This is a genomic window from Paraburkholderia adhaesiva (genome assembly GCF_021390575.1).
GTDB lineage: Bacteria > Pseudomonadota > Gammaproteobacteria > Burkholderiales > Burkholderiaceae > Paraburkholderia > Paraburkholderia adhaesiva.
On the sequence record NZ_JAJEJQ010000001.1, the window covers coordinates 2,578,024 to 2,634,309 of the forward strand.

Sequence of the window (56,286 nt, forward strand, 5' to 3'; positions counted from 1 at the left end):
CAACCTCGAAGTCGCGCATCACACCAATTGCCTGACCGGCTGGCGGTGTAAACGTGATCGAGCCCAACGGCGCAGCCACACCGATCTCGTCGAGCGCCGGCTTCACGCGCAATAGCCTGAGTGCGCCCGCGACTTCGGCCGTCACGGCCCACCCGCACGACCAATCGACTGCACCGGACGGACACGCTTTACCGGACGCAAGACAGTTGCCCGCCGTGTCGACGCGGCAAACGGTGACGCGCGTCTTTCGACGAATGGCCTCATTACGCGCGTAGGCAAGTGTGACGAGTAGCGCATCGGCGCGTGCGTTCACTTCGTCGCGCACGCGCCATGTTACGAATACTGGTGTCGAAATCGTCGCGCAGATGGCCAGCAGGACCACGACAACCATGATCTCGATGAGCGAGAAGCCTTCGCACTTCATCAGCAATCCTTATCTTGATGGGATTGCAGTGAATCTACCGGCGAAACGCATTCGGAACAATTAGCCGAACGGCCAGCTAGTGTGCAAGACGCACGCTCGCGACAATGCAAGCGTCACGAAAAACAGCGAGAAAGGGAGAAGAAAAATGCAGACAGGCTCAGCGTTTGCGCGGCGGTGTGTCGGCGCTGCTGGAACGGCGGAATTCTCCGATCACGTCCTCGAATTCGGAGACGTCCTCGAAACGCCGGTACACGGAAGCGAATCGCACGAACGCGACCATATCGAGTTCGCGCAACTCGGCCATCACGAGTTCCCCGAGGCGCTCGCTGCGCACCTCGCGCTCACCGCTGCCGAGCAATTGATATTCGATACGGGCAACCGCCGCGTCGATCGCATCAGCCGCAACCGGGCGCTTGCGCAGCGCCAGTTGCATGCTTGCCGCGATCTTGCGGCGGTCGAATTCCGTGCGGCTGCCATCCTTCTTCACGACGGCCGGCATCGACAGTTCGACCCGCTCATACGTAGTGAAACGCTTGTCGCAGGCCGGACAGCGGCGGCGGCGCCGGATCGCGGCGCCGTCTTCGGACACGCGGGAGTCGACCACCTGCGTGTCTTCGTGCCGGCAAAAGGGGCAGCGCATGATCGATCGGCCGAAGGATCAGCGATAGACCGGGAAGCGCGTCGTCAGCTCGGCCACCTGGGCACGCACGCGCTCGATCGTTGCGGCGTCTTCCGGGTTGTCGAGCACGTCAGCGATCAGGTTGCCCACCTGCTCGGCTTCCTTCACACCGAAGCCGCGCGTCGTCATGGCCGGCGAACCGAGACGGATGCCGCTCGTGACGAACGGCTTTTCCGGATCGTTCGGAATGGCGTTCTTGTTGACGGTGATGTGCGCGGCGCCCAGCGCGGCTTCCGCTGCCTTGCCCGTGATCTTCTTCGCGCGCAGGTCGACCAGCATTACGTGGCTCTCCGTACGGCCCGAGACAATGCGCAGACCGCGCTTGACGAGCGTTTCCGCCAGCACGCGCGCGTTTTCGACCACGTGCTGCTGGTAGGTCTTGAATTCCGGCGAAAGCGCTTCCTTGAATGCCACGGCCTTGGCCGCGATCACGTGCATGAGCGGACCGCCCTGAATGCCCGGGAAGATCGCCGAATTGATCTGCTTCTCGAATTCGGCCTTCATCAGGATCACGCCGCCGCGCGGGCCGCGCAGGCTCTTGTGCGTGGTCGTCGTGACGAAGTCGGCGTGCGGAACCGGATTCGGGTAGACGCCCGCAGCCACGAGGCCAGCGTAGTGCGCCATGTCGACCATGAAGTACGCGCCCACGCTCTTCGCGATCTTCGCGAAACGCTCGAAGTCGATGCGCAGCGCGAACGCCGAGGCGCCTGCCACGATCAGCTTCGGCTTGTGCTCTTGTGCCAGCTTTTCAGCGGCTTCGTAGTCGATGTCCTCGGCTTCGGTCAGGCCGTAGCTCACGACGTTGAACCACTTGCCCGACATGTTGACCGGCGAACCGTGCGTGAGGTGGCCACCGTGCGCGAGGCTCATGCCCATGATCGTGTCGCCCGGCTTGAGCATGGCGAAGAACACGCCCTGGTTCGCCTGCGAGCCCGAGTTCGGCTGAACGTTCGCGGCTTCGGCGCCAAAGAGTTGCTTCACGCGGTCGATCGCGAGTTGCTCCGCGATATCCACGTATTCGCAGCCGCCGTAGTAGCGCTTACCCGGGTAGCCTTCGGCGTACTTGTTGGTGAGTTGCGAACCCTGCGCGGCCATCACGGCCGGGCTGGTGTAGTTCTCCGACGCGATCAGCTCGATGTGCTCTTCCTGACGGCGGTTTTCGAGTTCGATCACTTTCCAGAGTTCGGGATCGACCTTGGCGATGGTGCTTTCGGCTCTGTCAAACATACGGTTTCCGTTAAGTGTGTTCAGGTTGACCGGGGATCGCGCGAAACGCGTAGCGGGTACGCGGCGCTGCTGGCAACGATTTTGAAAACGCGTTTGGTGACACATCCGGCAACGCATTTGGCAAAATCGCCAGCCTTGACATGGCGGAAGACGGTGCCGCACACGCGAGGCAGGACAGCCACGGGCGGTATCGCCCATGCAGCGCAAATTGAAGCGCGCGAATCTCGGCTGCCCAGGCGAACGGCAAAACGGCACCCTGCGCTTCACGGTGGGTCGTTCCACCTTGAGTTCCCGTGCCGGCCTGCGGCGCGCATGCCGCTGCGGTTGGTGCTGCAGTTACTGCAGTTGCCGCAGTTGCATTTGCCGCCAGCTCTGCCATTCGGGAACCCTATCGCCAGTCACGCAGGGATTGAGCGCGTTAGTGTATTGGATGCGCAGGGAATAGGCAACCGCCGGCGCGAAGCCTTGTGCGGCCGGGCCGCCGATGTTCAGGCCCCTGTTCTATGCCGGCTTCCTTGCCGCAGCGCGTCAATGGAAGTAGGCTTCACCCTTTCTGTACCTTCTACCGATTTGGGAGCAACCATGATTGTCTTCGTCACCGGCGCCTCCGCGGGCTTTGGCGCCGCCATCGCCCGGTCCTTTGTGAAGGGCGGGCATCGCGTCATCGCAACCGCTCGCCGCAAGGATCGCCTCGATGCACTCGCCGCCGAACTGGGTGACGCACTGCTGCCGATCGAGCTCGACGTTCGCGACCGCGCCGCCGTTGAGGCGGCCCCCGCCGCGCTGCCGCCCGAATTTGCGTCCGTGGACGTCCTTGTCAACAATGCCGGCCTCGCGCTCGGCGTCGAACCGGCGCAAAAAGCCGATCTCGACGAGTGGGAAACCATGATCGACACCAACTGCACTGGTCTGGTGCAGGTTACCCACGCGTTCCTGCCCGGGATGATCGCTCGCAACCGTGGCCACGTTTTCAATCTCGGATCGGTGGCCGGGCGCTGGCCGTATCCGGGCGGCAATGTCTATGGCGCAACCAAAGCCTTCGTGCGCCAGTTCAGCCTGAACCTGCGGGCCGATCTCGCGGGCACGGCACTGCGCGTGACCGACATCGAGCCGGGCCTGTGCGGCGGCACCGAGTTTTCGAACGTCCGTTTTCGCGGCGACGACGCCAAGGCTGCCAACGTCTACAAGGACGTCCAGCCGCTCACCGCTGAGGACATCGCCGACTCGATCTACTGGATCGCCACGCGTCCCGCGCATGTGAATATCAACACGATCGAGCTGATGCCTGTCGCGCAGTCGTTCGCCGGATTGAGCATCCACCGCGGCTAAAGGGCAGGATCGATGTTTTCGGGCCGGCGTTCGTTGTCATGTGGACGAAAGTCAGTACACCAGCGCGTTCCGGTAGAATGCGCGGCATGGAAAGATCCACCAGTCAGACGGGCGCGGCCCCGCCCGGGTCCGTGCAGGACTTTACGTGGCAGGTTCGCGTTTATTACGAAGACACGGACGCCGGCGGCATCGTGTTCTACGCGAACTATCTCAAATTCTTCGAGCGCGCGCGGACCGAATGGCTGCGCGCGTGCGGTGTCGACCAGCGCCGCCTTGCCGAGGAAAATGGCTCGCTCTTCGTAGTGCGCAGTACGGCCATCGACTATCGCGCGCCAGCCCGCCTCGACGACATCGTGACGATCACCAGCAGGATTGAGAAGCTCGGCCGCGCGTCGGTCGACTTCATGCAGGAAGCGTGGCGTGGCGAAACGCTGCTCGCGACAGGAAGCATTCGCGTCGCCTGCGTCCAAGGCGCCACCATGCGCCCCGCCGCCATTCCGGACCACGTGCACGATGCATTGCGCCGTGGGCCGGGCAACGACGCACCGGCCGTGTCAACGGCCGCGCAGTTATTACCGTTGATACGACGCCAGTGAACTCGCGCCTGTCAATTCGGGACCAAGCAGGGTCCGGTCGCGCTCGCGCGGAGGATTCCCGCTTGTACCCAGGAAGCCTCGCAACGCCTTGCAGCCGCTCGCCCCTTGCGGGACGTTACAACGAACCTATATGAACTCAACTCAAGATCTTTCGATCATTTCGCTCGTTCTTAATGCGAGCGTGCTGGCTCAGGCAGTCATGGGACTGCTCCTGCTGCTCTCCGTGGTTTCGTGGACCTTTATCTTCCGCAAGTGGTTTGCGATTCGTCGCGCCCGCACGCAAACCGAGCGCTTCGAGCGAGATTTCTGGTCCGGCGGCGACCTGCAGGCCCTGTATCAGAGCGCCGCAAACAACCGGCACACGATCGGTGCGCTCGAACGCATCTTCGAGTCGGGCATGCGCGAGTTCCTGAAGGCGAAAGAAAAGCGCCTGAACAATCCGGACGCTGTGCTCGACGGCGCGCGCCGCGCGATGCGGGCCGCCTTCCAGCGCGAGATGGACGTACTTGAGGCCAACCTGTCGTTCCTCGCATCGGTGGGTTCGGTCAGCCCGTATATCGGTCTCTTCGGCACCGTATGGGGGATCATGAACGCGTTCCGCGGTCTCGCGAACGTGCAACAGGCCACGCTCGCGAACGTCGCGCCCGGCATCGCCGAAGCGCTCACCGCAACCGCGATCGGTCTCTTCGCCGCGATTCCGGCTGTCGTCGCCTACAACAGCTACGCGCACGACATCGACCGCCTCGCGATTCGCTTCGAAACGTTCATCGAAGAGTTCTCGAACATCCTGCAGCGTCAGGCCCACTAATCTTCAAGGAGTCGGAGATGGGAGGCTCAGTTCGATCGAGCATGCGCGGCAGCCGCTCGCGCCGCGCAATGGCCGACATCAACGTCGTGCCGTACATCGACGTGATGCTGGTGTTGCTCGTGATCTTCATGGTCACGGCGCCGCTGATCGCGCCGTCGATCGTCAACCTGCCGACTGTCGGCGGCGCGGCGCCACAGCAGCAAACGCCGCCGGTCGTGGTCAACATTCGCGCAGACGGAAATCTGAGCGTACGCTACAAGGATGATTCCGGCGCCAGCCAGCAGGAAGACATGACGCGGGCCGACCTCGTCGGTTTCGTCGCCCAGCGCGAGCAGAGCCATCCCGACCAGCCGGTCGTGATCGCCGCCGACAAGGCCGTCAAGTACGAGACCGTGATGAACGTGATGTCCGACCTGAAGGCACAGGGCGTCAAACGCGTCGGACTGCTCGTTAAACCGCAATGACCCGCAAGCAATCCAGCTATCCAGCACAGCCTCCGCGTGATCGCGGCACGGTACGTGCTTTTCTGCTTGCCGTGCTGATGCACGTGCTGCTCGGGTTCTTCCTCTATCACGGCATCCACTGGCAGAACAGCACGCCGGCGGGCGCGGAAGCCGAACTGTGGACCGAGGTGCCGGACGTGTCGACGCCGCGCCCAGTTGCACCGCCCGCGCCAGTCGCCCCTGCCCCGCCGCAGCCGACCGAGGAAGCTGACATCGCGCTGCAGCAGCAGAAGCACAAGCAGGAAGAAGCCGCGCGTCAGGCGCAGCTCGCTGAGCAGCAGCGTCTGCAACTGCAGCAGCAACAAGAAGCCGCGGCGAAGCGCCAGCAGCAACTCGCGGCTCAGCAGGCGGCGCAACTCGCCGCGCAACAGAAAGCGGCGAAGCTCAAGCAGCAGCAGGAACAGCAGGCCGCGGCCGCGAAGCTCAAGCAACAGCAACTGGACGCACAGAAGAAGCAACAGCAGGAAGACGAGCAGAAGCAGGCTCAACTCGAAGCGCAGAAGAAGGCCGACGCCGCCAAGGCGGCGAAAGCCAAGGCGCAAGCCGACGCGCAGGCGACGAAGAAGCTCGACGCCGAACGGAACGCGCGTATCGCGCAAATGCAAGGCCTCGCCGGCGGTAGCGAAAACGCCGGTGGCAACGGTCTCGCAAAGAGCGGCACGGGTAGCGGCGCGGGCGGCACGGCGGCTTCGTCGGGCTACGCGGAGAAGGTGCAGCGCCTCGTGCGCCCGAAGATCATCTGGGCCGGCGCGACGGAGGGCCTCGAAACGGTGGTGACCGTACGTTGCGCGGCCACTGGCACGCTACTCTCCGCCTCCGTCTCCCGCTCCAGCGGCAACCAGCAGTGGGACGCAGCGGCTTTGCGCGCAGTCCAGCAGTCGGATCCGATGCCGCTCGACAAGGACGGCAAGGCACCATCGAACTTTACAATTACTTTGCGCCCTGCAGGTTGAGGGCGGCCCCAGGGGGCGCAGGCGTGCAGCAGCGAATTAGCGGAACGATTGGAGCTTATTCGGGTCTCTTTGCTGTTGCACGATGTTACAAAATAGCTCTTTCAGGAAACATCACAGCATGAGTTTGATGACAAAGCTTGGTCTGCGAACCCTCGTCGCGTCTTGTTTGATCACGGCCGGCGGTGCGGCGCATGCGCAACTCAACGTCCTCGTGACGGGTATCGGCTCAACCCAGTTTCCGATCGCGACGGCGAATTTCGCCAACGAAGCAAGTTCGCCCGAACAGGTCAGCGCGATCGTGCGCGCGGACCTGGCGCGCAGCGGCAAGTTCACCAACATCGATGCGGGCAGCGCGCCCGTTTCGGAGAACGATTCGGTTGATCTCGGCAGCTGGAAAGCCAAGGGCGCAAACGCGTTCGTGTCGGGCAGCGTGAACAAGCTTGCGAACGGTCAATACGAAGTGCGCTTCAAGCTTTACGACACCGTCAAGGGACAAAGCCTCGGCGGCCTCGTGCTCCAGAGCCCGCCGAGCGGATTGCGCATGAGCGCGCACAAGGTCGCGGACTACATCTATCAGAAGCTTCTGGGCGACCGCGGCGTGTTCGCCACGCGTCTGTCGTACGTCATCAAGACGGGCAACCGCTATCAGTTGCAGATTTCCGACTCCGATGGCCAGGACGCGCACATCGCACTGTCGAGCCCTGAGCCGATCATCTCGCCGGCCTGGTCGCCCGACGGGACCAAGGTTGCCTACGTTTCGTTCGAAAAGAAGAAACCGATCGTCTACGTGCATGACCTGCCAACCGGCCGCCGCGTGATCATCTCGGACCAGAAGGGCAACAATTCGGCGCCCGCCTGGTCACCGGACGGCCGCACGCTCGCCGTTGCACTGTCGCGCACGGGCAATACGCAGATCTTCGCCGTCAACGCCGACGGCAGCGGCCTGCGCCGCCTCACGCAAGGCACGACGATCGACACGGAACCCACCTACTCTCCTGACGGCCAGTGGATTTACTTCACCAGCGATCGCGGTGGCCAGCCGCAGATCTACAAGATGCCAGCCCAGGGCGAAAGCACTGGCGCCGCGCAGCGCGTGACGTTCACCGGCAACTACAATACTAGCCCGCGGGTCAGCCAGGACGGCAAGCAGCTCGCTTACATCTCGCGAACGGGCGGCGGATTCAAGCTGTACATCCAGGACCTGCAGTCGGGCGTCGCAACTGCGCTCACCGACACCACACATGACGAATCGCCAAGCTTCGCGGCGAACGGTCAGTACATTCTTTACGCCACTCAGGTGAACGGCCGTGGCGTGCTGGCCGCTGTATCGACCGACGGTCGTACGCGGCAAATCCTGTCCGTTCAGGGCGGCATCGTTCGCGAGCCGTCCTGGGGCCCCTTCATGCAATGACACTTCAGGAGAGCAAAAATGATGTCGAATAAAGTCCGCTTGACCTTGGCCGTTTTGATGATCGGCGCGCTGGCAGCGTGTAAGTCGGGTGTCAAGCCCAACGAAAACGCCAACGCTGGCGCAATGAGCACGCAGCCGAACCCGAATGCTGTCGCGCAAGTGAACGTCGATGAACTCAACAACCCGAACAGCCCGCTCGCCAAGCGCAGCGTGTACTTCGACTTCGACAGCTACGTCGTCCGCGACGAGTTCCAGTCGGTGCTGCAAGCTCACGCGCAGTATCTGAAGGCGCATCCGGAGCGTCACGTCCTGATCCAGGGCAACACCGACGAGCGTGGCACGAGCGAGTACAACCTGGCACTCGGCCAGCGTCGTGCTGAAGCCGTCCGCCGCGCACTGTCGCTGATGGGCGTGCCGGATTCGCAGATGGAAGCTGTCAGCCTCGGTAAGGAAAAGCCGGTTGCGCTCGGCCACGACGAAGCATCGTGGGCGCAGAACCGCCGTGCTGACCTCGTGTACCAACAGTAACCGACGTATTGGATGAAGGGGCGTATGGCGCACCGTTTCTCCCCGCTGCGGACAGCCGCAGCAGCCTGCGTGGCTAGTGTCGCTTTCATGTCGATGCCGGCGCACGCGGGCCTTTTCGATGATGATCAGGCACGCCAGGCAATTCTCGACCTGCGAGCGAAGACGGACAACCTGACTAGTCAGCTGTCCGCTGCGCAACGCACGATTCTCGATCAGTCCAACCGCCTCGACCAGCTGAACCAGCAGGTCGCGACGCTGCGTGGGCAGAACGAGGATCTGGCGAATCAGCTGGCCACCGTGCAGAAGCAACAGAAGGACTACTACACGGATCTGGACACGCGTATCAAGAAGTTCGAGCCGCAGCAGCAAACCGTGGACGGCATGCAAGGCACGGTTCAGCCGGGTGAGACGGACGCGTTCAACGCCGCTTCGCAGCAGTTCCGCAGCGGCGACTTCAAGAACGCCGCAGCGTCGTTCCGCAGCTTCATCGCGAAGTTCCCGGATAGCCCGTACCAGCCGACCGCGCAGTTCTGGCTCGGCAACGCGCTCTACGCGCTGAAGGACTACAAGGGTTCGACGGCGACGTGGCAGAACGTGGTCAAGAGCTTTCCGCAGCACCCGCGGGCGCCCGAGGCCCTGCTCGCGATTGCGAACAATCAGATCGAGCAAGGGCAGAAGGCCGCGGCCAAGCGCACGCTCGAGCAGATCGTTTCGCAATACGGCAGCTCGGACGTGGCCCAGACAGCGCAGAGCAAGTTGTCACAGCTCAAGTAGGCGCTGCAGGACGCGGTTTCACGCGGCATTTGCCGTGCGACACGCCTCTCGCGTGACGATACAAAGGCCCGGGACACGGTGTGTCCCGGGCCTTTGTCGTTCCTGAGCGCTGGCGAGATCGCCGTTGACACTTGGTCAGTCCGCGGCTATAATCCCGCTTCTCTTTTGGGTCGTTAGCTCAGCTGGTAGAGCAGCGGACTTTTAATCCGTTGGTCACAGGTTCGAATCCCGTACGGCCTACCAAAAGATTCAAGGGCTTAGCTTCGGCTAAGCCCTTTTTATTTGCTCCGCAAAAGACGTGTGCTCCGCAATCCCGGGCTAGCGCATGCGTTTGGCAATTTCATGCGCCAACGCCGAAAACTCATGACCAGCCTCGGCCACCTGCTCGTTGTAACCCGAATTCACCTTCCCGCGAAGCTTGCCAATTGCAACGCCAAATTCCTGCGCTTGTGGCGCCAAACTGTGGAAATCCTTGATTGAAGCGAGCTTGTAAGGCGAAAACGGAACAATCGCCGGATCGACATGACGCAAAACGTCAACAACCCGATCCCGCACCCGCGGAGCAATCTTCCCCTCCCAATATTCATGCGGCTTGGTCGACGTACGCCCAGACGACACCTTATACGCCGACGTAACGTAGCCCAGATACTTCGGCTGACCATGTAGCAGCTGCTTAACCGTCTCGCCCCCAGCCAACGAGCGAACAGTCGCCCAATCCGTAATCCATCGTGCAACTGCACGCCCCACTGTCGACAGTGCGCGCAACGAGAAAAGATCGGCCGCAACCGGCGTGATGAAGTAGTCTGAATCCAAGATGATCGCCCGGTTCAAAGGGCCGACGTTCGGGCCAATGTCGTAAATCACAACGTCCACCTCGTAACGTTCCCCCATGCTACGCGCGGCTCGGGACAACGCGCACATCACGTCATAGTCGCGTCCCTTCCTTGCGAACGAACCGGTCCACGCGGCCGGCAACTCTTCCTCATAGTCCGCTAGGAGCACGTCGCCCGGACACAGGTACAGTCCGTCCCGTACCTCGTAAGCAACGACGTCTTTGATCGGCCCCTTACCGTCAACGACCGGCTTAATAGCAGACCACAAAGTCCCACCATTTTCCTCGCCCGATTCCCCCAAAAGGGCATCCAGCTCCTTCTCGTTTAGGTAAAACGAAGTGAGGTTGCACTGAGGATCAGCGTCCACCATGAGCACCCGAACACCCTGATCAACCAGCGCGTCCGCCGTGTTGACAGTCAACGTCGTCTTACCGACTCCGCCTTTATGGTTAAAAAATGTCAGTGTCTGCATTTATGCCTCGTTAGTTATCTAAAACGGGACCAAGGCTACCACTGAAATTCCATAACTTGTTATATGAAGTGAGAGCGCAGTGCGTTCCAATACCTTACGCGCCGATTTTTTCCTACTTAGTCGGCTCAACCTTGTCGCCCTTCCTCTCACGGACGTAGTGCTCCGTCATCACAACCGACGTATGCCCCAGCTGCAGCTGCGCCGCGCGGATGTCACCAGACGATTCGGCTTTGTCAGTACCGGCCTTCGCCCGAAGGTCACGAAATTGAAAGATCCCTTTCTCAACGCCCGCGACCTTGCGCGCACGATCAAACCTAAAGCGCAAAGCGTCCGCCGTCATGCCCTCCCCCTTTTCATTCACAACCAGCGAATCAGAGGTGGCCGCGCAAATTCGGACAGTCGGATAAGTGGTTTGGCCGGGGCCTGAGCCAGCGATAATGCTGGCAAAGGAACCGAGGAAATGACGAAGAGAACCCGACGGACGCACTCAGCGGCGTTCAAAGCGAAAGTGGCACTGGCAGCGGTCAAAGGTGAGCGCACGCTGGCCGAACTGGCACAGCAGTTTGATGTACATCCGAACCAGATCACGGAATGGAAGCGGCAGTTGCAGGAGCGTGCGGCAGACGTGTTTGGTGCGACAGGTGCACCGTCGAGCGATCCGCCGGTGGACGTGAAAACGCTGCACGCGAAGATCGGGCAGTTGACGCTGGAGAACGATTTTTTGTCAGGAGCGCTCGGCAAAGCCGGACTGCTGAGCGCAAAGCGATGATTGACTGTACGCATGCGCTGCCGGTTTCGCGACAGACGCGACTGGTTGGCATCGCGAGATCGAGCGCATATTACCGGGCGCAGCCGGTCAGCGAGGTCGATCAGTTGCTGATGCGGCGAATCGACGAACTGCACATGGAGTTCCCATTTGCAGGGGCGCGGATGCTGGCGCGCCTGTTGCGCCGGGAAGGCCATGAGGTGGGTCGCCGTCGCGTACGCACGCTGATGAAGCGCATGGGCGTCGAGGCGCTGTACTGCAAGCCGAACACGAGCCGCCGCAACGCGCAGCACAAGATCTGGCCGTACCTGCTGCGCGGCATGAAGATCGAGCGTGCCAATCAGGTGTTCGCCCTCGACACGACGTACATTCCGATGGCGCGCGGCTTCGTGTACCTGACGGCAGTGGTGGACTGGGCGAGCCGCAAGATTCTCGCGTACCGGGTCGCCATCACGCTGGAAGCCACGCACGCCGTCGAGGCGCTGGAAGAGGCGTTCGCCCGCTACGGACTGCCCGACATCGTGAACACCGATCAGGGTAGCCAGTTCACGGCGGGCGCGTTCACCGAGGCGGTGCTGAGCCGGGGCGTGCGGCTGTCGATGGACGGCAAAGGGGCCTGGCGCGACAACGTGTTCGTCGAACGGGTGTGGCGCAGCATCAAGTACGAAGAGGTCTACCTGAAAGCGTACGAGTCGGTCAGCCATGCCCGGCGCTCCATCGGCGAATACGTCGAGCTGTACAACCGGAAACGGCCCCATTCGAGCCTGGCGGATCAGACCCCGGATGAGGCATACTTCGCGACGCTGCCTGCGATCAAATCGGCAGCATGATTGCCTCGGACGTTCCACTTAAAAATCTCAGATGACTGTCCGAACGAGTGAGGCCACCTCTATCCACCCTTGAGTGGCAAGCGGCTTTTCGCCGCTTAATCCGGTCCACCACACCCGCAAGTTGCCCGGATACCACCACTCGCAGCTTCTTCCCAGTTTTCCCCTGCCGAACCCACAACTCACCGGCCCGAATATCCGATTCCGAGAAATTCAACGTGTCCGCGGGCCGTTGCCCAGTTAGGTAGGCCAAGTCCATCGCGTCGCGCGTAGGCTCATCGGCGGCACTCCACACACGCTGGAAGATGTCATCCTCAACATGTAGTGGTCTAATGAATCCGGACACTGATTTAGGCGAGAATGGTCGCCATGAAGAGGTGTCTGATGAGCAAGCAACGACGTACGTTTTCCCCGGAGTTCAAACAGCAAGCCGCCTGTCTGGTGCTCGACCAGGGCTATAGCCATATGGAGGCAAGCCGCTCGGTCGGTGTCGGCGAGACGGTGCTGCGTCGCTGGGTGCAGCAACTTCAGATGGAACGCCAGGGCGTCACGCCGCAGGGCAAGGCAATCACGCCGGATCAACAGCGTATTCAGGAACTCGAGGCGCGTATCGAACGCCTCGAGCGTGAGAAGGCCATTTTAAAAAAGGCTACCGCGCTCTTGATGTCGGAAGGCATCGAACGTACGAAGTAATTGATCAGATTGGCGCAAGCGAATCGGTCGAACTGATCTGCGCGGTATTCGACGTATCGCGATCCTGCCTGTATGCGTACCGGGAGCGCGCCCAGCGCGTTGACGCCGAGCGCATGGCACTGCGTAGCCGGGTACACGAGCTGTTCGTCGAGAGTCGAAGCTCTGCCGGCAGCCGCAGCATCATGGGCATGATGCGCGAAGAAGGTACGGTGATTGGCCGCTTCAAGGTCAGCCGCCTGATGGAAGAACTCGGGCTTATCTGCAAGCAGCCGGGTCGCCATGCCTACAAGCAGGCCACGGTCGAGCGGATCGATATCCCGAATCATCTCAATCGTGAATTCGAGGTTGGTACGCCGAATCAGATCTGGTGTGGTGACATCACCTATGTCTGGGCGCAGGGCCGTTGGCATTATCTGGCCGTAGTGCTCGACCTGTTCAGGTAATGCCCCCGCAAATCCATCGTCGGGAGAAGTAGAATTTTCTCGTTAAGAGGGAGTTCTGCAGATGAAGAAGTCGAGATTCACGGACAGCCAGATACTGGAGGCGCTCAAGCGCGCGGAGGCCGGACTGGCGGTGCCGGAGCTGTGCCGGGAGCTGGGCATCAGTTCGGCGACGTTTTATAAATGGCGCTCGAAGTACGGCGGCATGGACGCGTCGATGATGTCGCGCATGAAGGAACTGGAGGCGGAGAATGCCCGGCTTCGCAAGATGTACATCGAGGAGAAGCTCAAGGCTGAGATTGCCTCGGAGGCACTGCAAAAAAAGTTCTGAAGCCATCTCGTCGGCGCGAGATGGCAAAGCGGGTTGTGCAACAGCGGCGCGTGTCAATTCGTGTGGCGTGCGCGGCGTTTGGCATCAGCGAGTCGTGCTACCGGTACGAGGCGAAGTTGAACACGGAGAACGAAGAGATTGCCAACTGGCTGCTGCGTATCACGGGTTGCCATCGCAACTGGGGTTTTCTGCTGTGCTACTTCTACCTGCGTAACGTGAAGGGATTCGGCTGGAACCATAAGCGCATTTACCGGATTTACCGCGAGCTGGAGCTGAACCTGCGCATCAAGCCGAAAAAGCGGCTGGTGCGGGAAACGCCGCAGCCGCTATCGGTACCGGAGGCCATCAATGAAGTGTGGTCGATGGACTTCATGCATGACCAGCTGGTTGACGGGCGCAGTATCCGGACGCTGAACGTGATTGATGATTTCAACCGCGAGGCGCTGGGCATCGAGGTGGATTTCTCGTTGCCATCCGAGCGGGTGATTCGCACGCTGAAGCAGCATATGGAATGGCGAGGCAAGCCGAAGGTCATCCGGTGCGACAACGGCCCGGAATATCTGAGCGCGGCCATCGTGACGTGGACGCAGAAGCAAGGCATCCGGTTGGAATACATCGAGCCGGGCAAGCCGCAGCAGAATGCGTATATCGAACGGTTCAACCGGACTGCTCGGTACGAATGGTTGTCGCAGTATCTGTGGGAAGACCTGGAGCAGGTTCGCGAAGCGGCGGCCGACTGGATGTGGATTTACAATCACGAGCGCCCGAATATGGCATTGGGCGGTTTTACCCCGAAGCAGCGGCTGGCCATGGCCGCTTAGTTTCTACTTCTGCCCACCGTGGAAAACGGGGGCATTACCTTCACGCGTCGGGTTGTTGGCTGGGCGTTCTCGACACGCCCGGATGCCGATCTGGTCGTGCAGGCGTTGGAGATGGCCTATGAGCAGCGTGGTCGTCCGCAAGGCTTGCTGTTCCACTCGGATCAAGGCGGCCAGTATGCAAGCCGGAAATTCCGTCAGCGCCTGTGGCGCTATCGGATTCAGCAGAGCATGAGCCGTCGTGGAAATTGCTGGGACAACTCCCCGATGGAAAGGCTGTTCCGCAGCTTCAAGACGGAATGGCTGCCGTCAGTGGGGTACACGTCGACGCAGGAAGCACACCGGGATATCAGCCACTACCTGATGCACCGTTACAACTGGATACGGCCGCATCAGTTCAATGACGGACTGGCGCCGGCTGTTGCGGAAGAAAAACTTAACGCAGTGTCCGGGATTAGTTGACCACTACAATCACGATCTAAATGAGAGATCGGCAATGTCGAAGTGCCATTTGGAAGCCCCCTCAGGGATGCGGCTTCTTGTTGAGCAATGATGTACGCAGCGTAGCTGAGAACCCCGGCTCAACGCTGTCAATAAACGCCAGAAGCCCGTCAAGCTCAGCAGACTCATCCGCAGTCAACAGACCCAACGTTCTACGGTGAAACATCGATCTCGCCAAACGCTTACGGTCACGGCCCACAGAAAGCCCCCCATCCGGCGTCAGGACAATGCCTGTCACCATGCGTAGACCAGCGCGGGATGCGTGTACAGTTTTCCGACGATTTACTGTGACCCTCGGGTATGCCAAAGTCGCAAGCGTATCGCTCACGAAATCTGCGTACTCGGACAGAATCCCTCTCTCGGTAGTCGACAAAGTAATATCATCTGCGTACCTCGTATACACGACCCCTTCAGACTGAGCCTTTTCCGATACAGCGCAATCAAACTCATACATTACGCTATTAGACAGTAACGGAGAACTCGGTGCACCAATACAAAGCTGCAACGCAGTCGCGCGAGTACGCTGCGGAAGCCAAGTACAAGCTCGCACAATCAATTGGCGATCCACAAGCGTGTACGTATTTCCGCAGTATGACTCCAAGTGCATGTGGAGAGCTTCAGCAGAGATCGATGGAAAAAAATTAGAGAAGTCCATCTTTAGCATAAAGCGACTGCCCAAATGCCGCTCAGCGTTCTTTTTAATCGAAGTACCCGGCTCATACGCCATGACGTCCTCATGCACCGGAAGTTGCGGACGAAGTTCATTTATCAACCAACGCTGAATCGCCTTCACCTCGCGCGCTGGTTGTGCAATAACCCGCGGCGACCCATCGCGCTTCGGAATTGCGAATACTTTGTAGCGCAATGGCGCCGTTTTAATGATGCTTGCAAGCTGCCTCGGAAGCATTCCCAAGTCGCCGGCCATCTTCCTCAAAAGATCTGGATATGCCATTATCGACGGCTCCGCACTTCCTGAATGGCACGAAAGCGCTTTTTGTCGGACGTACTATATTTTGCCAAGACGTCGCTTCGAAAACGCGCGACATCAAGCAACCCATCACCAATATGAAGCTTTAAATACTGACTACCGGTTATGGCAACATAGAACCGCTGATCCCCTTTGGGCTCCATCGCAATCAATCCAACACGGTCCAGCAAATACAGAACTTGCTTCAGTTCGTGTTCGCTTTTCTCCACCCCAGCCTCATTCAGAAAAGTTCGCAATTCGCGCACCGTCAGTGCTGAGTAGAGGTCAAGCAAATCACATACAAGCAATGCAAAATGAAGCCACTGACCGCGGTCGAATGGCTTCTCTGTATTTTTCTTCGATAACCTCGCGCGAACAGCCTCCGCCACCTCAGCCTGCAACTCTTCCGCTAGCTTACCGTCTATTTGTGATTTATCGTTAAGCCATTTATAAACCTCAGCGGTGTTCCCGTGTGTCTTTTCGAGGAAATCGACAGGCCCCAATTTAATAAATGAAGCCGACTTGTAGTACTGAGAGTCGACAAATACTAGGAGCTTATCGCGAAACTCACCTATCGCAGAAAAAAGCCCCAATTCGGCAATTGCACCGGGACTCTCCAAAACCAGAACAATGATCGACGATAGTTCCGCTATATGCCGCTCAAATAAGACTAGATCATTGTAGATTGAATCAGTAGCCCAATCTTTATAGTGTTCTGCGACGCGGATTCGCTCTTCGTCGGAATTATCTTTTACCAGTTCACGATAAAGAGCATCACGTAGGGATGTTGGAAGAACGGATTTCACATCCGTGGGGCCGCCGCACAAAAAAATGAAGCCCTCGTAGGGCTTCACACGTGACCGGTCAAGATCAATCCTTGACGAAAGCGATGTGCTGAGATCGCTCATTTATTATTGCCCTACCTAAAGTGCGCCGCGAAACCGGTTTCGGGTTTTCCGAGTGCCCGCAGGAAAACCCGAAACCGGTTTCGCGGCGGTAATCTCGATCAATCATTGTCAGTCTGGCGAACCGCCCGACTATTCTACGGAGCCCGTCGTAGAACCGCGTAAAGGCCCCATATCATAGGCATAGACCCGCGCCACAGTCAATATTTTCGAAGTCCCCTCTTGGAAAGAGGCTGATTTCATTTCCGCATTGCTCCGCGTTACTGGCCCACGGCTTTACGTCAACAAAAGCCCCCTCTATGCCAATTGCATGAGTCATTCATCTAGCAACTTAGCCAGACTGACCTGCCCCCCGAGATTAGTACGCTGACGGTGTAGAGTCCGTTCCGACAAGGAGCGGTCATGAAGAAGCGATTCACCGAAGAACAGATTATTGGCGTGCTGAAGGAAGGCGAGGCGGGCCTGAAGCCAGCAGAGCTGTGCCGCAAGCACGGCATCTCGGAAGCGACCTACTACAACTGGAAGGCGAAATTCGGCGGCATGACGGTTTCCGATGCGCAGCGCCTGAAGGAGCTGGAGCAGGAGAACAGCAAGCTCAAGCGTCTGCTGGCCGAGTCGATGCTCGACAATTCTGCGTTGAAGGACCTTCTGTCGCGAAAATAGCAAGCCCGCAGGCCAAACGCGAAGCGGTCCAGATATTGATGACCGAACGCGCCATGGGTGTCACCCGGGCCTGCGGGCTGGTAGGGATTTCGCGCTCGCTGTTTCAGTATGAGTCGCGCCGCCGGGTCGACGACGAAGTGCTGACTGGCCGGATGATGGCCATCGCCGCGCAAAAGCGTCGCTACGGCTATCGCCGGATTCATGTTCTGTTGCAGCGCGAGGGCTGGCTGGCAAACCATAAACGCATCTGGCGGCTGTATAGCAAGGCTGGACTGAGCGTGCGCAAGCGGCGACGCAAGCGCATAGCCGCTGTCGAGCGCAAACCGCTGCCGGTGCCAACGGGGCCGAACCAGAGCTGGTCGATGGACTTCGTCAGCGACGGGCTGGCTTATGGTCGGCGCTTTCGCTGCCTGAACGTGGTCGACGATTACACGCGTGAGTGCCTGGCTATCGAGGTCGATACCTCATTGCCGGGTCAACGGGTCAAGCAGGTGCTTGAACGGTTAAGCGAGATGCGCGGCTTGCCCGGGTCCATCACGGTGGACAACGGCCCGGAGTTCGCTGGTAAGGTGCTGGATGCATGGGCTTACGAAGTGGGCGTAACGCTGTCGTTCATCCGGCCCGGCAGGCCGGTGGAAAACGCCTACATCGAGAGCTTCAACGGGCGATTCCGGGACGAATGCCTGAACGAGCACTGGTTCGTTTCCATGCGTCACGCCAGGCGGTTGATTGAAGATTGGCGTATCGAGTACAACACCGAGCGCCCTCACAGTTCGCTCGGGTATCTGGCGCCAGCGCAGTTCGCGCAGGCGCACGAAACGAAGGAATTATTAACCTCGGACTCTAACGGCGCTTCGTACTAATACCGGGGGCAGGTCAAACGGACTCTACACCGTCAGCGTACTAATCTCGGGGGGCAGGTCATCACCCCAAAAGGGTCCATTGGAGCGTGGGTGGACGTCCAACTCATAGGGTGCGCCCCTATGAGTTGCTCACGGCCGCCAGTGCAGACGGGCAGGAAGGCTATCTCAAACAATACGATGACTACATGACCGCCAAGGGAGCGATAGACGCGACGGCTTGGCGCACTGCCTCACTTTCATTTGGCTTGCTCTTGCTGATAGTGATTGACATAACACTACTCGGCAATACCTCGCTGTCGATGGGTCTCGTAATATTCTTGAATTCGTCACTCTCCTACCTCGGTAATGTCGTCGGTACCGTCGTTGTTCTCCTCCTCCTCGCGTCTTGGCTCTATCGTTTTATCGCAGATGACGTCGACCGCGACTGGGTTGTTAGTCCGAAACTCCATGCAGAGTTGGAGCGTGAACGACGGGAAGAACGAGAAGCAGAGATACTCCGCGTCCGCACTTGAACGGCGGATTCAAGCGCGACTTGCTCCGCAAATCCCCATGGTATCCAGCAGATTCGGGCACTATGTGTAGAACCTAGACACGTGTTTGCGTTGCGGAAAAAATCACTATGCCTTTGATTTAATTACGATTTCCTCCGGACTTTTAATCCGTTGGTCACAGGTTCGAATCCCGTACGGCCTACCAAAAGATACAAAGGGTTGCACGCGAAAGCGTCGCAGCCCTTTTTCATTTCTGGCGTCATGTAACCGCCATCTAACCGGGATTTCCTCACCCCGACCGTCAGGACCGCACCTACACCATGGGGTTTTGGAGTGTCGCGGCGCGATACAGCTGCGACACGCGCCAGGGATGCTGTGCCCGGAGTTACAGGGTCAACTCCACATGGATGTACGTCAACACACATTTGACCGACAGACAGGATAGTAGGCTACGGTCAATGCTATCTGATCAATGCCGTGTTCCGTGTTTGTCGCCAACAACCGTACTGTGTTAGCCAGCACATCAGGCCGGCTACGCTCAGACGGCGGCAAATAAATTCAGACCTGCAATAACTAATTCAGAAAAATTAAATTCTCTGATTTTTAAATTCAATCAAGTATCGCACAGTGGGTTGTTCGAGAGTCCAGGAGTCGTCGAACTCGCCACGCGGGTAATCGAAAAGATGGTAGCGGCCGCGTCTGTGACGTCAGACGTGGCTCTATAGATACAAGGTCGAGCGTCATGCGGCAGAGAGCGCGGCTGGGCGAACCGGACTTAGCCGTGGCCAGCCATGCGAAAAATTACAGCGTCAGCCAGGAAGATGGCTGGAATGTGATTCTGCACGATTGAATTTCGACGACGTGTTATCGGCGCAGGATTTCTGCGAGTTCCAGCAATTGGAAGCTTTGGTGCCATCGGGTCCTGTGTTACCAGCCCATATGAGACTGCAAGGAGCAATTGCATGTATATGTCCACTGTCTCCCCCGTTTCTGATGCGACATTGCCTGACAAGTGGATCGACGCGGATCCGTCGGTGTTTAGAGAAAATTTTGAGCGCAAGAGCTTTGAGGTCTCCCACCATCTGGCGTCCCATCCGCTCTTTCAACTCCCCCAATTGATGGATCTGGCGGAGCGAACGCTGAAAACGCGCCCGTCTGACCTTTACTACGACATGGGCGACGTCGAGCCTGGTCAGAAATGGAAAGATGTGAATCGCGCTTTCTCACCGCTGACAGCATTGGATCAGCTGGAAGGGTCAGATGCGTGGTTCATTTTCAGAAGCACGCAAAGAGATCCGGCCTACGCCGAGCTGTACAGCCACGCGATCGCAGAGATCAAGAATATGGTCGGTGGCGAAATCGAAGCGAAGATCCTCAAGGAGGACATCATCATTTTCGTAACGTCACCGAAGCGGGTCTCGACATATCACATAGATCGTGAATGCAATTTCATACTTCAAATCCACGGGGAAAAGGATTTGTACGTATTCGATCGCGAAGACCGACAGATACTGCCGGAAGTGGAAATCGAGCGATTCTGGGCACTGGACAACAACGCGGCGAACTATAGACCAGAGCTGCAGGATCGGGCATGGACGTACAAACTAGCTCCCGGAATTGGCGTTCACGTTCCCGTCAACTGCCCCCATTGGTTGAAGAACGGCGACAATGTCTCGGTGACCTTGAGCGTGAATTTCCAGTTTGTTGACTCGATGCGCGCGGATATTTATCGGGCCAATCATTACCTCCGGAAGCTTGGTATCGATCCGAGCCCGCCTGGACGGAGCGCGGTAAGGGACCGAGTCAAGGCGATGGCGTATTCGACGGCAAGTGCCGCACGGCGAGCTGCCAGGTCGGCTCTGCAACGGGGCGGCTAGTCTCCCACGCCGAATATTTTTGCGGACGGGTAGCGGAAGCGTCCGGGTTCGGCCAGCTTCCGACACTCGCTGTCGAACACACACGGACGCGCGAACGGCCGCTCAGCATCTGCCGACCGACCTTCGAAGGATTCCTCAATTTCTTCCGCATTCAACGTTACATTCGCGTCATCAAAGCCCAACTTTCGCGGCGCTCGTCCGTTAGATGGCTACCGGCTTCGGCTCTTCGATATCCGGAACGACACCGCGATCGCGTCGATCCTTTCCCTTAATCGATGCCAGCAGGGATGCAAGGACGATCAACCCACCACCGATTGCCGCAGGCACAGTTACCCTTTCCCCAAGCCATACGCTCGCAAACAAGGCGCCAAAGACGGGTTCACTGCCCATCAGCAGCGCGACGCGTGTCGGGGTGCTACGGCTGACCGCATAGTTCTGTACGAAGAATGCGAACAACGTACAGCCCGCGACCAGATACATGACGATCATCCAGAAACGCTCATAACCGGCGAACGCAGGCAAGGGCTGCCATTGCGATCTCGCAACAGTCAGAGCGAGCACGGCACAGCCGAACGAAACAACGCCCGATTGCACGGCCGTCATCGCTAACGGAGAAACGGCGTTGACCTGCATGACGCGCTTCGTTGCGCACACGTTGATCGCACGTAACAGCGCGGCAAGCACCACCAGCGCATCGCCAGGTGTGAAATCGAATCGGCCGCCCCCGAGCAGAAATGCGCCCAGAAGGGAAAGTCCGGCTGCCACCCATTCGACACCGCGCGGCGCGCGTCTGAGCCATGCCCATTCGACCAGCGGCGTCATCACCACGCACAGGCTGATCAGAAACGCCGCATTCGACGCGCTCGTTATCCGCACGCCGAACGTTTCGGCCAGGAAAATCCCGAGCAGTACGCAGCCGGCGCCGACGATCCTGGCCCACTGAGAACGCGACAATCCGCGCATCGACCACAGGGATGGCGACAGCAGCACGAACGTGATGCCGAAGCGCAGGGCGAGAAGGCCCAACACCGGATAGACGAGCAACGCGCTCTTCACCACGGCATAGCTCGTTCCCCAGATGAAAGCCACCACGAGAAGTAGCAAATCGGCAGATGTGCTGGATCGGAATCGCATGACGAACCTCCCGTAACGAAGGCCCTCATTGTCCGACGATGCATTGGCGGCGATAATCCGGTCGGCGAGTATATGTTTTATGCACCCGGCGCACAAATAGACCCGAAACGCACGTTTGCCCTGATACGCCCATGACACCGACCGAACTTCTCCCGCTGTTGCCGGATCTCGCGACCTTCGCGCAGGTGGTCGAGGCCGGTAACTTCTCGGCAGCAGCCCGCCCGCTCGGCACCACACCTTCGACAATAAGCCGGCAAGTGCAGCGGCTCGAACGGGCACTGGGTACGCGACTGTTCGAACGCTCGACACGACGCATCCGGCTGACGGAGTCCGGCATGGAGGTCTATCGCCACTGCCGGGACATGGTGGACGCAGCGTCCGGAGCCATCGATGCGGCAAGCCAGTTGACGGCGCAACCGCGCGGCCGGGTCAGCATCAGCGCGCCGATTTCGCTCGCGAAAAGCCTGATTCACCCGAAGATTCCCGACTTCCTGCGTACCTACCCGGAAGTAGAGGTACAGGTCGTATTCGACGATCGGGACATCGATCCGATACGCGATTACGTCGATCTCGTCGTGCGGCCCACCCCGACGACGCCGCAAGGCCTCGTGGCAAGGCAGCTCGGCACTGTGCGATGGATGCCGTGCGCTTCTCCAGGCTATCTGCGTGCACGAGGCACGCCTGTCGTTCCAGACGATCTTGCGCAGCATGATTGTCTATATATCGGCGATGCTCCGGACGACAACCGGTGGACCTTCCGGCAAGGCAGCCACACGCAGACCGTTGAAGTCAGAGGCCGCTATATCGCGAACGATGTGAGCGCACGGCGTGAGGCTGCGCTGGAGGATTGGGGCGTGGCAAGCCTGCCGGAGTTTGCGGTAGGGGACGACCTCCGCGCCGGCAGGCTGGTCCAGGTACTGCCCGAATGGGCGTTCGAGCCACGCGCGTACAGCGGGCCTGTCTGGCTGCTGTATCCGCCGAACCGGCTCCTCCCGCCGAAAGTGCGAGTGTTAATCGACTGGCTAGTGGAACAGTCCGGTGGCTGATCTAGCCGAGCCCGCACATCGGCGAAGCACGCAGTGTGCAACGTCGGCGAGCAAATAGGTACCTCGATAGTCGAGCACAAGCTACCCGACGTGCCACCTGAACGGCCGACGTGCATTGGAAGCGACCCTCGTGGTGAAGCCGGGCCGAACGGGAGGAGCGGGTCGCGAAGAGCCGGTCCCGCCATTCCGCGAAGAACAGGAATTTTGCAGCGCAAACGCTCTCTAGCCCACGCCGCAGCAAGTCTTCGCGACTACCGACCTAAACTGAATTGCGAGGCAAAAATCGGCGCTATTGCGGGTCGTCCAGGCGGATGGAGCGCACCTGCGCCGCGGGTTCTCCAGCATCTTCCGAGCTGACCGTCCCTGTGACTTGCACGATGTGGTTTTGGAGCCTGGCCGCGTCGGCGCGACTCACTCCCTTGAGGGTCCAGACGCCGCCGCGGTCGTCATAGACGACGGCATAGACGAAGGGCTCATTGCCGCGTAGCGCCAGTCGCCCGTGAAGGGCAACCGCGTCGCCCGCGTGGAGTGTGCCGGCCCAGGCAACAGCGGCGCCAAGCAGCGCGGAGGCGAAAACGAGTGGTTTCAGCATGTTGAAATGATGAATCGGGAGTAAGACACCCGGCCAGGCGCCTGGGCCAGACATCGAGAAGTGTGCATGAAAAGCCGCCCCAGGTGAATTGCTGAAAGGGGCGGCTTCCGGGACATAGCCTTACTGCACCACGACGGTCAGTGTCGTGCCGGGTGGCACATTCACCGTTTCCTGATACGTGCTCGGCACGTTCGTGCGTACCACGACGGAGCTCGAGTAACCCAGCAAGGCTGTGGGCGAGTTCGCCGGCAGCAAGCGCGTCACGGTCGACGGGTCGATGGCCGGCAGCGTGAAGCCGCCTTCCGAGTGCGCCGGGAAAGAATACTGCGCCATGTTGGCACTGAGCGGGATCTGTCCGTCAGCTGCGGCCGTGAAGTGAAGCAGTTCCTGCGCCACGCTCGAAGTCGAGCGGTACTTGTGGATGGCATCGGTGAGGACAGCCAGTGAATCCGTCGACGACTTGTCGTTCAGCAGCGCCTTGTAGAAGCCGAGGCCCAGCTGACGGTTGAGGAAGCCACCGAACGACCCATTGGTTGCGTAGCTGTCGCACGTCGTACCCATCGGGTCCCAGGTGGTCAGGCCGCAACCATAACTGCCGTGGCCGTTATAGTTCATGAAGTCCAGGAAGCGGTTGTCACGCACCGAGTTGTAAGTCGGGTCGAGGTTGAAGCTCGCCCAGTCCTCCATCATCATGGCCGTCATCTCTTCGAGCCAGGTGTCGTACGCGTATTGCTGGCCCATCACCATGTCGCGGCGATAGAAGTTTTGCATGTGCGTCGTTTCGTGCGCCATGACCGTACGCATCGACTGCATGCCGGCGCTGCCCCCCAGATAAAGGGTTTCCGAGTCCAGATAGAGCGACAGGTCCTGGTTGCTGTTCGCCGTCGACGTCCCGCTGCCCTGGTTCACGAAGTTATTGAGCCCGTAGAAGTACCCCACTATGCCGAACGGCGTCGAATCCTTCTTGATGTTCACAACCACCAGGTCAATCGGCTGCCCAGTCGGGGCAATCATGTTCGTGTAGAGCGTTTGCCCCCAGAGCGGACCGCCGATGCCCGTGTCGATGTCATAGACCCCGCCTGCGCCCGCGTAGGTCTGCATCAGTTGCTGGACGATGGCAGGCGTGATCATCCCCGCCCCGTACTCGGTGTTCTCCACCCAGATGTTGACGGTTGTGCCGTCAGTTGTGTGCGAGGAGGCTTCGAGGGTCGTCGAACGCGAAGTGCCATCGTCGAGCCAGAAGTTCCGGGGGGTGGTGCCCACCACATTCGAGGACGCGACGCCAACCAGGCTGGTCTGCGCCACCATCTCGGCCGAAGAGGTAGCCTGACGCGTGGTCAGCGAGGTCCAGCCGTGCTGGTTGAACTCATGGATGGCCTTGAGCCGCGCCGGCTCCGTTGACCCAGCACTCGTCAGGTTCGACCCGGACACGCTCATGTCCGCCGCGCTAATCATGCTTGCGCTGACGGTGATCGGCTGCAAAGTCTGACTCGTTGTGCCTTCGTTGGTGAATACGAGGGACACGTTCCGGCCCGCCACGTTCTTCAACGTGACGTTGACCGCGTCGCTTTGCGCGCTCGCGTCGATCGCCTGCCACAGTCCCACGCCGCTCCCGGCGTAGGTCTGATCATCCGCCGCGCCGCAGTTCGTGCAGGCGGCGTGCATCTGGCCATCGGCGACCGGCGACACCACCGTGGGGCCATTGGAAGTATTGCTTGCACTACCGCTACCGCCACCACCTCCGCACGCGCTGAGCGCCATGGTCAATGTCATGACCGCGGCGAATGCTGATAAATCCTTGAAGCCCCCGACACGCATTTTATTTTTCTCCGTTATTAACTTCTCGCCGATTTGAAAATATGCAGGGCTAGTCGTGGCTAAGCCCTTTTCTTTTGTGCAACCCGTTGCGTGCGATCCACGTGTAGCGCTGCCCGAAATCGGCGATCGGAATAGCCGCTACGCCCGACCAACACAAACCGAACCGCGAGATACCGCTCACGCCGTATTCAAGCTATCTGCGCGTCGCGTTGACCGCGGGTACAGTGAACCGTGGCAGCGGCGAGTTACCTGCCGCAGCCGCATCATCGGATACGGTTGTCGTCGTTGATGCGTCGTCCTGCATGAGCGCCACTTCCGACTTCTTGTTGAGGACGATGATGCTGATGCGTCGGTTCTCCGGATCCAGCGGATTTGCCTTGTTCAGGTTCTGCGTCGCAGCGAGTCCCAGGACGCGCATCACCTTGCCAGTGTCGAGGCCGCCAGCAATCAACTCGCGACGCGACGCGTTCGCCCGGTCAGTGGAGAGCTCCCAGTTGCTGTAGCCCTTCTCACCGTTCGGGTAGGGAACGGCGTCCGTGTGCCCCTGAACAATGATCCGGTTGGGCACGCTGTTGAGCGTGCCTCCGATCGCCCGGAGGATGTCACGCATATAAGGCTCGACCGTGTCACGCGCGGTCGCGAACATCGGACGCTTCTGCGAATCCACGATCTCGATACGCAAACCCATGAGCGTCGAGTCAATCCGGATCTGTTGTTTGTATTGCCGAAGTGCTGGGTTGGCCTGTAATGCCGCCATCAACTTGAGCTGAAGGTCATGCAGACGAAGCTGTTCCTGCATTGCAACATTGCCGCTCTGCAGTTTGGTGGCGTCGTCATCCGCCCGTTGCGATGAGTGTTCGGCGCGGTTGATGCGCCCGTCCGTTTGCCGGGTATCGCCCTGGCGATCAATGGAGACGTCCTGGCCTCCAGCCTTGAGGGCGCCCGATTCGACAGCGCTGCGGTCCCCATTCCACAAGGTCAGTTTCAGGGGCTGTTTGAAGTAGTCGGCGACCCCTTGGACCTGAACCGTTGTCTCCATGGTCAGCAGCCACATCAAGAGGAAAAAGGCCATCATCGCGGTCATGAAGTCCGCGTAAGCGAGCTTCCATGCCCCACTGCGATGAACCTTTCGATCGGGCATGACGTACCTCACAACAACCTTTCGATCCCTGCTCCTCGTCATCACCGATTCTCCCAGGCTGGTTGGCTGCGCCCGACTCCTTTGCCTCTTGCATGAAAAGCGATCTGCGCCACCGGATAGCTGAATAACGGCAAAACTGCCGGTAGCCTTGATTGCTCAGATTTGCCAATGGACAAACTTTCGAATTGCCGCTCAGCGGATCGTCCGAAACCATAAAAAAAAAGCCCGCGCACATTACGTGCGCGGGCTCTTTCGTGCCACGCGAAGCGCCATCGACACGATGGCGCTTCAAAACATCGCCGGCTTCCGGGTATTAGTCGGCCTTGACGCCTTCCACCTGGATCTGCAGTTGCGTGGCCATCTTGAAGCCGTAGCTGTCGCCCCAGTTCACGCCGTAGTCGGCACGGTTGAACTCGGCCTTCGCATCGGCACCGCACACTTCGCGCTTGAGCATCGGGTTCTGGAAGCACTTGAACGAATCGATCTTCAGGTTCAGCGGCTTCGTCACGCCATGCAGCGTGAACGTCCCGATCACTTCCACCGGCTTGTCGCCGTCGAAGCGGATCGACGTGCCCTTGTACGTCGCGGTCGGATACTTGTCGATGTCGAGGAACTCGGCCGAGCGCACGTGCTTGTCGAGCGCGGCGTCGCCCGTGTCGATCGACGAGGCGTCGATGGTCACATCGACCGTGCCCGTCTTCGCAGCGCGATCGAGCACGACCGTGCCCGACGACTTCGTGAACTTGCCGCGCCACACCGAAACGCCACCGAAGTGATCGGCTTCGAAGCTCGGATAAGTGTGTTTCGGATCGACGTTATAGGTGGTCGGTGCAGCAATCGCAGGCGCTGCGATGGCGGCGGCGAGCGCGGCTGCTGCGAAAATCGAGGTCTTCATGACGTGATTCCTGATATGGGTTAAGCCGGATTAACCGGAAGAACTGGATGAGGCGGATAAAACGAAAAACTCGCGCGCGTCAGTGCGCAGCGGTCACGATGTGAAACTTGATTTGCACGTCGTCGGCGACGATCGACGTGTCCTTCCACTCGCCCGTGCCGATGCCGTACACGAGGCGCTTGATCGGCAGCGCGCCGTCGAACACCTGGTTCGCGCCGTCCTTGTGGTACTGCACGGGCATGACGACGTCGGTCGTCTTGCCCCGGATCGTCAGCTTGCCCGCCACTGAATATGCGCCGCTCGCGCCCGGCTGAATGCGCGTGGAGACGAACGTCGCATGCGGGAAATGCGCGGCGTCGAACCACTCGTCGCCCGCGACTTCCTGGTTGTACTCGGGCGCGCCGATGTCGAAGCTCGCGACATCGATATCGATCTTCGCGCTCGCAGCCGCGACGTTGGCCGGATCGAAATGCACGTCGGCGTTGATACGGTTGAAGTGGCCTTCAACAGGCACGTTCATCTGCTTGAAGACCGCGGTAACGGAGTTCTTCGCGGCAACGGCAGCCGCGGCGTTGGCGTTCGCGCCGAAACTCACGCTGAAAGCTGCGGCGGCGACAAGCGCGGCCACTGATGCGGTATGGACGAGACGTTTGATCATGGCGGTCGATTCGCTGGTGAGGAGTGTCACGGGGACGTTGGGTTCAGTCGCGCGGCGTGCCGAACGGCAACATGCGCGCGAGGATATTCTGCCGGTCAAACACGTGATGCTTGATGACTGCGAGCACATGCACCACCACGACGGCGAGCAGCGTGTAATTGAGTGCGATGTGGACCGTGCGCAGCACCGCCTTGAGCGCAGTATCGGGGCCGATCAACGTGGGCAGCGGCCAGATGCCGAGATACACGACCTGTATGCCCGCCGCCGAGCTGTAGAAATAGCCCGTCACGGGAATCGCGAGCATCAGCACGTAAAGCGCCGCGTGCCCCGCATGTGCGCCGAGGCGCTCCCACGCATGCGTGGACGCTGGCAGCGCGGGCGCTTGATGCGTCGCGCGCCACAGGATACGCACGAGCACGAGCGCGAGCACGGTCACGCCGATCCACTTGTGCCACGAGAAATAGCGCAGTTTGGTGGGCGTGATACCCGGAATGTCGGTCATCACCCAGCCGAGCGCGAAACCCCAGACGATCAGTACGGCGATCAGCCAGTGCAGCAGCATCGCGACGCCGCTGTAGCGGCGGGCGGGCGCGAGAGGCCGGTTTATCGTGTTCATCGTGCAATCAGCTCCGTTACGGGTGACGCGCACTTTACCAGGCGGAATCTATTCAAACAATCGTATAAAATGGATCGTTACTATCCAGTTTGTCGATAGATTACCGATGGACCACTCACGATGGACCGCTCGCCTGGCATCGAACAACTGCGCGCCCTGATCGCTGTCGCCGAAACCGGTAGCTTTTCGGCGGCCGCGCGGCGGCTCGACCGTGCGCAGTCGGTCGTGAGCTATACGATCGCGAATCTGGAGGCGCTGCTCGGCGTCGCGCTCTTCGTGCGCGGCAAGCGCAAGCCCGAGCTGACCGCCGCGGGCCGCGCCATTCTCGCCGACGCGCGGCGCCTCGATCTCATGATGGCCCAGCTCGATGCGCGAGCCGCCGGGCTGCAGCGCGGACTGGAAGGCGAGGTATCGGTGGCGGTCGACGTGATGTTTCCGTCGCAACGGCTCGTGGACGCGTTGCAGGCCTTCGCCCAGGCATTTCCCACCGTCGCGCTCAACCTGACGATGGAAGCGCTCGGCGGCGTGCTCAAGCTCGTGCTCGACGGTGACTACACGCTCGGCATCAGCGGTCCAAACAACAACTGGCCGCACGTGATCGAGGCCAAGGCGATCGCAACGGTCGAACTCGTGCTTGTGGCGGCGCCCTGCCATCCTCTTGCGCAAGCCGACCAGCCAGTGCGGATTTCCGATGCGCGCGAACACACTCAACTCGTATTGACCGACCGCAGCCGCCTCACCGAAGGACAGACGTTCGGCGTGTACAGCAATCGCGCATGGAGGCTCGGCGATCTGGGCGCGAAGCATCGGCTGCTGCTCGCAGGGCTCGGCTGGGGATCGATGCCGAAGCATCTTGTGGACGCCGATCTCGAGGCCGGTCGGCTCGTGCGCATTGCTCTCGCGGATCGGAGTTCGGTGAACTACAGCGTTTCGCTGATCCATCGCGTAGACGCCGCGCCTGGTCCGGCGGGGCAGTGGCTGAGCCACTATCTGTCGAGGGGCGCGCCGCCCGGCGAGCCGCTGCCGGACGCGGGCTGAACGGCCATCTCGCGTGAAGCGTCAGGCCTTTGCGCGCTTGCCCGCTCCCTTCCCCGGCAAACTCGCGGGCGCCGCCGCAGGAACGACACCCGACCAGCCCGGCAGATAGCGCGCATCGGGTTCGTGAGCGTGCGCGAGCGCTGCGGCAAGCGCCTTGTCGAAGTCCTTGCGCACGAGCGTCCTAGACACCCTCTGGCGCAGATAGTCGGCCCACAGGAATTCGCTGAACGGTGTCGTGTCCTTCGCGAAGCCCCCCGCTGTGCGCAATTCGCCCGCGAGACTGCGATAAGGATCGTCGGCCAGCCCGGTCAACTGCTTCGGCAGGTCGTCGAAATCGCAGCGCTTGCCCGCGGCGTCGAACGGGTGCACCCACTGGTTGTGCTCCATCATGCGCCAGAAGAGATTCGGTTCGAGCCACGACAGATCCTTGAGCACGGTGACGCGCGCGCTTGGCACGCCCTCCTGCAGCCACGCGAAGCCGAGGTGATGATGGTCCACCACGTAGTAGCGTCCCTTCGGGCCGAGCACGGCCGGAAACCAGTGCGAGTCGATGGCCGCCGCGCGGCCCTTCTTGTCGAGCGATGTCCAGTGCGCGCGCTTGGCGTGAACTTCGCGATAACCAACGGTGATCTGCGTCGGCCGCAGTTCCTCCAGTTGCACAGTGATCAGATGCAGATCGGTGTTCGGCAGTATCATGGTCGCGCCTCGTTTTCATGTGAGTGTCACAGGCGCAACAATACCGTCGAACGGTGGCGTTTTGCGCGCGCCATGCCGGTTGCCATGACCCGCGCGGCCTTTATCGTGCACGACGGGTGCATGACCTCACGAAGCACGGCCTGAGCGCCGTGCTGCTGCACCTCGCACCTGCCTCCAGGGTGCGAAAACGGGCGCGGGCCACCTTCATCGCGATCGCGCGCCCGCCAGCTTCGCTCCCCGGTCGTATCGGCAATATTCGGCATCGTTCGGCATCACCCGGCAGCATGGTTCGAATCACCCCGACTTACTCACCGACTCAAGCGAGGGCATCTTGGATCTCGACACCATCCACTCGTTCATCATGACCCGGGGTATCGACTTCGGGACCAAGGTCCTTGCTGCGATCGTGCTGTGGATCGTTGGGCGCTGGGCCATCAACCTGATCGCGAGGCTCCTGCGCAAGATGCTCGGGCGCAACGAGCGCGTCGATCCAACACTCGCGCACTACCTCAGCTCCATCCTCGCCGCGCTCTTGAACCTGCTGTTGATTCTCGCGATCCTCCAGGTGTTCGGTGTGCAGACGACCTCGTTCGCGGCGCTGCTCGCCGGCCTCGGCCTCGCGATCGGCACGGCCTGGGGCGGCCTGCTCGCCCACTTCGCGGCGGGTGTGTTCATGCAGGTGCTGCGGCCGTTCAAGGTGGGTGACTTCGTGACGGCGGGCGGCGTGACCGGCACCGTGAAAGAGCTTGGCATCTTCGGCACGACGATCATTTCGCCGGACAACGTCGTCAACATCGTCGGCAACAACAAGATCTTCTCCGACACCATCTCCAACTTCAGCGCCACGCCCGTTCGGCGCGTCGAGCTGACCGCGAAAATCGCCAATGGCGTCGATCCCGTCGATGCAGCGAAGCGCCTGCGTGCGGCCGTCGAGAAGATCCCGAACGTCGTGACGGACCCGGCGCCCGACGTCGAAGTGCTGTCGTTCACACCGGAAGGACCGCTCCTGTGCGTGCGGCCGTACACGAAGAACGACACTTACTGGCAGGTCTATTTCGACACGAACCGCGCTATTGTCGAGACGTTCAGGGACGCCGGATATCCGACACCGGAGACGCCTTCCATCATTCGCCGCGTGAACTGAGTTACGCGGCGCGTCCATCGCCGGGAATTCGCGCGCCGGCTAACGGAGCACAACCGTCGCGCACCCGAAGCACGGCCTCAATGCAAAACGGCATCGCCAGTCGGACTGGCGATGCCGTTATTCGTTGGCGCGGCTTTCACGACTAGCGCGATTCGCACGAATCGCGCGCCGTGCGGATGATCAGCGGTTACCGTCGGGGCGGCGAACACCGTCGTCGTGGCGCGGATTCTTGCGCAGCATCTTCCACAACCCGCCAATGGCCACAGGCACAACTGCAGCGCCAATGCCCACGAGCACGATCACATTCAGGTACTGGCGAATGAACGGGATGTTGCCGAAGAAGTAGCCGAGCAGCACGAGCAGCAGCACCCACAAGAACGCGCCCGCGAAGTTGAAGAACTGGAAGCGCTTCATGCTCATCTGCGAGACGCCCGCGACGAACGGCGCGAACGTGCGCACGACCGGAATGAAGCGCGCGAGCACGATGGTCTTGCCGCCGTGGCGCACGTAGAAGTCGTGGGTCTTCTGCAGCGCGGCGCGGTCGAGGAACCGCTCGAGCCCGCGAATGCGTGTGTTGAACACGGCGGGCCCGATGGCGTGGCCGATCATGTAGTTGACCGTATTGCCCGTAACCGAGGCAACGAGCAGCAACACGATCAGCGCACCGAGGTTCATCGCACCCGCCGCGGCGAACGCACCGCCGATGAACAGCAGCGAATCGCCCGGCAGGAACGGCACGACCACGAGCCCGGTTTCGGCAAACACAATCAGGAACAAGACGCCGTAAACCCAGGCGCCATATTGCTGAATGAAGACTCCGAGGAACTTGTCGATGTGCAAGACAAGGTTGGCGAACTGCAGCAGCGTATCCAAAAGTGTCCCTTTTTAGCTTATGGGGCGAGAAGGAAATTGACCGCGCCATCATACCTAAAGTGCCCGACCGTCACGAATAAATCCCGTCGGTCACGCCACCGGGCCGCTCCTGCCGAGTCGCTATAATGACGCGCATGTCATCGTATTCCGATCCCTCCGACGCCGCCGGCCCGGCCCGCGACGACACCGCCACGCATACCGCGGCATCGCGGGCCGCGCAGCCCGCCCGCGCAATCCAGGCGCTTCCCGACCAGCTCATCAGCCAGATCGCCGCGGGCGAAGTGGTCGAACGGCCCGCGTCGGTCGTCAAGGAACTGCTCGAGAACGCGCTCGATGCGGGTGCTACGTCGTTACGCATCCTGCTCGACGAGGGCGGCGTGAAGCGCATCTCCATTACCGACGACGGCTGCGGCATTCCCGAGCGCGAACTGCCGCTCGCGTTGATGCGCCACGCGACGAGCAAAATCCGCTCCCTCGCCGAACTCGAAAGCGTCGCGACCCTCGGGTTTCGCGGCGAGGCGCTGGCTTCGATCGCGTCAGTCGCGCAGATGTCGATCACGAGTCGCCCCGCCGACGCGGCGCACGCCGTCAAGATCGATGCGGACACCGGCTCGCTTTCGCCTGCCGCGGGCGGCCAGGGCACGACCATCGAAGTGCGCGAGCTGTACTTCAACACGCCCGCGCGCCGCAAATTCCTGAAGAGCGAGCAGACCGAACTCGGCCATTGTCTCGAGATGATCCGCCGCTCGGCGCTCGCACGGCCCGACGTCGCGATTTCGGTGCTGCACAACGGCCGCGCCGTCGAGCACTGGAACGCGAGCGATCCGGCCACGCGCGTCTCGAAGATCCTCGGGGAAGCGTTCGCCACTGCGCACCTGCCGCTCGACGAGCAAGCCGGGCCGCTCGCCGTCTACGGCTGCGCCGGCCTGCCGACCGCGAGCCGCAACCGCGCGGACCAGCAGTATTTCTTCGTCAACGGCCGCTTCGTGCGCGACAAGCTGCTCACGCACGCCGTGCGCGCCGCTTACGAGGACGTGCTGCACGGCGACCGCTATCCGTCGTATGTGCTGTTTCTCGACCTGCCGCCCGAGGCCGTCGATGTGAACGTGCATCCGTCGAAGATCGAAGTGCGATTCCGCGACTCGCGCTCGATTCACCAGTTCGTGTTTCATGCCGTGCAGCGCGCACTCGCGCGGCACGCCGGTGCGTCTCCCGAAACGACTTCGGGCGCCCACGCCGCATTCGTCGAGCCGCGGCCCGCGCCTGGCGCGAGTGTGCCGGGCGCGACGCCGCACGGTGCGGCGGGCGGATTCGGTGAATCGGGTGGTTTTGGCACTGCGCGCGTCGCGGGCAGCTTCGGCGGGTCCGGTTCGGGTGGCGGCTCGGGTGGCTCAGGTGGCAACTTCGGCGGCGGCACGCGTTCGTCCGGCTTCATGACCGGCGGCGCCAGCGGCAGCAGTTCGGGCAACACCTGGCTGCGCCAGTCGCGCATGACGCAGGGCTCGCTACCCGTCGCGCAGCCGCTCGCGCTCTACGACGCGCTTTTCGGCCGCAAGGACGTGGGCGCCGGGACACCGCAAGGCTCAACGATGCTGCAGGCCGAAGACGGCGCGGCAAGCGCAGCACCGCGCGAAGCGCACGCCTTCGACCCGAGCGACGATCAACCGCTCGGCTTCGCGATCGGCCAGATCCACGGCATCTACGTCCTCGCGCAGAACGCACAGGGCCTCGTGATCGTGGACATGCACGCCGCGCACGAACGCATCCTCTACGAGCAGTTCAAAGAGGCGCTCGCGCAACGCTCGCTGGCCGTCCAGCCGCTCCTGATCCCGCTTTCGATGACCGCCGATCCCGTGGAAACGGGCACCGTCGAGGAAGAGAAGGCCACGCTCGAAGCGCTCGGCTTCGACCTCGCTGTGCTCTCGCCCACCTCGATCGCGATCCGCGCCGTGCCCGCCCTGCTCAAGGACGCCGATCTGGCCGCGCTCGCGCGCGCCGTGCTCGCGGATCTGCACGCCTACGGCGGCTCGCGCGTGCTGACCGAACGCCAGCACGAAATGCTCGGCACGCTCGCGTGCCATCACGCGGTGCGCGCGAACCGGCGTCTGACGCTCGACGAAATGAACGCGCTGCTGCGCCAGATGGAAGCCACCGAGCGCGCCGACCAGTGCAATCACGGCCGGCCGACGTGGTACCAGTTGACGCTCGGCGACCTCGACCGCCTCTTCATGCGCGGTCAATGATGTCTGGCGCTCCTTCCGGCGACGGCGTGCTGCCGGTCGCCTGCCTGCTCGGCCCGACTGCATCGGGCAAGACCGCCGCAGCGCTCGCGTTCGCCGCGCAATCCGCGGCGCGTGGGCGCGTGGTCGAGATCGTCAGCATCGACTCCGCGCTCGTCTATCGCGGGATGGACATCGGCACGGCCAAGCCGTCCGCCGCCGAGCGCGCGGCGGTGGTTCATCATCTGATCGACATCGTCGATCCCGCCGACGCCTACTCTGCCGCGAACTTCCGCGCCGATGCGCTGCGCGTGACCGGTGAGATCGTCGCGCGGGGAAACGTGCCGCTGCTCGTGGGCGGCACAATGCTCTACTATCGCGCGCTCACGCATGGCCTGAATGACCTGCCTGGTGCCGACGCCGAAGTCCGCGCGACGCTGGACGCCGACGCCGCCCGCGACGGCTGGCCCGCGCTCCACGCACGCCTCGCCGAGGTCGATCCCGCGACGGCCGCGCGCCTCGCGCCCAACGACTCGCAGCGCATCCAGCGCGCACTCGAAGTGTTCATGCTGACCGGCCAGCCGATGTCGACGCTGCTGGCCGCGCCGACGCCGCGCACCGACCTTGCCGCGCAGTACCGCTTCGTGCCGATCGCGCTCGAACCGTCTGACCGCAGCGTGCTGCATGCGCGCATCGCCGCGCGCTTCGACGCGATGCTGGCCGCTGGCTTCATCGACGAAGTGAAGGCCCTGCGCGCCCGCGGGGACTTGCACGCGGGATTGGCCTCGATGCGCTGCGTGGGTTATCGCCAGACCTGGGAATACCTCGACGGCGCCACAGACTACGACACGATGCGCGACAAGGGCATCTTCGCGACGCGCCAACTCTGCAAGCGCCAACTGACCTGGCTGCGCTCGATGCCGGAGCGGATCGTCGTGGATTGCTGTGCGGCGGATGCTACGGCACAGGCTGTGGCGGCGGTGACGAGCATCGGCGGCTGACGTGGCGCTGCAACGCGCACAGCGAACGATATCGAAAAACACGCACGCGTCGAACGGTTCATGATCTGCACGCCGCGACCCTAAAGCCGGACGCAGCGAATCCAACGGCATTGCCGCCGGAATTACTTCAAACATCTGCATTCCGCCGGTTGCAGGCCCACCCTACCCACCAGCGGAGCCTGTCGCGCTGGTGCGCCACAGCAAGACCCCCAACGGTCCGCAACACGCGCACTCACGCGTGACGCGCGCCCACTTGCGCGCGGCACCGCGCCACGAAATTCCACCGTAGCCGTCTTGACTTTCGCCCAATCGGCTACGATCATTAGTTCACAAATAGAGCAATTGCTCTGCTTGAGGTACTGAGCCACCTGTGGACGCGCATTCGATGCGCGCACTCCGTACCTCTCAGCTCTGCATGGAATCGCACCAGTGCTATGGAGCCGAGGCAGGCGCTGATGTGCCAGCTTCGGCCAACACGCCAGTGCAGCCGAAAGGAGACACACATGAACAGCGAACACACCAGCGCAAACGTGATCCTGCACATTGGTGCCGGTTCGTTTCACCGCGCGCATCAGGCGTGGTACCTGCACCGCGTGAACCTCTCGCGCGAACCTGGCGAGGCGGCCTGGTCGCTGACCGTCGGCAACATCCGGTCCGACATGAACGCCGTGCTCGACGCCCTCGCAGCCCAACACGGGGTCTACACGCTCGAAACCGTCACGCCACAGGGCGAGCGCAGCTACGAAACGATCCGTTCGATCACGCGCGTGCTGCCGTGGTCCGCCAACCTCGCGGGCCTGATCGACGCAGGAGCCGATCCAGCGTGCAAGATCGTCGCGTTCACCGTCACCGAAGGCGGCTATTACCTCGACGAACACGACCGCCTCGACACCGCGAACCCCGACCTCGCCGCCGATCTCAACGGCGCACGCACGACGATCTACGGCGCGCTCGCCGCGATACTCGAAGCGCGCATGGCGCGCAACGGCGGCCCCGTCACGCTGCAGTCCTGCGATAACCTGCGCAGCAACGGCGATCGCTTTCACGCGGGCATGCGCGAATTTCTCACGCGGCGCGGCGCGAGCGCCCTGCTCGCCTGGTTCGACGCGAACACGTCTTGCCCGGATTCGATGGTCGACCGCATTACGCCGCGCCCAACACCCGATGTCCGCGAGCGCGTGAAAGCGGCAACCGGCCTCGACGACACCTGCCCTGTCATGGGCGAAGCGTTCATCCAGTGGGTGATCGAGGATCGCTTCCGCGCTGGGCGCCCCGCGTGGGAGCGCGCGGGCGCGGAACTGGTCACGTCGGTGAAGCCGTATGAGGAAGCGAAGATCCGCATCCTCAACGCGACGCACAGCTGCATCGCGTGGGCGGGCACGCTGATTGGCCTCGACTACATCCACGAAGGCACAAGCGATGCCGATATCCGCGCCTTTGCCCGCCAATACGTAAGCGAAGACGTGATTCCCTGTCTCACGCCGAGCCCGCTCGATCTCGCGAAGTACCACGACGTCGTGCTCGATCGCTTCAGCAATCCGTACATTCAGGACACGAACCAGCGCGTCGCCGCGGACGGCTACTCGAAGATCCCCGGCTTCATCACGCCGACGCTTGCGCAACGCATCGAGGCCGGTGCGACACCTGCCGCGACGGCGATACTGCCCGCCCTGTTCCTGCGCTTTCTCGAACTCTGGCACAAGGGGACGCTGCCGTACACGTATCAGGACGGCGTCATGGACGAAGCCGCCGTCCACCGCATGTTCGAGGCCGAAGACCCGCTCGCGGTCTTCAGCGCCGACAAGCTTCTGTGGGGCGGACTCGCTGGCAACGCATCGCTCGGAAGCGCGCTGCGCGATGCGCTGGCACGCGTCGATGCATGGCTCGCTGCACGCCGCGGCGCCCCGGCTTGAGCGGAGCGTGGCCATCGTCACGTTCGCTCGCCCGCATGCGCCGCGCCGCGCGCACGCGCGGGTTCGCGGATTCAAGCGCGAGGCCTCCGGGTCGCCGCGCATGGCGCTACGCCCGCCAGGCGGCTAAAGTAGCGCATCTTCCCCCACGACATCGCGCGCACATGTACCTGGGCATCGACCTCGGCACCTCCGAAGTGAAAGTCCTGCTGCTCGCGCCCGATGGCCGCGTGATCGGCACCGCCGGCTCGCCGTTCGTGGTCACGCGCGCGCACCCGCGCTGGTCGGAGCAAAATCCCGCCGACTGGTGGGACGGCATGCTCCAAGCGCTCGCCATGCTGCGCGAGAAGCATCCCGCCGATTTCGCACAGGTGCGCGGCATCGGGCTCTCCGGACAGATGCACGGCGCCGTCCTGCTCGACGCACACGACAACGTGCTGCGCCCCGCGATCCTCTGGAACGACATGCGCGCCGTCGAAGAATGCGCAGAACTCACCGCACGCGCGCCGCAGCTTCATCGCGTCGCGGGCAATCTCGCGATGCCGGGCTTCACCGCGCCAAAGCTGCTCTGGGTCGCGCGCCACGAGCCGCGGATTTTTCGCGAAACGGCATGTGTGCTGCTGCCGAAGGACTACCTGCGCCTGCGTCTCACGGGTGGCAAGGTGTCCGATCCATCGGATGCGGCCGGCACGCTCTGGCTCGACGTCGCGAAGCGCGACTGGTCCGACGCGCTACTCGACGCATGCAACATGACACGCGCGCAGATGCCCGCGCTCGCCGAGGGCAGCGCGCCGTCCGGCACGCTACTGCCCGAAGTCGCGCGCGAACTCGGCCTGCGCCCCGACGTCATCGTCGCGGCTGGCGGCGGCGATAACGCGACGAGCGCGATCGGCATCGGCGCGACGCAGCCCGGCGACGGCTTCGTCTCGCTCGGCACCTCGGGCGTGCTGTGCGTCGTGGGCGACCGCTTCCGGCCCAATCCGGCGTCGGCTGTCCATGCGTTCTGCCACGCGATTCCCGACCGCTGGCATCAGATGAGTGTCGTTCTTTCGGCGGCCAGTTGCCTGCGCTGGGTCTGCACGCTGACCGGCACCGACGAGCCCGCGTTGCTCGCCGAAGTCGCAAAGCTCGCACCCGACGCGCTGAGCGAAGCACCGCTTTTCCTGCCGTATCTCTCGGGCGAGCGCACGCCGCACAACGACCCTTACGCGCAAGGCGTGTTCTTCGGCATGACGCATGCGACCGACCGCGCGCTGCTCGGCTATGCAGTGCTCGAAGGCGTGACGCTCGCGCTCACCGACGGGCTCGACGCGCTCGTCGCGGCCGGCACCGAAGTCGGCCCCCTTTCGATGATCGGAGGCGGCGCGCGCAGCGCGTATTGGGCGCAACTCGTGGCCGATGCCTTCGATACACCCACGCGCCAGCACGGCGGCGGCGAGACGGGCGCGGCACTCGGCGCGGCTCGGCTCGGCTGGCTCGCTGCGGGCGGCGATGCGAAAGACGTGCTGACGAAGCCACCCATCGTCGCCGAATACATGCCCAACGCCGAGCGCCACGCAGCGCTGCGCGGACGGCTCGACACCTACCGCGCGCTCTACCGCCACGTGCGGCCGCTCTTCGAGCGATCGCGCGAGCGGCTCGCCTGAGGTCCGTTACACTGCGGCCTTCACACGAGCGCGCCGACACCCCGCTGACACCCCGCGACACCTGATAACACCGTGCCAAAGTCCACCGAAAAACTCGATCTCGCCACCCGCGCCGCCTGGCTTTACTACGTGGCCGGCAATACACAGAACGAAATCGCGGAGAAGCTTCAGGTCTCGCGGCCCGTCGCGCAGCGGCTCGTCGCATTCGCGGTCGAAAAGAACCTGATCCGCGTGCGCGTCGATCACCAGCTGGCCGATTGCCTCGCGCTCGCCGACCAGTTGTCGAAACGCTATGGTCTTTCGGTCTGCGAAGTAGTTCCGGTCGACAATGACACCCCCGAGGAAATCGACCGCAAGCTCGCCGTCGCGGGCGCGCAGGTCATGGAGCGCTACCTCACTGAAGAACAGCCGATGATCGTCGCCGTGAGCAGCGGCCGCACGCTCAAGGCCGCCGTCGATCAGATCGCGCAGCTCGAGCGGCCGCAGCACCGGCTCGTGTCGATGGTGGGCGCGATTGCACAGGATGGCTCGTCGAACCGCTACGACGTCGCGCTGCACATCTCCGAGAAAACGGGCGGCAAGCACTTCCTGCTGCCCGCGCCCCTCATCGCCGACAACGAGGCCGAGCGCGCGCAATGGTGCAATCACCGGCTCTATCGGATCGTCGAGTCGCTGTCGGGGCAAGCCGATGTCGCGTTCGTCGGGATCGGCAATATCGGCGAGCATTGTCCGCTGCACGAAGACGGTTTCATCACCGCCGATGAAGTGCGCGAGCTGATGAAGCTCGGCGCGACAGCCGAAATGCTCGGGCTGCCGATCAACGCATCGGGCCAGCGCGTCGATTCACCGACGGGCCGGCGCGTGACGAGCGTGCACCTCGATTCGCCGCCGAAGCGTCCGACCATCGGTTTTGCGGGCGGTGCGCGCAAACGTCAGGCGGTGATTTCGGCGCTGAACGGCGGCTGGTTGTCGGGCCTTGTCACCGACGAGGAATGCGCGAAGGCCGCGCTCGGGGCGTAACGGGTACACACGGAGCAGCGACTTCGTGTGCAGCGTTCAAGCATGTTCCTTGCACGATTCGCCAGCCGATCGTCTTCAGCACGTTCCCCGGTCATCCTCGATGAAGCCGATCGTTGGCCCATCACCTACCGTTACCGTTGAATCCAGTAAAGAATCGTCGGCCCATGCTGTTCGATCTTCAGCACGCGGTATCCATAGCGTGCCGCGTCGGCGGGAATGCTGTTGATCGACTGAGGGCAATCGCTGAGCACTTCGAGGACCTCACCGGGCTGCAGATTCGGCATGGTTTCGAGCGTCGCGACCACGGGATACGGACAAGGCTCACCGCTGAGATCGAGCCGATAGTCGGGCGTGAGAATTTCGTCAGCCATCAAATGGCGCTCCCGGTTTCGGATTGGCCAAGCGTGCGCGGACGCGCACGATCGAGGTAGGTTCGCTCCCACCACAGCAACAGGGCGAATGCGACGACGAGACCCGCATAAGTCGCGATCAGTCCGCCCATCGGCCCAAGTGCATTCAGCAGGTTGACCTTCGGGTAATCGAGCGCCAGCACCGGCGCGACGCGATCCCAAAGCGACGCGAGCACCGTCGCGCCGACGATGTTGCCAACGCCGACCCACCAGTAGTGCACCTGCCCTTCCATCGCGCGATACATCCAGCCCGTTTCGCAGCCGCCCGCAATCACGATGCCAAACCCGAACAGCACACCACCGATGATGGCATTCGGACCGGCCCAGAAGATCTTCGGCGCGACACCGAGCTGGACGTAGCTGAAAATCCCGATCGCGCTGGCGGCCATGCCAAGCACGATCGCGCGGGCCATCGTCGTGCGTCCGGTGATCCACATGTCACGAAACGCCGAGGTGAAGCAGATTTGCGCGCGCTCGATCAGCACCCCGAACGCGATGCCGAAAACAGCGGCGAGACCGAGCTTTTGTGCGCCGAATGCGAGCGCGAGCGAGCCGGCCAGCGCGGCGGAGAATACCAGCACGCCGGCACGGAATTGCCATTGCGGCTGTTTTGCGGGAAGGCGGGATTTCTGGGCAGTCGTCACGCGTTCGAGATGCGGTTCGGCCCTCAGATACCGCATCAGCGCGACGCGCGTGCCGAAATAGGAACCCACGATGGTTGCCAGTGCAAACAGCCACGCGTGTAGCGAGAACTGCGGGATGCCGGTGAAAAACGCAGCGAGATTGCATCCCATCGCGAGCCGCGCCCCGAATCCGGCTATCGCGCCGCCAGCCAGAGCCTGGACGATGCGGCGCCGCCGACGCGGAAAACGCAGCTTGACGTTGTTGGCCCACAGCGCGGCGGCGAGGCTGCCCGCGAACATGCCGAGCACCATGACGCCGTCGATGCGCGTCCACGGTGCGCCGTGCAGTCCGATGACCTTGAAATAGCCCCAATCCTCGGGGTGCAGGCCGAAGGCCTGAAGCACATGTCCGCCCCAGCGAGTGAATTCACCGGTGACGGCCCAGAAGGTGCCCGTCAGGCCGAAGTAAAACGCGGACAGCACGCCGGCTGCGATGATCGAGGGCAGCGGTGCCCAGAAACGTACCAGATAGTCTTGCCGAATGCGGCGCCATGCCATGGCTGGGCCTCCAAAAAGGTGAGCTAACGCGAGCGAGGCGGCCATGATGCCAGCTATCGATGAAAACGGCGAGGCGGCGCTTTCCCCTTCGCCCAGCCTGACCGGCGACGATCCGGAACCCGGCCAGAGGCACCCGATATAATTGCCGTGCCATTCAACGAGGACATCCCATGAAATCTCTGATTGCCCTACTCGCCGCTGCAACCGTCGCATCGACCGCGTTCGCCGCCAATACCATTGAGAAGTTGCCATCGGGCGTCGTAGTCGAACACCTCAAGCAAGGCACCGGCCCGCAACCGACCGCCGAAGACATCGTGCGCGTCAACTATCGCGGCACGCTCGCGAACGGTACTGAATTCGACAGCTCCGCCAAGCACGGCGGCCCGGCGACCTTCCCGCTCGGGCAAGTGATTCCGTGCTGGACGCAAGGCGTGCAGAAGATGCGGGTGGGTGGAAAAGCGAGGCTGACCTGCCCGGCGGCGACCGCTTATGGCGATCGCGCGGTCGGTCCGATCCCGCCGAACAGCGACCTCACGTTCGAAGTCGAACTGCTCCAGATCGGCAAGTAATCGAATCGTGACAGCGCCCGCCCCCGGTGAGTGACAAGCCATCGGGAAAGGGCCGCCGCGTCGCGAACTGCAGAGCCGCCGCAAGAAATAGCGAGCAGGCGGCGGCTCTCCATTAGTTCGGCGATCAGACTTGGGCGCGCGGCGTCAGCGCCCCCGCCCAGAAAAAACGCCCGCACAGAGCGGGCGCACAAAGACAACCACAGTCAACCGCGGCGCTGCACTGCCGCTCAATCGCAGCAGCGCTTGCATCTGTTCGTTTCGCCTCCCGCCTAAGCCGCCATTTCGTGCGCGAACCGCCGCTCGAACGCGTGACCATCCGCGTCGAACAGATGGCAATGATCCGGCGTCGCACCCAGCTTCATCGATTCTCCACGCTCGTGCTTTTCCAGCGGCGGAATCCGCGCGATCAATCCGTCCGGCGCGACTGGCGTCTCCGCGTAGAGATACGCCGCGTCGCCGAGCGACTCGACCGTCATCGCCCGCGCGCTCACACCCCACTCGCCTGCGAGCATATGCAGATGCTCGGGCCGGATGCCCACAGTGACCTTGTCGCCAACGCGCGCGCCGCGCGGCTCCACAGCCACTTTCTGCAATTCGCCAGTCTCGTAACGCACCACGATGCCATCGGACGCAACCTGCTGGATCACACCGTCGAAGAAGTTCATTTTCGGCGACCCGATGAAGCCCGCCACGAACCGGTTCGCCGGTGCGTGATAGAGCTGATTCGGCGTCCCAACCTGTTCGACATTTCCCGCCGACAGCACGACGATCTTGTCCGCCAGCGTCATCGCTTCGACCTGGTCGTGTGTCACGTAAATCATCGTCGTCTTCAGTTCGTCGTGCAGACGCGCGAATTCGAGGCGCATCTTTACGCGCAGCGCGGCATCGAGGTTCGAGAGCGGCTCGTCGAAAAGAAAGACCTTCGGCTTGCGCGTGATCGCGCGCCCTATCGCCACGCGCTGACGCTGACCGCCCGAAAGCTGCTTCGGCTTGCGATCGAGCAGATGGTCGATATGCAGGATCTTCGCGGCGCTCTTCACGGCGGCATCGATCTCGGGCTTCTTCGCCCCGGCTAGCTTCAAACCGAACGCCATGTTGTCGTAGAGCGTCATGTGCGGGTAGAGCGCATACGACTGGAAAACCATCGCGATGCCGCGCTTCGCGGGCGGCACATCGTTCATGCGCGCGCCGTCGATCGTGAGGTCGCCGCCGCTGATGTCCTCCAGCCCCGCGATCATCCGCATCAGCGTGGTCTTGCCGCAGCCGCTCGGGCCAACGAACACGACGAATTCGCCGTCCGCGATGTCGAGGTTCACGTCGCGCAGCACTTCGGTCTCGTCGTAGCGCTTCAGCACGTTTCGCAGAATCACGCTTGCCATGATGTGTCTCCGTTCGTTGCGGCGCGGTGTTGCGTGATGCGCCGTTTGCCGCGATTCACTTTGTCCATCGCAGCGCCTGCCGCGATGCGCTCAATGCCCTCAACGCGAGCTGGCTTGCACCGCTTGCGTCTTTTGCGTCCAGTACGCCACCCGCGCGGGCAGCTTGCTCATATCGTCGAAAACCTCGATCGCGCCCACATCGCGCAGCTCCCGCGCGTGCGCATCGCCCACGTGCGTACCGCCGACGAAACCCAGCACCGTCATGCCAGCCGCACGCGCCGCGCTCACGCCCGCCACGCTGTCTTCGACGACGAGGCATGCACGAGGCGCCACGCCTGTGCCCTCTGCCGCCGCGAGATAAACATCGGGCGCGGGCTTGGGCTTCGCGACCTTGTCGGCGCAATAAACGTGATCGCCGAAAAACCGCGTGAGGCCGTTTCGCGCCAGTACGCCATGCACGACCGCCGAATAGCTGTTGCTCGCGCACGCCTTCAGGAGCGCGATGGCGTCGAGCGCGACCACCACGCCCGGAAATAGCGGCGCGTCCTGCGCTTCCCGTTCGGCGGCCGCGCCGATCGCTTCGACATCGTGCGACGTGAGGCTGCGTCCGAGCGCCTCGCACGCGCCGCTGAGCACGCGCTCGATGCGCTGCCCGAGCAACGGCATCACGACCGGCGCGACCTCGACGCCAGGCCAGCGCGCTTCGAGTTCGCGCACGAGCACGCGCGCGGCCACGGCTTCGCTGTCGATCAGCACGCCATCGCAGTCGCAGATCAACGCGGCAACCGCCGTCATTTGACGGCCCCGAACGTGAGTCCGCGCACCAGTTGCTTCTGCGACAGCCAGCCGAGGATCAGCACCGGCGCCACCGCGAGCAGCGAAGCTGCGGAGAGCTTCGCCCAGAACAGTCCCTCAGGGCTCGAATACGACGCGATGAACACCGTGAGCGGCGCCGCGTTCGAACTCGACAGGTTGATGCTCCAGAACGCCTCGTTCCACGAAAGAATGATGAGCAGCAGCGCCGTCGAGACGAGACCCGGAACGGCCATCGGCATCAACAGATAGACGATTTCCTGCCACGTCGCCGCACCGTCCATGCGGCCGGCTTCGAGGATGTCGCGTGGAATCTCGTTGAAGTAGGTGAACGCCATCCACACCGCAATCGGCAGATTGATCAGGGTATAGACGATGACGAGGCCGCTCACCGTATCGAGCATTCCGCTGTTTTTCCACAGCAGATAGATCGGAACGAGCACGCCCACCGAAGGCATCATCTTCGTCGAGAGCATCCACAGCAGGACTTTCTGCGTGCGCTGGGTGGGGAAGAACGCCATCGAGTAAGCGGCGGGCACGGCGAGAATCAGGCACACGAGCGTCACGCCCGCCGAGATCAGGATCGAATTCCACGCGAACGCGAAGTAGTTGCTGCGCGCGAACACCTCGCGGAAGCTTTCGAGCGTCGGCATGAAAAAGATCGACGGAATATAGGCCTGCTGCTCGGTCTTGAACGCCGTGATCGTCATCCAGAAGATCGGGAAAAACAGCGCGAGCGCGATGAGCCACGCTAGAAGACCAGGCAGCACGCGGCCGATGAACTGCATCGGCGACGAGCGGTTGACGGCATGCGGCGACTCCGGCGCAGCCGTTGGCGTAGCGGCAAGCTGGCTCATTTTTCGTACTCCCCTTTGAGGTTCCGCGCGAGCATCCGCACGAGGAAGAACGACACGATGTTCGCCAGCACCACGGCGAGAATGCCGCCTGCGGAAGCGATGCCCACGTCGAACTGCTGCAGGCCCATCGAGTAGATCAGGTAAGTGAGGTTGGTGGTCGCATTGCCCGGTCCGCCGCCCGTGGTCGTGTAGATCTCGGCGAAGATGGCCAGCAGAAAAATGGTTTCCATCATCACCACCACGGCGATGGCACGGCTCAGGTGCGGCAGCGTGATGTAGAAGAACATGGAAATCGGGCCTGCGCCGTCGATGCGCGCCGCTTCCTTTTGCTCCTGGTCCAGCGACTGTATCGCCGTGAAGAGGATCAGGAACGCAAACGGCAGCCACTGCCACGCGACGATCATGATGACCGCGGTGAGTGGATGGTCGGCAAACCAGTCGATCGGCGTTAGCCCGACCGCGCGCATCGCGATGGCCACGAGGCCGTACACGGGATGCAGGATCATGTTCTTCCAGATCAGCGCGGAGACCGTCGGCATCACAAAGAAAGGCGCGATGGCGAAAAGACGCGCGATGCCCTGGCCGTAGAACTTGCGGTCGAACAGCACGGCCATCAGCACGCCGCCGACCACCGTGATCACGAGCACCGAGACGATCAGTTGAATCGTGTGGATGATCGACGGAACGAATGACGGGTCAGTCGCGAGAAAGCGATAGTTGTCGAATCCCGCGAACCCTCTGAGATCGGGGTTCAGCAGGTTGTAGTGCATGAACGAATACCAGATCGTCATCGCGAGCGGGATCGTCATCCACAGCAACAAGACCGCCACGGACGGCGCCACAAGCCAGCTCGACGCCGTGCGCCGCGTTTCGACCCGCTGCGGGCCCTGACTGCGCGCCCCTTTGAATAGAGGCATGGGAAGATGGAGATGACGCATGATCGTGACCACCCTTCACTGTTGCGCGCCGCTCAGGTCCCGGCGCTCTTTGCTTTCGGCGACCGCGCCGCCCTGCTTACCGGACGGCGCGGCGCGCATCGGACGGCTTCCCGCTACTTCTGGAGGCCCGCCTGCTGGACCGCACGGTCAGCGGCGGCGTTGCCCGCAGTCAACGCCTGATCGACGCTCATCTGTCCGGCGAGCGCGCCGGAGACGTTCTGTCCGACCACGGTACCGAACGACTGGAACTCAGGAATCCCGACGAACTGGATACCCGTGTACGGAACCGGCTTGAGCGTCGGGCGCGTCGGATCGGCGCTCACGATCGCCTTCAGCACGAAGTCCGCAAACGGCGCAGCGGCCCGATATTCCGGACGCGCATACGTGGACTTGCGTGTGCCCGACGGCACCGAGGCCCAGCCCTGGTCCTTCGCCACCAGCTCGATGTATTCCTTCGACGTCGCCCACTCTACGAACTTCTGCGCGGCTTCCTTCGACTTCGACGACTTCGGAACCGCGAGCGCCCACGACCACAGCCAGTGCGAGCCGTTCGGCGTGACCTGGGTCGGCGCGGCGGCGAAACCGATCTTGTCGGCAACCTGCGACTGCTGCTTGTTGAAGAGAATGCCCGCGGCGACCGTCGCGTCGATCCACATCCCGCACTTGCCCGACGACATCAGCGTCAGGTTTTCGTTGAAGCCGTTCGAACTGGCTCCCGGAGGCCCGTCCTTCTTCAGCAAATCGACGTAGAAGTTCACGGCCTTCTTCCACTCGGGCGTGGTCAGCTGGGCGTGCCACTTTTCGTCGAACCAGCGTCCGCCGAACGTGTTCACAACCGTCGTCACATACGCCATGTTTTCGCCCCAGCCTGCCTTGCCACGCAGGCAGATGCCATACGTTCCGCTCGCCTTGTCGGTGAGCTTGTCGGCGAACTGGGCGATCTGGTCATAGGTCGGCTGCTCGGGCATCTTGAGGCCCTTCGCATCGAACAGGTCCTTGCGGTAATACGTCATCGAGCTTTCGACGTAGAACGGCAGCGCAAAAAGCGTGCCGTTGTACGAGAGGCCGTCACGCGCGGTCTTCACGACGTCTTCCAGATCGTAGCTCGCGGGCAGGTTCGTCATCGGCACGAGCCAGCCGCGCTTGCCCCACTGCGGCGCTTCGAACGTGCCGATCATCATCACGTCGAACTGGCCGCTGTTGGTCGTGATGTCGGTGGTCGCGCGCTGGCGCAGCACGTTTTCTTCGAGAATCACCCAGTTAAGCTTGATGCCCGGATTGGCCTTTTCAAAGGCCGGTGAGAGCTTCTTCAGCACGATCATGTCCGGATTGTTCAACATCGCGATGGTGACGGTCTGCGCGTGGACGACGCTTGCACTGGCGGCAGCAACGACACCCGCGCCAAAGAAACGTAACGCGGTCCTGAAGGCTGGTTTCATGACTTGTCTCCTTTGTTTGTTACGTTATGTCGTGCCGCACGATCCGACGCGGCTTGAGGTCAACTCATCCAGTTGCCGCCGTCGACGTTGAGCGTCTGGGCGGTGATGTAATCGGCGTCCGCAGACGCGAGAAAGAGCGCAGCGCCAGTGAGGTCAGCGGGCAATCCCATGCGGCCGAGCGGCACCGCCGCCCCCACGAGTCGTTTCTTTTCGCCGACCGGGAGATGCTCGTATTGCGCGAAGAGTGCGTCGACCTGATCCCACATCGGCGTATCGACGACGCCGGGTGCAATGCCGTTTACGTTGATCCGGTACGGCGCGAGCGCGAGTGCCGCCGACTGCGTGTAGCTCAGCACAGCGGCCTTCGTTGCGCAGTAGTGCGAAACGAGTGCCTCACCACGACGTCCTGCCTGCGACGACATGTTGATGATCTTGCCCCCGCGGCCCTGCTCCACCATGCGGCGCGCGACGGCCTGCATCAGGAAGAACATCCCCTTCACGTTGACGGCGAAGAGCCGGTCGTAAACATCCCAGGATTCGTCGAGGAGCGGGCGCATGTCGAACAGCGCCGCATTGTTGAAGAGGATGTCGACGCGTCCGAAACGCTCAACGGCCGCGTTCACGATACGTTCGATGTCCTCGCGGCGCGTCACATCGGCGCTGAACGCGAGCACACGCTCCGGGTGATCGGCGGCAAGCTGGGGCGCGATGGCGCCGGCTGGCTTGACGTCGACGAGCACGCAGTACGCACCCTCATCCAGATAGCGGCTCGCCACAGCCTCGCCGATGCCGCTCGCCGCGCCGGTCAGCACGGCGACCTTGTCCTGCAAACGTCCAGCCGCCGGATTCGCGGAATGTGTCACAGGGCTGTCTCCCAGTTCGTTCGTCCCGGTGCCTTGCGCGCCGGTCGAGTGAGCGAACGCTCAACAGTCGAGCATTTGCTCTATTGATGATCGAATGATCGGATACGCACTGGTGCATGTCAAGGCGGGTGAACGAGATTTATTGAGATTTCGATGGTGCGGCGCGCAAGCGTCCACGCTGCACTGGCCGCCCAAACGAGATAATCGGCCCGCTTGCTCGTCAACCTCCGCGATACGTTATATCATTGCGGCTTTGTCGCACCCTGACGTGCCGCCTCCACTGCTCCCGACGCCTTCGAGGACAGATCAATGATCCACCAAAACCCCGCGCACGGTCCCGCCGCCCGCCTCACAAGAGCCGCCGCGCGCCTCGTTGTCGCGCTGACGGCCACAGTCGCCGCCGTGTTCGGCTTCGCCCACGCTGCGCTCGCCGCGGACGCGACGATTCCCGTCGTCGCTGCGGAGAACTTCTACGGCGACGTGGTCAAGCAAATCGGCGGCGCACGCGTGGACGTGACGAGCATCCTCAGCAACCCCGATCAGGACCCGCACCTTTTCGAAGCAAGCCCGACGACGGCGCGTGCACTTCAGCACGCGCGCATCGTCGTCTATAGCGGTGCCGATTACGATCCGTGGATGGCCAAGCTGCTCGGCGCCACCAAGGGCAGCCAGGGTAGCCCGCGCGCGGTCATCGTCGCGGCGGATCTGGTCGGCAAGAGGGCCGGCGACAACCCGCACATCTGGTACGACCCGCGGACCATGCCCGCCGTCGCGCGCGCCGTGAGCGCCGCGCTCGCCGCCGCGGACCCCGCGCACAAGAGCGTGTACGATGCGAACCTGGCGACGTTTCTCGCCTCACTAAAACCGGTCGACGCGAAGGTAGCGGCCATGCGCGCGCGCTACCATGGCGTGCCGGTGACGGCGACGGAGCCGGTGTTCGGCTACATGTCGGACGCGCTCGGATTCGACATGCGCAACCTGCGCTTCCAGCTGGCCGCGATGAACGACACCGAAGCGAGCGCTTCGGACATCGCCGCCTTCGAGCGCGACCTGCGCGAGCGGCGCGTGCGCGTGCTGATCTACAACAGCCAGGCGACCGAAGCGCTCACGCGGCGCATGCTCGCGCTCGCGAAGGATTCGAAGGTGCCGGCGGTGAGCGTCACTGAAACGCAGCCGGCGGGTGTCACGTTCCAGCAATGGATGATGGCGCAGCTCGACGCACTCGATCACGCGCTGGCCGCGTCCGCGAACCCCTAACCCGAAGTGCAAGGAAAGTCCCGATGACGACGGCGGTGCCCCCGTCCAACGATCGCAACAATCACCACGATCCGCACACGCAAGCGGCGCCGCACGGCGCACACCGGCACGCGACGCCGGTGCTCACGCTCGCGGGCGTGACGCTCACGCTCGGCGAGCGCACGATCCTGCGAGACGCGAATTTCGCGGTGAACCAGGGCGAATTCATCGGCGTGCTCGGGCCGAACGGCGCGGGCAAGACCACGCTCATGCGCTCGATCCTCGGCCTCGTGCCCGCCTCGCACGGCGCGATCCGCGTGCTCGGCGCGCCGGTGGCGCGCGGTAATCCGTCGATCGGCTACATGCCGCAAACGCGCACCGCGCTGGCAAGCCGCCGCGTGCGCGGGCGCGATTTCGTCGCGATGGCCGCCGACGGGCACCGCTGGGGCCTGCCGCGCACCGATTCCGCCACGCACGCCGACGTCGCGCGCGTGCTCGACCTCGTCGGCGCGACGAAGCTCGCCGACCGCCCGCTCTCCGAGCTTTCCGGCGGCGAGCGCCAGCGCCTCCTGCTCGCGCAATGCCTGCTCGGTGACCCGAAGCTGCTGCTGCTCGACGAACCGCTCATCAGCCTTGATCCGAACCATCAGCGTGGCGTCGTCGAACTCGTGCGGCGCGTGCAGCGCGAACTCGGCATCGCGGTGCTGTTTTCGGCGCACGAACTCAATCCGCTGCTGAACGCGCTCGACCGCGTGCTGTACCTCGGCAATGGCGTCGCCGCGCTCGGCAGTGTCGACGAGGTCATCACCGGACCCGTGCTCTCGCGCCTCTACGGCTCGCCGATCGAAGTCATGCGCATGAACGGGCGCATCTTCGTGATGTCCGGCGACGTCGAAGTCGAGAAACACGATCACGGCTACGAGCACGACCACACGCACGAACACGATCATGGACACGCCGCGCATGCACATCAGCACGGCGGCGATACACACGGCAAACACGACCACACGCACGATGCTTGAATACGATTTCATGGTGAACGCCTTCGCGGCGTCGGGCATCGTCGCGGTGCTCGCGGGCGTGGTCGGCTATTTTCTTGTGCTGCGCGGACAGACCTTCGCGGGTCACGCGCTTTCGCACGTCGGCTTCACGGGCGCGACCGGCGCCGTGCTGCTCGGTATCTCGCCGATCTGGGGCATGGTCGGCTTCACGCTCGCCGCGGGCGTTTCGATGGGTGCGCTCGGCGAAAAGCTCGCGGGCCGCGATGTCGCCATCGGCGTGATCCTCTCGCTCGCGCTCGGCTTCGGCCTCCTGTTCCTGCACTTCTTCACGTCGTACGCGACGCAGGTCACCGCCCTGCTCTTCGGCAACGTGCTCGGCGTCGGCCGCGACACGCTCGGTGTGCTGGCCGCGCTCGCCATCGCGAGCCTCGCCGCGCTCGCCGCGATCATGCGGCCGCTGTTGTTCGCTTCGCTGCAACCCGAACTCGCGGAAGCCAAGGGTGTATCGCTGCGCCTCGTCTCCGTGCTGTTCCTGGCCATCGCAGCGCTCGCTGTGGCCGCGTGTACGCAGATCGTCGGCGTGCTGCTCGTGTTCACGCTGATGGTCGGACCCGCCGCTGCGGCGCAGAACCTGACGACGCGTCTGTCGACCGGCCTCGTGCTCGCCGCCGCGCTCGCGCTCGTGCAGGCGTGGCTCGGCGTGACGCTCGCGTATTACACCGACTGGCCGACGAGCTTCTGGATCACCGCGCTCGCCGCGCTTGTGTACGGCGCGAGTTTGATCGGGCGACGCTAAAGCGCCCGAAGCGCCTGACGCGCTATTTGCAGGCAAGAAAAAACGGCGTTGCACCGCAAGGGCAACGCCGTTCTGCTTTCTGCTTCGGACGTGCGCCGATTTACTTCAGCAACACCCGCGCATGATGCGCGATGTGATCCTCGACGAACGTCTGGATGAAGAAGTACCCGTGATCGTAGCCCTCGTGGCGGCGCAGCGTAAGCGGCTGCCCCGCCGCGCGGCATGCGGCTTCGAACACATCGGGATTGAGCTGGTTCGCGAGGAACTGATCAGCCATGCCCTGATCGACGAGGATGCCCTCATCGAACTTGCGCGTCGCGCGCGCGACGAGTTCGCTCGCGTCGTACTGTTTCCACGCTTCGCGATCGTCGCCGAGATAACCGCTGAACGCCTTCTCCCCCCAGGGGCAACGCGAAGGCGCAGCGATCGGCGCGAACGCCGACACCGACCGATAAATCTCCGGATTGCGCAACGCGAGCATCAACGCGCCGTGCCCGCCCATCGAATGCCCGAAGATGCCGAGCCGCTCGCCATCGACGCTCAGATTCGACGTCACGGCCTCGCGCAGTTCGTCGCGCACGTATGAGTACATGCGCCAGTGCGTGGCCCAGGGCTCGCGCGTCGCGTCGACGTAGAAGCCCGCGCCCACGCCGAAGTCCCACGCATCGGCTTCGCCCGGCACGTTCGCGCCGCGCGGGCTCGTGTCCGGCGAAATCAGCGCGATGCCGTGCTGCGCCGCGAAGCGCTGCGCACCCGCCTTGATCGGGAATGTTTCTTCCGTGCAGGTCAGGCCCGCAAGATAGAAAAGCCCCGGCACCTTGCGCGCGTGCGCCTGCGGCGGCAGAAACACGGAAAAGCGCATCGGCAGCCCGATCGTCGCCGAGTCGTGCTTGTAGATGCGCTGCACGCCGTCGTAACAGGCGTGTTCCTCGATCAAAGTCAGCATCGCGCGCCTCCGCTCAGTACAGCACGACGGAGCGGATCGACTCGCCCTGCTTCATCAGGTCGAAGCCCTCGTTGATGCGATCGAGCGTCAGCCTGTGCGTGATGAGGTCGTCGATGTTGATCTTGCCTTCCATGTACCAGTCGACGATCTTCGGCACATCGGTGCGGCCGCGCGCGCCGCCGAACGCCGAGCCCTTCCACTGGCGTCCCGTCACGAGCTGGAACGGCCGCGTGCTGATCTCCTCGCCCGCCGCCGCGACGCCGATGATGAACGACTGGCCCCAGCCCTTGTGCGTGCATTCGAGCGCCTCGCGCATGAGCTTCGTGCTGCCGACGCATTCGAACGAGTAGTCGGCGCCGCCATCGGTCAGTTGTACGATGCGGTCGACTACGTTCTCGACTTCGTTCGGGTTGATGAAGTGCGTCATGCCGAACTTCTTCGCAAGTTCGACGCGCTTCGGGTTGATGTCGATGCCGATGATCTTGTCAGCCCCAACCATCTTCGCACCTTGAATCACGTTCAGCCCGATGCCGCCGAGACCAAACACAACGACATTCGCGCCCGCCTCCACCTTCGCCGAATACACGACGGCGCCCACACCCGTCGTCACGCCGCAGCCGATGTAGCAGACCTTGTCGAACGGCGCATCCTCACGGATCTTCGCGACGGCAATCTCAGGCACGACGATGTAGTTCGAGAACGTCGAGGTGCCCATGTAGTGAAAGAGCGGCTTGCCGTCAAGCGAGAAGCGCGAGGTCGCGTCGGGCATGAGGCCCTTGCCCTGCGTCGCGCGGATCTTCTGGCACAGGTTCGTCTTGCGCGAGAGGCAGAATTTGCACTCGCGGCATTCGGGCGTGTAGAGCGGAATGACGTGATCGCCCTTCTTCAGCGTGCCGACGCCCGGCCCCACGTCGACGACGATGCCCGCGCCCTCATGGCCCAGAATCGCCGGAAAGATGCCTTCGGGGTCCGCGCCCGAGAGCGTGTAGTAGTCGGTGTGGCAGATGCCCGTCGCCTTCACCTCGATCAGCACCTCGCCCGCGCGCGGACCTTCGAGATCGACTTCCTCAATCGTCAGCGGAGCGCCCGCTTTCCATGCGATGGCGGCTTTCGTTTTCATCTTCCATGCTCCTGTGAAACGGTAAATCAATGTGTGCGATGCGCTGCACGGTTTACCGCGTTGCGGGAAACCAGCTCCGCACGCGGCCATAAAGATCGATGAAGCGCGCGTAGCGCGCTTGTAGCGCTGCGTCCTCGCGCGGCGACGCCACGCGCGTCGCCGTGGGCGCGAGCGCGGCAAGATCGGCCTCGCACCAGTGCCCGCATGCGATGCCGCCGAGCAACGCCGCGCCGCGTGCTGCTGCGTTCGGACAATCGATGGCGTCGAGTTCGACGTCGAGCGCGTCGGCGAGCAATTGCCGCCAGCGCGCATCGACCGAACCGCCGCCTGCGAGCTTGAGCGCCGTGATCGGCGTGCCACTGTCGCGGATTGCGTCGAGTCCCGCACGCAAGGCGAACGCTACGCCTTCGAACGCCGCGCGCATGAGCGTACCGCGCGTGTCACTCAAATCCGCGCCGAGCCAGCCGCCGCGCGCCGACGGATCGAGCCACGGCGAACGCTCGCCGCTCAGATACGGCAGGAACGCGAGGGTAGCCGAGGGCGTCGCGTCGAACGCTTCTTCGTACGCGCGAGCCCAATCGTATGACAACCAGCCGCGCGCTGCTTCGAAGGCAACACCGACGTTCTGCATGGCGGCCATCGTGTACCAGCCGCCGCTCGCCGATCGATAGCGATGCAGGCCCCGCTGCACGGGCGGTTCGGCGCGCGCAGTCACCAGAATCTGGCCGCCGGTGCCCGTGGTGAGCAGCGCGTCGCCTTCGGGCGCGAGACCGCTGCCGAGCGCGGCGCACGGCGTGTCGCCCGCGCCCGTCGCAAGCGGAATGCCGGCGGTGAGGCCGAGCGAGCGCGCGGCGTCGGCGCGAAGTTTGCCGCTCGTTTCCGACGATGTCGAGAGCGGCGCGAACCAATGCGATGGCAAGCCGAGGCGCTCGATCAGTGCGTGGTCCCATGCGCCATCGGGCGTGGCGAGCGCAGTCGCGCATGAATCTGACGGATCGGCCGCGACCGTACCGCCGAGCGCGACGCGCAGCCAGTCCTTCGGCTGCAAGGCCCAGCGCGCGGCGCGCGCCGTATCGGCTTCGTGCAGCATCGCCCAGCGCAAAAGCGGTCCCGCCATGCCCGGCGCGACCGGATTGGGCTGCGGCTGTGGCCAGGCGTCGAGCAGCGCGTGCGCGCGCGTGTCGGGCCACAGCATCGCGGGGCGTAGCGCGCGGCCCGCTTCGTCGGTGAGCACGACGCCGTGCATCTGCCCCGAGAAGCCGATCGCACGCACGGCCGCGCGCTCACCAGCATCGAGCCGCGCGCATGCCGCGCATAACGCGTCCCACCAGCGCGTGACGGGGATTTCGGCCCAGCCGGGTTTCGGGGTATCGAACGCGTAGGCGGCGCTAGCTGTCGCGCGTTCGGCCCCTGCTTCGTCGATGATTGCAACCTTGAGCGAGCCGGTGCCGAGATCGATGCCCAGAAAACGCGCGTGCGATTGGCTCATGGGAAACGGGATGCGCCGAAGTGAGAAAGGGTCATGATAACGGCGGGAGGCACCGTCCATGCGACACGCCGAAGCGAGGCGAAAACTTGATGCCTGACGGCACGTCCGGCGTGGCGTGACGCGATGCAAAACACCCCACATGCGGCTCGCGAAATTGGGATCGTAACGACGAACGCATGTGTCTCGCGGGCCGCGATTCCCGCACCGCCCGCTTGCATCGACATTGCGAACGTCGGCGGCGTCGCGGCTCAAACGATCGTCGTGCAGCAAAAGGACTTTGCAGAGGCGGATCACTGCGCACACGTCGCGGCATCACACGCCGATCATCAGCGCATGCCGCATGACGGCCCGAAGCGAACCTTCATACATTCTGCGCACAGACGTCCTACATTAAAGTCACGACCGCCGCAGAATGAGCAAGCCACCAGGCGGCGTTATACTTTCGCGCTTTTATTACCGTTATCAGCCACAAAGGATTACCCATGAGCGCGCTGCCCCCTTGCCCGAAATGCAACTCCGAGTTTACGTACGAAGACGGTGGCGTTTTCATCTGCCCGGAGTGTGCGCATGAATGGTCGGCCGATGCGGCCGCCGTGTCGACGGAAACGGCTGCCAAGGTTTATCGCGATTCGGCTGGCAACGTCCTGCAGGACGGGGATACCGTCACTGTCATCAAAGACCTGAAACTGAAGGGTTCGGGCGGCGTGATCAAGATGGGAACCAAGGTCAAGAATATCCGGCTGGTGGACAGTGACCACGATATCGATTGCAAGATCGATGGGTTTGGCGCGATGAGCCTGAAATCGGAATTCGTCAAGAAGGTGTGATCGGGCGGACGACGCGTAACGTCGGTCAGCGCAGCCTGCCGAAAGCAGGCTGCGCTTCGGATACGCTATTGCGCAACCGAAGAATCAATAGCTCGGAACCACCTTGGGCTGTGGACGCAGCATCAGATAGAACGCAGCGACGTGCGTAATCATCAGCACAGGCACGAAGATGATCGGAATCGCGTACGTGGCACCCAGTTCACCCGCTTGCGCGGGAAGGCCCGCCTGCGTAGCGTGGAAGTAAGCGAGAATGAGGTCGGTCGTGCCCACCACGTTGAAGGCTACGACGAACAACC

Annotated in this window: 54 protein-coding genes, 1 tRNA gene, 2 pseudogenes and 1 riboswitch (2 of these 58 cut by a window edge); of the genes and pseudogenes, 29 read left to right on the forward strand and 28 right to left on the reverse strand. The window is 62.5% G+C overall.

Annotated elements, in window-relative coordinates; genetic code table 11:
• From L0U80_RS11705 to glyA, 3 genes are all read right to left on the reverse strand, one after another.
• Positions 1-424, reverse strand: partial view of a GspH/FimT family pseudopilin gene (locus tag L0U80_RS11705; RefSeq protein ID WP_233864247.1) — the 5' portion only. The gene continues 113 nt to the left of window position 1, outside the view; 424 of the gene's 537 nt are visible here — the first part of the coding sequence; it begins with the start codon at positions 422-424; its stop codon lies off the left edge, out of view.
• Between the two features lie 157 nt (positions 425-581).
• Positions 582-1,064 (reverse strand): transcriptional regulator NrdR, encoded by a 483-nt coding sequence (gene nrdR, locus L0U80_RS11710; protein WP_233864248.1) that lies wholly within the window; start codon positions 1,062-1,064, stop codon positions 582-584.
• A gap of 18 nt (positions 1,065-1,082) precedes the next feature.
• On the reverse strand, positions 1,083-2,330 hold the full coding sequence (gene glyA, locus L0U80_RS11715; protein WP_233864249.1) for a serine hydroxymethyltransferase: 1,248 nt from the start codon (positions 2,328-2,330) through the stop codon (positions 1,083-1,085).
• A gap of 223 nt (positions 2,331-2,553) precedes the next feature.
• Positions 2,554-2,742: riboswitch (ZMP/ZTP riboswitch) on the reverse strand.
• 170 nt (positions 2,743-2,912) lie between these two features.
• Here glyA and ydfG point away from each other — a divergent pair.
• The 9 genes from ydfG (at position 2,913) to L0U80_RS11760 (ending at position 9,475) form a co-directional block, all read left to right on the forward strand.
• Positions 2,913-3,659 (forward strand): bifunctional NADP-dependent 3-hydroxy acid dehydrogenase/3-hydroxypropionate dehydrogenase YdfG, encoded by a 747-nt coding sequence (gene ydfG, locus L0U80_RS11720; RefSeq protein WP_233865887.1) that lies wholly within the window; start codon positions 2,913-2,915, stop codon positions 3,657-3,659.
• Between the two features lie 77 nt (positions 3,660-3,736).
• Positions 3,737-4,255 (forward strand): tol-pal system-associated acyl-CoA thioesterase, encoded by a 519-nt coding sequence (gene ybgC, locus L0U80_RS11725; protein WP_233865889.1) that lies wholly within the window; start codon positions 3,737-3,739, stop codon positions 4,253-4,255.
• A gap of 130 nt (positions 4,256-4,385) precedes the next feature.
• Positions 4,386-5,063, forward strand: a complete 678-nt coding sequence (gene tolQ, locus L0U80_RS11730) for a protein TolQ (RefSeq protein ID WP_233864250.1) — start codon at positions 4,386-4,388, stop codon at positions 5,061-5,063.
• Between the two features lie 17 nt (positions 5,064-5,080).
• Positions 5,081-5,527, forward strand: a complete 447-nt coding sequence (gene tolR / locus L0U80_RS11735) for a protein TolR (protein ID WP_233864251.1) — start codon at positions 5,081-5,083, stop codon at positions 5,525-5,527.
• Complete coding sequence (tolA, locus tag L0U80_RS11740) at positions 5,524-6,519, forward strand: cell envelope integrity protein TolA (RefSeq protein ID WP_233864252.1); 996 nt, start codon at positions 5,524-5,526, stop codon at positions 6,517-6,519. Before tolR ends, tolA begins: the two co-directional genes overlap by 4 nt.
• Positions 6,520-6,637: 118 nt before the next feature.
• Entirely contained in the window at positions 6,638-7,930 is a 1,293-nt protein-coding gene (tolB, locus tag L0U80_RS11745) for a Tol-Pal system beta propeller repeat protein TolB (RefSeq protein ID WP_233864253.1), read from the forward strand.
• Positions 7,931-7,948: 18 nt separating this feature from the next.
• On the forward strand, positions 7,949-8,458 hold the full coding sequence (gene pal, locus L0U80_RS11750) for a peptidoglycan-associated lipoprotein Pal (RefSeq protein ID WP_233864255.1): 510 nt from the start codon (positions 7,949-7,951) through the stop codon (positions 8,456-8,458).
• A 24-nt stretch (positions 8,459-8,482) separates the two neighbouring features.
• Entirely contained in the window at positions 8,483-9,232 is a 750-nt protein-coding gene (ybgF, locus tag L0U80_RS11755; protein WP_233864257.1) for a tol-pal system protein YbgF, read from the forward strand.
• A 167-nt stretch (positions 9,233-9,399) separates the two neighbouring features.
• Positions 9,400-9,475, forward strand: a tRNA-Lys gene (locus L0U80_RS11760).
• A 75-nt stretch (positions 9,476-9,550) separates the two neighbouring features.
• On the opposite strand, the gene L0U80_RS11765 is transcribed toward L0U80_RS11760, so the two are convergent.
• Both L0U80_RS11765 and L0U80_RS11770 read right to left on the reverse strand, forming a co-directional pair.
• Complete coding sequence (locus tag L0U80_RS11765; protein WP_233864259.1) at positions 9,551-10,537, reverse strand: ParA family protein; 987 nt, start codon at positions 10,535-10,537, stop codon at positions 9,551-9,553.
• Positions 10,538-10,649: 112 nt separating this feature from the next.
• On the reverse strand, positions 10,650-11,024 hold the full coding sequence (locus tag L0U80_RS11770; protein ID WP_308444854.1) for a tyrosine-type recombinase/integrase: 375 nt from the start codon (positions 11,022-11,024) through the stop codon (positions 10,650-10,652).
• Between L0U80_RS11770 and L0U80_RS11775 the strand changes: the two genes are divergently transcribed.
• From L0U80_RS11775 to L0U80_RS11790, 4 genes and pseudogenes are all read left to right on the forward strand, one after another.
• Positions 10,998-12,133 (forward strand): IS3 family transposase gene (locus tag L0U80_RS11775; protein ID WP_373322092.1). Its coding sequence is split into 2 segments (ribosomal slippage): positions 10,998-11,253 and positions 11,253-12,133, totalling 1,137 coding nucleotides; the frame shifts between segments, so codons are not numbered across the junction. The two genes, L0U80_RS11770 and L0U80_RS11775, sit on opposite strands and share 27 nt — an antisense overlap.
• A 381-nt stretch (positions 12,134-12,514) precedes the next feature.
• Positions 12,515-13,257, forward strand: a pseudogene (locus L0U80_RS11780) (IS3 family transposase); the annotation flags it as partial.
• Between the two features lie 70 nt (positions 13,258-13,327).
• Positions 13,328-14,415, forward strand: a protein-coding gene (locus L0U80_RS11785; RefSeq protein WP_233862864.1) for an IS3 family transposase whose coding sequence is annotated in 2 segments (ribosomal slippage) — positions 13,328-13,577 and positions 13,577-14,415 — 1,089 coding nt in all. Because the reading frame shifts where the segments join, the coding sequence is not laid out codon by codon here.
• Positions 14,416-14,457: 42 nt separating this feature from the next.
• Positions 14,458-14,874: pseudogene (locus L0U80_RS11790) on the forward strand (DDE-type integrase/transposase/recombinase); the annotation flags it as partial.
• A gap of 61 nt (positions 14,875-14,935) precedes the next feature.
• On the opposite strand, the gene L0U80_RS11795 reads toward L0U80_RS11790, so the two are convergent.
• Together L0U80_RS11795 and L0U80_RS11800 are read right to left on the reverse strand one after the other, a co-directional pair.
• Positions 14,936-15,865, reverse strand: a complete 930-nt coding sequence (locus L0U80_RS11795) for a retron St85 family RNA-directed DNA polymerase (RefSeq protein ID WP_233864265.1) — start codon at positions 15,863-15,865, stop codon at positions 14,936-14,938.
• Positions 15,865-16,788, reverse strand: coding sequence for a retron St85 family effector protein (locus L0U80_RS11800; protein WP_233864267.1), 924 nt, complete (start codon positions 16,786-16,788; stop codon positions 15,865-15,867). The genes L0U80_RS11795 and L0U80_RS11800 overlap by 1 nt, the downstream gene beginning before the upstream one ends.
• Before the next feature lie 399 nt (positions 16,789-17,187).
• Here L0U80_RS11800 and L0U80_RS11805 point away from each other — a divergent pair.
• The 3 genes from L0U80_RS11805 to L0U80_RS11815 all read left to right on the forward strand — a co-directional run bounded on the left by L0U80_RS11805 (position 17,188) and on the right by L0U80_RS11815 (position 20,679).
• Positions 17,188-18,311 (forward strand): IS3 family transposase gene (locus L0U80_RS11805; protein WP_373322135.1). Its coding sequence is split into 2 segments (ribosomal slippage): positions 17,188-17,446 and positions 17,446-18,311, totalling 1,125 coding nucleotides; the frame shifts between segments, so codons are not numbered across the junction.
• Between the two features lie 185 nt (positions 18,312-18,496).
• Complete coding sequence (locus L0U80_RS11810; RefSeq protein WP_233864269.1) at positions 18,497-18,823, forward strand: hypothetical protein; 327 nt, start codon at positions 18,497-18,499, stop codon at positions 18,821-18,823.
• Positions 18,824-19,764: 941 nt separating this feature from the next.
• Positions 19,765-20,679, forward strand: coding sequence for a transcriptional regulator (locus tag L0U80_RS11815; protein WP_233864271.1), 915 nt, complete (start codon positions 19,765-19,767; stop codon positions 20,677-20,679).
• A 201-nt stretch (positions 20,680-20,880) separates the two neighbouring features.
• On the opposite strand, the gene L0U80_RS11820 is transcribed toward L0U80_RS11815, so the two are convergent.
• Positions 20,881-21,813 (reverse strand): DMT family transporter, encoded by a 933-nt coding sequence (locus L0U80_RS11820; RefSeq protein ID WP_233865891.1) that lies wholly within the window; start codon positions 21,811-21,813, stop codon positions 20,881-20,883.
• 131 nt (positions 21,814-21,944) lie between these two features.
• Between L0U80_RS11820 and L0U80_RS11825 the strand changes: the two genes are divergently transcribed.
• Positions 21,945-22,859, forward strand: coding sequence for a LysR family transcriptional regulator (locus L0U80_RS11825; RefSeq protein ID WP_233864273.1), 915 nt, complete (start codon positions 21,945-21,947; stop codon positions 22,857-22,859).
• Between the two features lie 289 nt (positions 22,860-23,148).
• Here the strand turns inward: L0U80_RS11825 and L0U80_RS11830 are convergent, their stop codons facing one another.
• The 6 genes from L0U80_RS11830 to L0U80_RS11855 all read right to left on the reverse strand — a co-directional run bounded on the left by L0U80_RS11830 (position 23,149) and on the right by L0U80_RS11855 (position 28,579).
• Positions 23,149-23,451 (reverse strand): hypothetical protein, encoded by a 303-nt coding sequence (locus L0U80_RS11830; RefSeq protein ID WP_233864275.1) that lies wholly within the window; start codon positions 23,449-23,451, stop codon positions 23,149-23,151.
• A 120-nt stretch (positions 23,452-23,571) separates the two neighbouring features.
• Complete coding sequence (locus L0U80_RS11835; protein ID WP_233864277.1) at positions 23,572-25,224, reverse strand: M30 family zinc metallopeptidase; 1,653 nt, start codon at positions 25,222-25,224, stop codon at positions 23,572-23,574.
• 238 nt (positions 25,225-25,462) lie between these two features.
• A complete protein-coding gene (motB, locus tag L0U80_RS11840; RefSeq protein WP_233864279.1) occupies positions 25,463-26,452 on the reverse strand; it encodes a flagellar motor protein MotB in 990 nt (329 codons plus the stop codon).
• 271 nt (positions 26,453-26,723) lie between these two features.
• A complete protein-coding gene (locus tag L0U80_RS11845; protein ID WP_233864281.1) occupies positions 26,724-27,305 on the reverse strand; it encodes a YceI family protein in 582 nt (193 codons plus the stop codon).
• 79 nt (positions 27,306-27,384) lie between these two features.
• Positions 27,385-27,963 carry a YceI family protein gene (locus L0U80_RS11850; protein ID WP_233864283.1) on the reverse strand — a complete coding sequence of 193 codons (579 nt, stop codon included), beginning with the start codon at positions 27,961-27,963 and terminating at the stop codon, positions 27,385-27,387.
• 43 nt (positions 27,964-28,006) lie between these two features.
• Positions 28,007-28,579: a cytochrome b gene (locus L0U80_RS11855; protein WP_233864285.1), complete on the reverse strand. Its 573-nt coding sequence runs from the start codon at positions 28,577-28,579 to the stop codon at positions 28,007-28,009.
• Positions 28,580-28,699: 120 nt separating this feature from the next.
• Between L0U80_RS11855 and L0U80_RS11860 the strand changes: the two genes are divergently transcribed.
• Positions 28,700-29,617 (forward strand): LysR family transcriptional regulator, encoded by a 918-nt coding sequence (locus tag L0U80_RS11860; RefSeq protein WP_233864287.1) that lies wholly within the window; start codon positions 28,700-28,702, stop codon positions 29,615-29,617.
• Positions 29,618-29,638: 21 nt separating this feature from the next.
• Here the strand turns inward: L0U80_RS11860 and L0U80_RS11865 are convergent, their stop codons facing one another.
• Positions 29,639-30,313, reverse strand: coding sequence for a ParB-like protein (locus tag L0U80_RS11865; RefSeq protein WP_233864297.1), 675 nt, complete (start codon positions 30,311-30,313; stop codon positions 29,639-29,641).
• Positions 30,314-30,674: 361 nt separating this feature from the next.
• Here L0U80_RS11865 and L0U80_RS11870 point away from each other — a divergent pair, with 361 nt between their 5' ends.
• On the forward strand, positions 30,675-31,457 hold the full coding sequence (locus tag L0U80_RS11870; RefSeq protein ID WP_373322196.1) for a mechanosensitive ion channel family protein: 783 nt from the start codon (positions 30,675-30,677) through the stop codon (positions 31,455-31,457).
• Between the two features lie 180 nt (positions 31,458-31,637).
• On the opposite strand, the gene L0U80_RS11875 is transcribed toward L0U80_RS11870, so the two are convergent.
• Positions 31,638-32,330: a VTT domain-containing protein gene (locus L0U80_RS11875; protein ID WP_233864301.1), complete on the reverse strand. Its 693-nt coding sequence runs from the start codon at positions 32,328-32,330 to the stop codon at positions 31,638-31,640.
• A gap of 134 nt (positions 32,331-32,464) precedes the next feature.
• Here L0U80_RS11875 and mutL point away from each other — a divergent pair, with 134 nt between their 5' ends.
• The 5 genes from mutL to L0U80_RS11900 all read left to right on the forward strand — a co-directional run bounded on the left by mutL (position 32,465) and on the right by L0U80_RS11900 (position 40,126).
• A complete protein-coding gene (gene mutL, locus L0U80_RS11880) occupies positions 32,465-34,573 on the forward strand; it encodes a DNA mismatch repair endonuclease MutL (protein ID WP_233865893.1) in 2,109 nt (702 codons plus the stop codon).
• Positions 34,573-35,550 (forward strand): tRNA (adenosine(37)-N6)-dimethylallyltransferase MiaA, encoded by a 978-nt coding sequence (gene miaA, locus L0U80_RS11885; protein ID WP_233865894.1) that lies wholly within the window; start codon positions 34,573-34,575, stop codon positions 35,548-35,550. Before mutL ends, miaA begins: the two co-directional genes overlap by 1 nt.
• Positions 35,551-36,053: 503 nt before the next feature.
• The gene (dalD, locus tag L0U80_RS11890; protein ID WP_233864303.1) at positions 36,054-37,463 is read left to right on the forward strand and encodes a D-arabinitol 4-dehydrogenase; all 1,410 of its coding nucleotides are present in this window, start codon (positions 36,054-36,056) and stop codon (positions 37,461-37,463) included.
• 161 nt (positions 37,464-37,624) lie between these two features.
• Positions 37,625-39,106, forward strand: a complete 1,482-nt coding sequence (gene xylB / locus L0U80_RS11895; protein ID WP_233864305.1) for a xylulokinase — start codon at positions 37,625-37,627, stop codon at positions 39,104-39,106.
• A 72-nt stretch (positions 39,107-39,178) separates the two neighbouring features.
• Entirely contained in the window at positions 39,179-40,126 is a 948-nt protein-coding gene (locus tag L0U80_RS11900) for a sugar-binding transcriptional regulator (RefSeq protein ID WP_233864308.1), read from the forward strand.
• Between the two features lie 131 nt (positions 40,127-40,257).
• On the opposite strand, the gene yedF is transcribed toward L0U80_RS11900, so the two are convergent.
• Together yedF and yedE are read right to left on the reverse strand one after the other, a co-directional pair.
• Positions 40,258-40,497 carry a sulfurtransferase-like selenium metabolism protein YedF gene (yedF, locus tag L0U80_RS11905; protein WP_233864311.1) on the reverse strand — a complete coding sequence of 80 codons (240 nt, stop codon included), beginning with the start codon at positions 40,495-40,497 and terminating at the stop codon, positions 40,258-40,260.
• The gene (yedE, locus tag L0U80_RS11910) at positions 40,497-41,717 is read right to left on the reverse strand and encodes a selenium metabolism membrane protein YedE/FdhT (RefSeq protein WP_233864314.1); all 1,221 of its coding nucleotides are present in this window, start codon (positions 41,715-41,717) and stop codon (positions 40,497-40,499) included. Before yedE ends, yedF begins: the two co-directional genes overlap by 1 nt.
• Before the next feature lie 170 nt (positions 41,718-41,887).
• Between yedE and L0U80_RS11915 the strand changes: the two genes are divergently transcribed.
• The gene (locus L0U80_RS11915) at positions 41,888-42,286 is read left to right on the forward strand and encodes an FKBP-type peptidyl-prolyl cis-trans isomerase (RefSeq protein ID WP_233864316.1); all 399 of its coding nucleotides are present in this window, start codon (positions 41,888-41,890) and stop codon (positions 42,284-42,286) included.
• 269 nt (positions 42,287-42,555) lie between these two features.
• On the opposite strand, the gene L0U80_RS11920 is transcribed toward L0U80_RS11915, so the two are convergent.
• From L0U80_RS11920 to L0U80_RS11945, 6 genes are all read right to left on the reverse strand, one after another.
• Complete coding sequence (locus L0U80_RS11920; RefSeq protein WP_233864319.1) at positions 42,556-43,665, reverse strand: ABC transporter ATP-binding protein; 1,110 nt, start codon at positions 43,663-43,665, stop codon at positions 42,556-42,558.
• A gap of 99 nt (positions 43,666-43,764) precedes the next feature.
• On the reverse strand, positions 43,765-44,460 hold the full coding sequence (locus tag L0U80_RS11925; protein WP_233864321.1) for an HAD family hydrolase: 696 nt from the start codon (positions 44,458-44,460) through the stop codon (positions 43,765-43,767).
• On the reverse strand, positions 44,457-45,266 hold the full coding sequence (locus L0U80_RS11930; protein ID WP_233865895.1) for a carbohydrate ABC transporter permease: 810 nt from the start codon (positions 45,264-45,266) through the stop codon (positions 44,457-44,459). The genes L0U80_RS11925 and L0U80_RS11930 overlap by 4 nt, the downstream gene beginning before the upstream one ends.
• A gap of 65 nt (positions 45,267-45,331) precedes the next feature.
• Positions 45,332-46,252 (reverse strand): carbohydrate ABC transporter permease, encoded by a 921-nt coding sequence (locus L0U80_RS11935; RefSeq protein ID WP_233864324.1) that lies wholly within the window; start codon positions 46,250-46,252, stop codon positions 45,332-45,334.
• A 134-nt stretch (positions 46,253-46,386) separates the two neighbouring features.
• Entirely contained in the window at positions 46,387-47,712 is a 1,326-nt protein-coding gene (locus L0U80_RS11940; protein ID WP_233864325.1) for an ABC transporter substrate-binding protein, read from the reverse strand.
• Positions 47,713-47,771: 59 nt separating this feature from the next.
• On the reverse strand, positions 47,772-48,575 hold the full coding sequence (locus L0U80_RS11945) for an L-iditol 2-dehydrogenase (protein WP_233864327.1): 804 nt from the start codon (positions 48,573-48,575) through the stop codon (positions 47,772-47,774).
• 309 nt (positions 48,576-48,884) lie between these two features.
• Between L0U80_RS11945 and L0U80_RS11950 the strand changes: the two genes are divergently transcribed.
• From L0U80_RS11950 to L0U80_RS11960, 3 genes are read left to right on the forward strand one after another with little or no spacing between them, the layout of a single operon-like run.
• Entirely contained in the window at positions 48,885-49,832 is a 948-nt protein-coding gene (locus L0U80_RS11950) for a metal ABC transporter solute-binding protein, Zn/Mn family (RefSeq protein ID WP_233864328.1), read from the forward strand.
• Positions 49,833-49,855: 23 nt separating this feature from the next.
• A complete protein-coding gene (locus L0U80_RS11955) occupies positions 49,856-50,833 on the forward strand; it encodes a metal ABC transporter ATP-binding protein (protein WP_233864329.1) in 978 nt (325 codons plus the stop codon).
• Complete coding sequence (locus L0U80_RS11960) at positions 50,826-51,608, forward strand: metal ABC transporter permease (RefSeq protein ID WP_233865898.1); 783 nt, start codon at positions 50,826-50,828, stop codon at positions 51,606-51,608. The genes L0U80_RS11955 and L0U80_RS11960 overlap by 8 nt, the downstream gene beginning before the upstream one ends.
• A 100-nt stretch (positions 51,609-51,708) precedes the next feature.
• On the opposite strand, the gene fghA is transcribed toward L0U80_RS11960, so the two are convergent.
• Genes fghA through L0U80_RS11975 form a run of 3 tightly spaced genes read right to left on the reverse strand, consistent with a single transcriptional unit; the run spans position 51,709 to position 55,163 of the window.
• Entirely contained in the window at positions 51,709-52,554 is an 846-nt protein-coding gene (gene fghA, locus L0U80_RS11965; RefSeq protein WP_233864330.1) for an S-formylglutathione hydrolase, read from the reverse strand.
• A 13-nt stretch (positions 52,555-52,567) separates the two neighbouring features.
• Positions 52,568-53,674, reverse strand: coding sequence for an S-(hydroxymethyl)glutathione dehydrogenase/class III alcohol dehydrogenase (locus tag L0U80_RS11970; protein WP_233864331.1), 1,107 nt, complete (start codon positions 53,672-53,674; stop codon positions 52,568-52,570).
• 52 nt (positions 53,675-53,726) lie between these two features.
• Positions 53,727-55,163, reverse strand: coding sequence for a xylulokinase (locus L0U80_RS11975; RefSeq protein WP_233864333.1), 1,437 nt, complete (start codon positions 55,161-55,163; stop codon positions 53,727-53,729).
• Positions 55,164-55,645: 482 nt separating this feature from the next.
• On the opposite strand from L0U80_RS11975, the gene L0U80_RS11980 reads away from it, so the two are divergent.
• Positions 55,646-55,990, forward strand: a complete 345-nt coding sequence (locus L0U80_RS11980; RefSeq protein ID WP_233864335.1) for a zinc ribbon domain-containing protein YjdM — start codon at positions 55,646-55,648, stop codon at positions 55,988-55,990.
• Between the two features lie 84 nt (positions 55,991-56,074).
• Here L0U80_RS11980 and L0U80_RS11985 read toward each other — a convergent pair whose 3' ends face one another.
• Positions 56,075-56,286, reverse strand: partial view of a DUF8737 domain-containing protein gene (locus L0U80_RS11985; RefSeq protein WP_233864338.1) — the final stretch only. It continues 292 nt past the right edge of the window; only the last 212 of its 504 coding nucleotides appear in the window; its start codon lies beyond the right edge, outside the window — the gene reads right to left on this strand; the stop codon is at positions 56,075-56,077.

Excerpts from the sequence above, each read along its gene's own strand:
- nrdR (WP_233864248.1), bottom strand. The coding sequence starts at position 1,064 with ATGCGCTGCCCCTTTTGCCGGCACGAAGACACGCAGGTGGTCGACTCC.
- glyA (WP_233864249.1), bottom strand. The coding sequence starts at position 2,330 with ATGTTTGACAGAGCCGAAAGCACCATCGCCAAGGTCGATCCCGAACTC.
- ydfG (WP_233865887.1), top strand. The coding sequence starts at position 2,913 with ATGATTGTCTTCGTCACCGGCGCCTCCGCGGGCTTTGGCGCCGCCATC.
- ybgC (WP_233865889.1), top strand. The coding sequence starts at position 3,737 with ATGCGCGGCATGGAAAGATCCACCAGTCAGACGGGCGCGGCCCCGCCC.
- tolQ (WP_233864250.1), top strand. The coding sequence starts at position 4,386 with ATGAACTCAACTCAAGATCTTTCGATCATTTCGCTCGTTCTTAATGCG.
- tolR (WP_233864251.1), top strand. The coding sequence starts at position 5,081 with ATGGGAGGCTCAGTTCGATCGAGCATGCGCGGCAGCCGCTCGCGCCGC.
- tolA (WP_233864252.1), top strand. The coding sequence starts at position 5,524 with ATGACCCGCAAGCAATCCAGCTATCCAGCACAGCCTCCGCGTGATCGC.
- tolB (WP_233864253.1), top strand. The coding sequence starts at position 6,638 with ATGAGTTTGATGACAAAGCTTGGTCTGCGAACCCTCGTCGCGTCTTGT.
- pal (WP_233864255.1), top strand. The coding sequence starts at position 7,949 with ATGATGTCGAATAAAGTCCGCTTGACCTTGGCCGTTTTGATGATCGGC.
- ybgF (WP_233864257.1), top strand. The coding sequence starts at position 8,483 with ATGGCGCACCGTTTCTCCCCGCTGCGGACAGCCGCAGCAGCCTGCGTG.
- L0U80_RS11765 (WP_233864259.1), bottom strand. The coding sequence starts at position 10,537 with ATGCAGACACTGACATTTTTTAACCATAAAGGCGGAGTCGGTAAGACG.
- L0U80_RS11795 (WP_233864265.1), bottom strand. The coding sequence starts at position 15,865 with ATGGCATATCCAGATCTTTTGAGGAAGATGGCCGGCGACTTGGGAATG.
- L0U80_RS11800 (WP_233864267.1), bottom strand. The coding sequence starts at position 16,788 with ATGAGCGATCTCAGCACATCGCTTTCGTCAAGGATTGATCTTGACCGG.
- L0U80_RS11810 (WP_233864269.1), top strand. The coding sequence starts at position 18,497 with ATGACCGCCAAGGGAGCGATAGACGCGACGGCTTGGCGCACTGCCTCA.
- L0U80_RS11815 (WP_233864271.1), top strand. The coding sequence starts at position 19,765 with ATGTATATGTCCACTGTCTCCCCCGTTTCTGATGCGACATTGCCTGAC.
- L0U80_RS11820 (WP_233865891.1), bottom strand. The coding sequence starts at position 21,813 with ATGCGATTCCGATCCAGCACATCTGCCGATTTGCTACTTCTCGTGGTG.
- L0U80_RS11825 (WP_233864273.1), top strand. The coding sequence starts at position 21,945 with ATGACACCGACCGAACTTCTCCCGCTGTTGCCGGATCTCGCGACCTTC.
- L0U80_RS11830 (WP_233864275.1), bottom strand. The coding sequence starts at position 23,451 with ATGCTGAAACCACTCGTTTTCGCCTCCGCGCTGCTTGGCGCCGCTGTT.
- L0U80_RS11835 (WP_233864277.1), bottom strand. The coding sequence starts at position 25,224 with ATGACATTGACCATGGCGCTCAGCGCGTGCGGAGGTGGTGGCGGTAGC.
- motB (WP_233864279.1), bottom strand. The coding sequence starts at position 26,452 with ATGACGAGGAGCAGGGATCGAAAGGTTGTTGTGAGGTACGTCATGCCC.
- L0U80_RS11845 (WP_233864281.1), bottom strand. The coding sequence starts at position 27,305 with ATGAAGACCTCGATTTTCGCAGCAGCCGCGCTCGCCGCCGCCATCGCA.
- L0U80_RS11850 (WP_233864283.1), bottom strand. The coding sequence starts at position 27,963 with ATGATCAAACGTCTCGTCCATACCGCATCAGTGGCCGCGCTTGTCGCC.
- L0U80_RS11855 (WP_233864285.1), bottom strand. The coding sequence starts at position 28,579 with ATGAACACGATAAACCGGCCTCTCGCGCCCGCCCGCCGCTACAGCGGC.
- L0U80_RS11860 (WP_233864287.1), top strand. The coding sequence starts at position 28,700 with ATGGACCGCTCGCCTGGCATCGAACAACTGCGCGCCCTGATCGCTGTC.
- L0U80_RS11865 (WP_233864297.1), bottom strand. The coding sequence starts at position 30,313 with ATGATACTGCCGAACACCGATCTGCATCTGATCACTGTGCAACTGGAG.
- L0U80_RS11870 (WP_373322196.1), top strand. The coding sequence starts at position 30,675 with ATGACCCGGGGTATCGACTTCGGGACCAAGGTCCTTGCTGCGATCGTG.
- mutL (WP_233865893.1), top strand. The coding sequence starts at position 32,465 with ATGTCATCGTATTCCGATCCCTCCGACGCCGCCGGCCCGGCCCGCGAC.
- miaA (WP_233865894.1), top strand. The coding sequence starts at position 34,573 with ATGTCTGGCGCTCCTTCCGGCGACGGCGTGCTGCCGGTCGCCTGCCTG.
- dalD (WP_233864303.1), top strand. The coding sequence starts at position 36,054 with ATGAACAGCGAACACACCAGCGCAAACGTGATCCTGCACATTGGTGCC.
- xylB (WP_233864305.1), top strand. The coding sequence starts at position 37,625 with ATGTACCTGGGCATCGACCTCGGCACCTCCGAAGTGAAAGTCCTGCTG.
- yedF (WP_233864311.1), bottom strand. The coding sequence starts at position 40,497 with ATGGCTGACGAAATTCTCACGCCCGACTATCGGCTCGATCTCAGCGGT.
- yedE (WP_233864314.1), bottom strand. The coding sequence starts at position 41,717 with ATGGCATGGCGCCGCATTCGGCAAGACTATCTGGTACGTTTCTGGGCA.
- L0U80_RS11915 (WP_233864316.1), top strand. The coding sequence starts at position 41,888 with ATGAAATCTCTGATTGCCCTACTCGCCGCTGCAACCGTCGCATCGACC.
- L0U80_RS11920 (WP_233864319.1), bottom strand. The coding sequence starts at position 43,665 with ATGGCAAGCGTGATTCTGCGAAACGTGCTGAAGCGCTACGACGAGACC.
- L0U80_RS11925 (WP_233864321.1), bottom strand. The coding sequence starts at position 44,460 with ATGACGGCGGTTGCCGCGTTGATCTGCGACTGCGATGGCGTGCTGATC.
- L0U80_RS11930 (WP_233865895.1), bottom strand. The coding sequence starts at position 45,266 with ATGCAGTTCATCGGCCGCGTGCTGCCTGGTCTTCTAGCGTGGCTCATC.
- L0U80_RS11935 (WP_233864324.1), bottom strand. The coding sequence starts at position 46,252 with ATGCCTCTATTCAAAGGGGCGCGCAGTCAGGGCCCGCAGCGGGTCGAA.
- L0U80_RS11940 (WP_233864325.1), bottom strand. The coding sequence starts at position 47,712 with ATGAAACCAGCCTTCAGGACCGCGTTACGTTTCTTTGGCGCGGGTGTC.
- L0U80_RS11950 (WP_233864328.1), top strand. The coding sequence starts at position 48,885 with ATGATCCACCAAAACCCCGCGCACGGTCCCGCCGCCCGCCTCACAAGA.
- L0U80_RS11955 (WP_233864329.1), top strand. The coding sequence starts at position 49,856 with ATGACGACGGCGGTGCCCCCGTCCAACGATCGCAACAATCACCACGAT.
- L0U80_RS11960 (WP_233865898.1), top strand. The coding sequence starts at position 50,826 with ATGCTTGAATACGATTTCATGGTGAACGCCTTCGCGGCGTCGGGCATC.
- fghA (WP_233864330.1), bottom strand. The coding sequence starts at position 52,554 with ATGCTGACTTTGATCGAGGAACACGCCTGTTACGACGGCGTGCAGCGC.
- L0U80_RS11970 (WP_233864331.1), bottom strand. The coding sequence starts at position 53,674 with ATGAAAACGAAAGCCGCCATCGCATGGAAAGCGGGCGCTCCGCTGACG.
- L0U80_RS11975 (WP_233864333.1), bottom strand. The coding sequence starts at position 55,163 with ATGAGCCAATCGCACGCGCGTTTTCTGGGCATCGATCTCGGCACCGGC.
- L0U80_RS11980 (WP_233864335.1), top strand. The coding sequence starts at position 55,646 with ATGAGCGCGCTGCCCCCTTGCCCGAAATGCAACTCCGAGTTTACGTAC.